The 57,671-nt window shown below is 42.4% G+C and carries 25 protein-coding genes and 2 pseudogenes (1 of these 27 running past the window's edge); 8 read left to right on the top strand and 19 right to left on the bottom strand.

Going from position 1 to position 57,671, the window contains the following annotated elements; translation table 11 throughout:
• The 19 genes and pseudogenes from B3317_RS02015 to B3317_RS01930 all read right to left on the bottom strand — a co-directional run.
• A protein-coding gene (locus B3317_RS02015) for a glycosyl hydrolase (protein WP_291108091.1) crosses the window boundary here: on the bottom strand, window positions 1-1,537 show its start. The gene continues 1,817 nt to the left of window position 1, outside the view; the window shows 1,537 of its 3,354 coding nt (coding positions 1-1,537); the start codon lies at window positions 1,535-1,537; the stop codon falls past the left edge of the window.
• 7 nt (window positions 1,538-1,544) lie between these two features.
• Window positions 1,545-4,406, bottom strand: a complete 2,862-nt coding sequence (locus tag B3317_RS02010; protein ID WP_291108088.1) for a glycoside hydrolase family 2 TIM barrel-domain containing protein — start codon at window positions 4,404-4,406, stop codon at window positions 1,545-1,547.
• Window positions 4,407-4,424: 18 nt separating this feature from the next.
• Window positions 4,425-7,673, bottom strand: coding sequence for a glycoside hydrolase family 2 TIM barrel-domain containing protein (locus B3317_RS02005; RefSeq protein ID WP_291108085.1), 3,249 nt, complete (start codon window positions 7,671-7,673; stop codon window positions 4,425-4,427).
• Window position 7,674: 1 nt separating this feature from the next.
• Complete coding sequence (locus B3317_RS02000; protein ID WP_291108083.1) at window positions 7,675-12,126, bottom strand: beta-d-glucuronidase/beta-L-arabinofuranosidase; 4,452 nt, start codon at window positions 12,124-12,126, stop codon at window positions 7,675-7,677.
• A gap of 25 nt (window positions 12,127-12,151) precedes the next feature.
• The gene (locus B3317_RS01995) at window positions 12,152-14,836 is read right to left on the bottom strand and encodes an alpha-d-galacturonidase (RefSeq protein WP_291108080.1); all 2,685 of its coding nucleotides are present in this window, start codon (window positions 14,834-14,836) and stop codon (window positions 12,152-12,154) included.
• Window positions 14,837-15,060: 224 nt separating this feature from the next.
• Window positions 15,061-17,220 (bottom strand): alpha-L-rhamnosidase C-terminal domain-containing protein, encoded by a 2,160-nt coding sequence (locus tag B3317_RS01990; RefSeq protein ID WP_291108077.1) that lies wholly within the window; start codon window positions 17,218-17,220, stop codon window positions 15,061-15,063.
• A 6-nt stretch (window positions 17,221-17,226) separates the two neighbouring features.
• Window positions 17,227-19,062, bottom strand: coding sequence for a right-handed parallel beta-helix repeat-containing protein (locus tag B3317_RS01985; protein ID WP_291108074.1), 1,836 nt, complete (start codon window positions 19,060-19,062; stop codon window positions 17,227-17,229).
• 499 nt (window positions 19,063-19,561) lie between these two features.
• Window positions 19,562-20,287, bottom strand: a pseudogene (locus tag B3317_RS18185) (sugar phosphate isomerase/epimerase family protein); the annotation flags it as partial.
• Between the two features lie 147 nt (window positions 20,288-20,434).
• Window positions 20,435-24,178 (bottom strand): annotated as a pseudogene (locus tag B3317_RS01980) (family 78 glycoside hydrolase catalytic domain); the annotation flags it as partial.
• Between the two features lie 46 nt (window positions 24,179-24,224).
• Window positions 24,225-25,664 (bottom strand): glycoside hydrolase family 140 protein, encoded by a 1,440-nt coding sequence (locus B3317_RS01975; RefSeq protein WP_291108069.1) that lies wholly within the window; start codon window positions 25,662-25,664, stop codon window positions 24,225-24,227.
• Window positions 25,665-25,673: 9 nt separating this feature from the next.
• On the bottom strand, window positions 25,674-26,876 hold the full coding sequence (locus tag B3317_RS01970; protein WP_291108066.1) for a glycoside hydrolase family 88/105 protein: 1,203 nt from the start codon (window positions 26,874-26,876) through the stop codon (window positions 25,674-25,676).
• A 21-nt stretch (window positions 26,877-26,897) separates the two neighbouring features.
• A complete protein-coding gene (locus B3317_RS01965) occupies window positions 26,898-29,351 on the bottom strand; it encodes a glycoside hydrolase family 95 protein (RefSeq protein ID WP_349255121.1) in 2,454 nt (817 codons plus the stop codon).
• 10 nt (window positions 29,352-29,361) lie between these two features.
• Window positions 29,362-30,747: a hypothetical protein gene (locus B3317_RS01960; protein WP_291108062.1), complete on the bottom strand. Its 1,386-nt coding sequence runs from the start codon at window positions 30,745-30,747 to the stop codon at window positions 29,362-29,364.
• A gap of 11 nt (window positions 30,748-30,758) precedes the next feature.
• The gene (locus tag B3317_RS01955; RefSeq protein ID WP_414647416.1) at window positions 30,759-32,345 is read right to left on the bottom strand and encodes a glycoside hydrolase family 28 protein; all 1,587 of its coding nucleotides are present in this window, start codon (window positions 32,343-32,345) and stop codon (window positions 30,759-30,761) included.
• Window positions 32,346-32,358: 13 nt separating this feature from the next.
• Window positions 32,359-33,285, bottom strand: a complete 927-nt coding sequence (locus B3317_RS01950; RefSeq protein WP_291108059.1) for a dihydrodipicolinate synthase family protein — start codon at window positions 33,283-33,285, stop codon at window positions 32,359-32,361.
• Between the two features lie 32 nt (window positions 33,286-33,317).
• Window positions 33,318-34,559 (bottom strand): MFS transporter, encoded by a 1,242-nt coding sequence (locus B3317_RS01945; protein ID WP_291108056.1) that lies wholly within the window; start codon window positions 34,557-34,559, stop codon window positions 33,318-33,320.
• 23 nt (window positions 34,560-34,582) lie between these two features.
• Window positions 34,583-36,358 carry an L-fucose isomerase gene (locus B3317_RS01940; RefSeq protein ID WP_291108053.1) on the bottom strand — a complete coding sequence of 592 codons (1,776 nt, stop codon included), beginning with the start codon at window positions 36,356-36,358 and terminating at the stop codon, window positions 34,583-34,585.
• 105 nt (window positions 36,359-36,463) lie between these two features.
• Window positions 36,464-39,064: a glycoside hydrolase family 2 protein gene (locus B3317_RS01935; RefSeq protein ID WP_291108051.1), complete on the bottom strand. Its 2,601-nt coding sequence runs from the start codon at window positions 39,062-39,064 to the stop codon at window positions 36,464-36,466.
• Window positions 39,065-39,114: 50 nt separating this feature from the next.
• Window positions 39,115-40,098 carry a GntR family transcriptional regulator gene (locus B3317_RS01930; RefSeq protein WP_291108048.1) on the bottom strand — a complete coding sequence of 328 codons (984 nt, stop codon included), beginning with the start codon at window positions 40,096-40,098 and terminating at the stop codon, window positions 39,115-39,117.
• 459 nt (window positions 40,099-40,557) lie between these two features.
• On the opposite strand from B3317_RS01930, the gene B3317_RS01925 reads away from it, so the two are divergent.
• The 8 genes from B3317_RS01925 (at window position 40,558) to B3317_RS01890 (ending at window position 57,644) form a co-directional block, all read left to right on the top strand.
• Entirely contained in the window at window positions 40,558-42,033 is a 1,476-nt protein-coding gene (locus tag B3317_RS01925) for a DUF4992 family lipoprotein (RefSeq protein WP_291108045.1), read from the top strand.
• 37 nt (window positions 42,034-42,070) lie between these two features.
• The gene (locus B3317_RS01920) at window positions 42,071-45,430 is read left to right on the top strand and encodes a SusC/RagA family TonB-linked outer membrane protein (protein ID WP_291108042.1); all 3,360 of its coding nucleotides are present in this window, start codon (window positions 42,071-42,073) and stop codon (window positions 45,428-45,430) included.
• Window positions 45,431-45,441: 11 nt separating this feature from the next.
• On the top strand, window positions 45,442-47,613 hold the full coding sequence (locus tag B3317_RS01915) for a RagB/SusD family nutrient uptake outer membrane protein (protein WP_291108039.1): 2,172 nt from the start codon (window positions 45,442-45,444) through the stop codon (window positions 47,611-47,613).
• Window positions 47,614-47,766: 153 nt separating this feature from the next.
• The gene (locus tag B3317_RS01910) at window positions 47,767-49,458 is read left to right on the top strand and encodes a polysaccharide lyase (protein WP_291108036.1); all 1,692 of its coding nucleotides are present in this window, start codon (window positions 47,767-47,769) and stop codon (window positions 49,456-49,458) included.
• An 83-nt stretch (window positions 49,459-49,541) separates the two neighbouring features.
• Complete coding sequence (locus B3317_RS01905) at window positions 49,542-50,189, top strand: DUF3826 domain-containing protein (protein ID WP_291108032.1); 648 nt, start codon at window positions 49,542-49,544, stop codon at window positions 50,187-50,189.
• A 36-nt stretch (window positions 50,190-50,225) separates the two neighbouring features.
• Window positions 50,226-53,354: a DUF6298 domain-containing protein gene (locus B3317_RS01900; RefSeq protein ID WP_291108029.1), complete on the top strand. Its 3,129-nt coding sequence runs from the start codon at window positions 50,226-50,228 to the stop codon at window positions 53,352-53,354.
• Window positions 53,355-53,372: 18 nt separating this feature from the next.
• Window positions 53,373-54,302 carry a glycoside hydrolase family 43 protein gene (locus B3317_RS01895; RefSeq protein WP_291108027.1) on the top strand — a complete coding sequence of 310 codons (930 nt, stop codon included), beginning with the start codon at window positions 53,373-53,375 and terminating at the stop codon, window positions 54,300-54,302.
• A gap of 24 nt (window positions 54,303-54,326) precedes the next feature.
• Entirely contained in the window at window positions 54,327-57,644 is a 3,318-nt protein-coding gene (locus B3317_RS01890; protein WP_291108025.1) for an MGH1-like glycoside hydrolase domain-containing protein, read from the top strand.
• Window positions 57,645-57,671 lie beyond the last annotated feature (27 nt).

Raw genomic sequence — 57,671 nt, 5'->3', positions numbered from 1 at the left:
TGGCTTCTTCTTTCAGTACGGCATAGAATTTATCTACAACCAACTCTGAGATAGTCTGACGCACATCATACAAAATACGTTCCGACATATCTGCGCTTCCGACAGGAAATCCGGCCATTACCGGTAAATAATCATATATGTCGTATCCCCTGCGACTCTTAAATTCATCCCGAAACAGCGGGGACCAGTTCTGACTACCACATTCCCAACTATCTACATGAAAGACTTTCAATACACGCGATGCAATCTCCGTCCCTGCCGCTTCATAAGCCTTTCCAAACCATGAATTGAATTGCAGGCGGATAGCTTCGGGATTGAATTTATCGCATTCCAATCCGGCACCTCCTCCTCCGGTGGCATTGGTATGCCCCGTCGATGTATGGCCTAAACGCAGGATTGTCCATTTTCCTTCCGGAGCCTTCCAGTTCAATTTACCGTCTTTGCTGAGATATGAAGAAATGTCTATCATTTTTTTCACATCTATACATTGATTATCCGGTATCTGCAAGGCAGTAGTACGGGCGCTGACACGCCACGCATCTCCCGTTTTACCTTCATACTGATGTATGCGGGCTTCGGAAGACATCCAAATGCTTTTAAGTTTCAGATTCTGTTTCCATTTGGCCGCATCCAGATCTTCGGCTCCCGGCTCCGTTCCACTCAGATTATATTGCAGGCGGAAATATTTTGCAGTGGTGCCTGGTATAGAATGAGTCATAGGGAAATCATCGTTCTGCCATCCCTGACGGGGAGGTTCTAATTGAACGATCTTCCTATAGTTTCTCCCGTCATCGCTGGCTTCTATAGTGAGTCTTTGCGGCTGGAAACTACGCGAAGGCCCTGTAAGCTGTATGGTGCGGCAGGTAAACGGTTTCTGAAATTCAAGCTGAATCCAGCAGGGATCATCGCTTCGTAAAAGCTCCTTATTGTCTTTTTCCACCAAAAACTGAGGATCTATATCCGCGATGCTGCTTGTCACTCTCGGTTTTACTGTTTCTGTCGAAATCCCCTCTCCGTCAGGTGTAGGAAATGCATAGACAGCAATGTCTTTATAATATCCTTTATAACTTTCGGGTTGCGGCAACGCTCCATTAAATTGCTTTCCACCCTGTATATCCAATTGCGACCAAACGACTTTTTGCATAGAAAGTTCCGGTGTAATCCAGGGGCCGCCGGCCAAAGCAAATCCATCGCAAATATGGAACGCTATGTTCAATCCTATCCTGTCCGCTTCTTTGAAAGCGAAGCCTACCATCTCCCACCATAACGGGCTTAACTGTTCTACAACCGGTGTCAGATAGGGTTTTTCGGGAATTCCTCTGATTGGCATCAGATATGCTCCTTCCAGCCCGATCTCTTTCATCGCTTCCAAATCGGCCGTAATGCCCTCTTTGGTTACCGCTCCATGCATCCAGTACCAGAATGTCCATGACTTTGTTTCAGCGGAAGGCTTTTCCCACAATTGCCACAGGTTTTGAGAAAAGCAATCGCCCAAGAATAGAAATGATATGATGATAAATAAGAATATCTTTTTCATTTAATACTTATTTTGTCTCAAAAGACAGGTAAATACTTCCTTTCTGCAATCCGGTTACCCATTGGGCCTGAGAAGAAGGCCCGACCAAATCGGTGGCATTCACCTTATTGCGTACAGCCGGGATAACTTTCAATACAGAAATACCACTATCAGGGAAAGTATATAATAATACATCACGCCCGTCTCTCGGGCTATAAACTCCGAGATAATTATCATCATCAGTATTCTTCAGATTAATTATACCTTCCGAAGTATTAAATGTTGCCCATTTCCAATTACTGAAATATCCCTTAAATTCAGGATACAGGAACGATTCTCCCGGAATAGGGTCGTTGTAATCATTTTCCCAAAGACCGAATGTAGTACCATGCAGACGATTCTGCCATACACGATAAGGCCCGTCACCGAGCCACTTTTTAGACACGACCCGATCTTCCGGATAATCGAACATGATACCCATCAATTCTACAATGCCTTCATATTGGTAAGTATAATCGAGTCGGATAGTTCCATCCGGCTTAATAATCCAGCGGGCCCGACACATATTTCCGAAGTAGTCGGCAACAACCTCGATACTATCTCCTAAAGTTTTATAATTGAAGTTTGTCAACCTGCTTACTCCCGAAATATCCTCATAGATACGCTCTTTACTACGTGCCGAATTATCATCATGGTTGTAATATACATCCATCGAACGGTCGCCACGCCGGAATGCTACAAAACGAGGGCCGTTAGCGAATGAAATAGGCTTGTTGTTCTTCTTCACAGAAGCTAATGTTCCGCTTTTCTTATCGAAAGCAAGAATCGTATTTCCGGTCGCTACAAGCAGTTTTTCACCTTCTTCCTTAACTGAAACAGGCGCATTGCCCTTAGATAAGGAATAAAAATCTTCTGCTTTCTTCCATGTCCAGTCCCATGTCCAGAGCTCTTCTCCCTGTGGACCATAAGCTGTCAGAGACAATACATTCGCATCTTTCCAATTAGATGGAAGGCTTATATTTAATGTCCCCGCTGCATGAGGTACAAGATCGAAATTTTTCATCTCTCCCGACTTCACAACAGATACTTCATCATCCTTTATTGTTTTCAAAATCCATGTAAAACGGCAGTCTTTCAGATTCGTAAAATCATACCTGTTTTCTACAGTAAACGAACCTCTGAAATCGTCGGTCAGTTTTGTATTCATTATTTGCACAGGTGACCAGACCTGCTTTACTGTATAGAAACTTCCTTCCTTCTCGTGGTGAGGGCCAAGTATTCCATCAGCCCCATAATTGCCTGCATTGTCAATTCTTCCGTTCTGGTCGGTACGTATAACCCCTTCATCTGCAAACATCCAGATGAAACCTCCGGCAGTGCGGGGATGCTTACGCATCATTTCCCAGTAATCCCATAGGCCTGCTCCCGCTCCTCCGTCATACAGCCCGTGCAGAAACTCTGTCGGCATAAATATCTCAGGCTTGCGCATATATTCCTGGCTTTCGCCATAAGAACGGTAATGCATGGTTTCGAATCCGTTGAAATTCTTCTGGGGATGCAGGACTACACGTTTCTGAGGATCGAGAGTACCAAATTCTTTGACCAATTCATGATTGTGCCCTCCCTCATTTCCATTAGACCACCACGTTACGCACGGATGGTTGACATCACGTTTTATCATCTCATGTACAAGCTTTGTACCTGCGCCCGTATCATAGCTATAATGCCAGCCACCGAGTTCGACCATTACATACAAGCCCAGTTCATCACAAGCGTCCAGAAAATCAGGGTCTGACGGATAGTGCGAAAGCCGGACGGCATTCATATTCATCTCTTTTATTATTTTCACGTCATCGTAGTTTGCCTGACGGCTGAGTGTACGCCCCGTCTCAGGACGGAAACTGTGGCGGTTTACTCCACGGATATTTACTTTCTGTCCGTTTATATATATTCCGTCGCTTTCGCGTATTTCAATAGTACGGAAGCCAAAACGCTCTTTTGTCCGGTGCAACACTTTACCATCCTGCACCAATGAAAAGTTTACATAATACAGATTAGGTGTTTCGGGTGTCCAGTTTTTAATATTTTCAAATTTCCCTCTTATCACCGCTTTATCTGTTCCTTGCGACAAAGTAGTTTCAAGCGGACGGCCGATAGATTTACCATTGATATCTGTAAGTTCGGCGATTACTTTCGTATTGTTTCCCATTCCCAAACCAAGAAAAACATCGGCATAGAAACTGCCGTCGGCTTTAGCATCGATTGCTGTACGGTCGATAGACTGAGCCGGAAGAGCCTCTACAAAAACCGGACGGAAAATCCCTCCGAAATTCCAGTAATCACCGCGTCTTTCAGCCATATTTACACTCGAATTGGCAGACTCTTTACTAACAGTCACTTCCAATACATTTTCGGTATCACCAAAGAATACACGATCCGAAACATCACTTTTGAAACGGTAAAATGCACCCTGATGTAAATGCCCGCAACGACGGTCATTTATTTTTGCTTCGCAATCGGTCATCACTCCATCGAAAACGATACGGATAACGCGTCCCTCCCACTCTTTCGGAAGTTTGAATTTATATTTATACAATCCCTGTTCCTTAGCTATCCCCGGAGGATTGGCCTTTCCATAAAACGGCATACCATATTGATAAGTCCCGAATCCCTGCAACTCCCAGCACGAAGGAACCGGAATAGATGTCCACTTCCCGCTGTTATTGCCTTCTGTACAAAAGAACTCCCAATTAACAGCATCATCGAAGCCTGTGCCCGACAGGTATTGTATTCCTGTTTCTGCATTTGCTCCGGAATTGTTTCGTTGTGAAAAGCTATCTTGTGAAATTAAGAAACTGAAAATCAATAGTAGGCATAAAACTTTTTTCATATTTAGAGAGATTGTTTTTTATCGTAATGGTTCAATGATGAAATCCAGCATATAAGGTCTTTTTTCTATTGCATATTTTTTCAGTACACCCGGCCCGCAACTACTGTTTCCCAGTCCCAGCATAATAGCATCAAGCGATAAAACAACTTCCTTACGAGGTTTCAAAAGGTAAGCATGAGTAGTCCCGTCTAAATCCCCGGCTGTGAAATGCAAAGCTGAGCCTGACATACGTTCAGATATACAGGTAAAGCGAATACCTTTGCCTTCTTTATCTGTAAGCTGAATCCATCTGATATCTTCTTTATTTCCGGTTTCCTGTGGCACCGGATAAGGCACATATTGCTCTGTTACAGTAGATGTATAGATTCCTACCGGACAACTTTCTTTTCTGTCCGAATAATTCTCATATGGCCCGTGTCCATACCATTTCATATTTTCCAAATCCTGATTCAAAGACATTACCACTCCAAGACGGGGCAATTCGGGCAATGTGCCCGATGGCGTAAATGTATTACTGACATCTATCCTTCCGTCACCCCATATCGTATATACAGCTTCATGTACAAACCATCCTGCTTTCGCATGGTTTTCTGCAATAGTTTTAATCTTTACAAATTGCTCGCTTTCTCCTGTTATACCGGCAAATTTCAGTGTTCGTTTTAAACTGTCGAGACCCTGATCCTTCCAATCTTTCGCCAGCCAGTTACCAAAACCTTTATCATTATCGACAGGTGCACGATAGCCCTGAAATATAAGAGGAGATACGATCATTTCATTATTATCGTATTTCAAAGATGAAAGGATTCCCTCTTTCAGATCGAAAACCATAGAAAAAGTTTTTCCATCCATCTCAATCACACCGTTTTCTTTTACAATGGACTTAAAAGTTACGTTACTACGATTTTCCGTTTTATCTTGCCTGAGACCTAAATTTAATTGTTCGAATCCGATTTCATAACCTCTATCAGCCCATAACCGGCCTTCTTTCAAATGAAAACTTATTCTCAACCAATAGTCTGTATCCGGTTTGACGCTTATCTTTTTGAAAGGGACGGAAATATCTCCGGTCATACCGGCGGGAATATCTATACCGGTAAAAACTCCTTGCTGTAAAGTATCTCCACCAGCAATTATTTTCCAACGTATTTCATAGTCGTTCAGATTGATGAAGTGGTTCCGGTTAGTTACGGATATAATATTTTTATCACCCTTTGAAAACTCTACTTTCATTGGTTGATATACTTTTTTCACTTCATAATATTTCGGCGTAGTCTCTCTTTCTGCAAACACAATTCCATTGAAACAGAATGCTTTCAGATTAGGCTTATCACCAAAATCTCCCCCATAAGCCATAAAACGAATCCCGTTTTCATCAGTCTTATAAAGTCCCTGATCTACCCAATCCCAGATGAAGCCGCCAAGCATTCTCCTGTTCGAATATATCTCATCCCAGTATTCCTTGAAGTTTCCCAGCGCATTGCCCATCGCATGGGCATATTCGCTGGTAAGGACAGGACGGTTGTCGATAGTATCCCTTGCTATACTTAACAAACGTTCCCAGCGTGCGTTTTCCGCCCGTTCTTTATCTTCTCCTTCTGCAATATTCGGATTCAGATATTCATTCTGTACACGCGGATAAAAACGACTGATAACATCCACGGTCTTAGGGTCAGGATTACCCTGAGCTCCTTCGTAATGAATGAAACGTGTCGGGTCAAAATCTTTCAGCCATGCAGAGATAGCGGCAAAATTAGGACCGTATCCGGATTCATTACCCATCGACCAACAGATTATCGACGGATGATTTTTATCTCTCTCCGCCATACGTATAGCCCTATCCATAAAGGCAGCATGCCAGGCAGGGTCGCCAGCGAGTTTTCCACGCAGGCCGTGTTCTTCTATGTCAGCCTCATCCATTACATATAAGCCGTATCGGTCACACAGTTCATACCATTGCGGATTGTTGGGATAGTGTGCAGTACGGACAGCATTGATATTTGCCTGTTTCATCAGCTTAATATCCTGCACCATCCTTTCGTAAGAAATGGAACGGCCGGTTGCCGGATCATGCTCATGGCGGTTGACTCCCCGAAGCCTTACCGGATTGCCATTAACCAATACCTGCCCATCTTTAACTTCAACACTACGGAAGCCAACTTTACAAGATACAGTCTCTATTACCTGTCGCTTATCATCAACAAGGCTGAGAACCAATGTATAGAGATTTGGTGTTTCGGCAGTCCATTTCAAAGGATTAGAAACAGCCGTTTCCATCCATGCAAATTTGGCCGGGCCTCTCTGCGGCGTCCTGTCATTCAAAACAGCGGCTTTATTATCGGCATTGAGTACAGGAAGGGCATCTTGCTGAAGCTGTGTGCCAAACACCGGACTATTATCAGCATCGTACAGTTGCGCTTCAAGATTCCAACCTTCCAGCTTATCGCCATTGTACGATTTAATTTCCGGTTTTATCTGCAAACTCGCATCTTTATAATCTTTATCTAATATTGTGCGAACTGCAAAATCTGAGATTCTTACATCGGCAGTCGAATAAAGGAATACTTCGCGATGTATGCCACTGGTACGCCACATATCCTGATCCTCGAGATAGCTGCCATCACACCAGCGATAAACCTCTACTGCCAATTGATTCGTCCCGGCCTTTACATAATCGGTAATATCGAACTCCGCCGGCTCCATGCTTCCCTGACTATATCCTACTTTCACCCCATTTATCCAGATATAAAATGCACTCTGAACCCCTGCAAAATGAATGAATGTTCTCCTATCCTTCCAATTGGAAGGCAAAGTGAAAGAATGACGATACGAACCTACCGGATTACGCTCCCTGAATGATGTATATTCTGCTTTCGGCTCACCGGTTACCCGTGGAGGGTCTATTTTGAAAGGGTAACCCGCACTGACATATATCGGCGTGCCGTATCCCTGCATCTCCCAGTTGGAAGGAACAGGAATAGTTTTCCACGATTTATCGTTAAAATCCGTCTTGTAAAAGTCTATCGGCCGTTCTTCCGGACGGGGAACCCAGTAAAACCGCCAGTCTCCGTTAAGAGATAAGAACCAAGGGGATTTTTCCCTGTTTGCAGACAACGCCTGCTTACTATCTGCATAAGGGATGAATGTTGCCCGGGCAGGTTCCCGGTTTATTTCAAGTACGGACAGGTTTTCCCAGTCCGGCTTATCAAATTGGGCAAAAGCGGATTGAGCCGATATAACTAAAAATAATAAGGTCAATATATTTTTCATCTTACTGCATATCTAAAGCATCAAACCAAAGTCCGTCCAGATTATCCCCGCTTATAACCACCCTGTAATGCCCCGCATTGATATAAGCTCCGGTAGTGGTGCTAACCATACGCCATTTTTCAGGAGCGGAAGGAAACTGTATTTTATCTTCACGCATCACCCTGTCGTCAGAAGCCAGAATCCGGATATTCGCAATAACCGGAGTTTTACCGGTATTCATATATTTAAAACGTAAAGCATATATTCCGGCTAATCCGGGAGAAATAGTCCATGTTATAGTATGCTTACCTTTACCCCCGGCTATTACACCGTCTTTTTGGCGGTGATTTACGGCCGACCATCCGGTGCTAACTTCCGCCATTTCTGCTTCATAAGTTATTTCGGGGCGGAGATTCGGTTCCTCTATCCAATTTATCCGGGGAACAGCGATAATATAATTGTTCCCTCTGATATTTACCTGCTGATCTTTTTTATATGCCTTTTTTACAAAACCCGTATCTACTTCGGTATAAATATCAGCATCATCTGTGAGTTTGAATGATACATTTTTTGCTTTAGTATCAGATTTTATCCATTCTGCCCCATATAAAACAGGTGGAAGACTTGTAAAACCGTTACCTGTACCGAGCCATGAACTATGTTTACCGCCTTTCACATCTGTAATCAGTCCCGGTGATGGAGGTGCAGCCTTCACTGCATTATCTTTAGACGCAATGGCAATAGCAGATATTACAGCTTGCCCAGCCAAGAATCGAGGGAAAGAGATTTCCAGCATACCGTTTTTAGCATAACCTTTCACTGTTTTCTTCAAAACCTTATCGTGTCCGGCTTCCCACCAGATGTCAAGGTCTTTCAATACAGTTTCACCACTTACTGCGACATCGAATATGCGGTAGCCTTCGCAATCCATGCTGCGGTCTGTTCCCCACCATGGCTCTATGAAATAAAGTTCGACTAAATATTCGCCGTCGGGCAGAGGGAATTCGTATTTCAATTTATCACGCCCATAACGGAATGTCTGGAATAGCTCCCAGTCTTTTGTTCCCGCAACAGGGTCTTTAGTACGGCGTTGAGACGCCAGAAAACAAGGAAGGTTTCCAAAATCGTCAGTCCATGAGAGTGAACCCCAGTAACTGCCTTTTTTCTTGTGTACATCTGCCATCCACAGATTCCCGTTTCCGTCTTTAAAATCAGGGCCTCCGCAATTTACACGATAGATATAGGTATAATCATTTTCAGGTAAAGTCTGATTCTTAACATCTTTGTATAACTTACCGAAAGACGGCGACTCCGGCAAATTTTCCATTACAATATAGTCCTCGGCTACGGCGTTGCCATTTACATAACCTACGGCATACAGCACATTGTAACGGATATCCACTCCATCCCATTGGAAATGAGTTCCAATACCATTTCTTGTACGTTTGCCCAATGATAGGGATTTTACATCATTGAAAAGCTCCACTTCATCGCAATTGGAGAAAACCCTGATGCCATCTTTCTTTCCCGGTTCAGACCAACGGTGATTCCATGTATGTGAAACCAGGTAAACCATCGGCGCTTCTTCTTTCGGAACATAATTGGAGCGATACATATAATACACATCCAAAGGTTCTTCCCAGGGAGTAACCAACCCTTTATAATTGAATGGCCCGATACGGTCTATATCGCGGAAACCTTCTTCGTTTTGCACACGTCCCGGATTATCATGGGAACTGTATATCCATTGGAATTGTCCGCAAACACTATCTCTGGCCTGCTCGGCCAATCTTATTTTCATCTCCATAAGTAAAGACATACGATCTTCGCTGATAGCTCCTTTCTGGTCATAATTACCTTCTGTATGCAGATCGATACTTCTCCATGCACCGTACTCCCCGTTAAGCAACTGGTCTTTCTTGCTTAGTTCCCGATTATAGATATATGGGTTGCCGCCATACGTTCCAGACCAATTCTGAACTACATTCCAGTCAGTTCCTGTGCCACCGTTACAGGTGGTAACCAAACGTTGGGAAGGAGAAGTAGGGTCCATCTCACGGATTATCTCCATACATTCACGGGCAAAATCTTCCGGCAATATACTCTCATTCTGTAATCCCCAGAGAACTACTGAAGGACAGGAACGCCGCTCTTTTACCCATTCCCTCAGATTAGCCTTGAATGTTTCTCTGAATTCCGGAGTATCATACCATACATGAGCTGATAATTGTGTCCAGAATAATATTCCGGATTTATCCCACATTTGCTGATAAACAAGATTATGAGGCTGATGTGCATCACGGAAAGCGTTGAATCCGGCTGCTTTCATCTGGCTGACACGCGACCATATCTGTTCTTCGCTGAAAGCATGGCTCTGCCCCAACATATGCTCATATTCACAAACACCATTCAGAAAAACAGGCTTCCCATTCAAGAAGAAACGGTGATCGCCATCGGTACGGTATACCGGCCATGAAATCCAACGGAAGCCATAAGCCGTAGTCTCCTCATCTATAGCTTTACCATTTTCCTTTATTATTGTTATCAATTTATACAGATAAGGATTTTCGGTATCCCATAAAACAGGATCTGTAATGTCCTTACTTTTCTGATTGATAACTCTTATTTCATTTGCTTTCAATATTATCTTGTCCGTAACACGCTCTACCTGTATGCCATCTTTGTTTACCAGCTTCTGTATTACTTCCAGTTCACGGTCTTTATTACTGTAATTCTTCAACTCCGTATTTACATTCATTGTAAATACATTTTTACCATCAACCACCTTTGGCTCGTTATTCCAGACGTGTACACCAAATGGTTCTATCCTAGCCGTGTTAGTTACAACCAATGTTACCGGACGAAAAATTCCCATAGGCTGTGACCCTTCTGAAAATCCCCATTCGGAAGAACAACCTCCACATATCCATGGAGAATCTGAAATCATTGGCGGATGATCGGCCTGCACAGCTAAAATATTAGGCTGGTCAAACTTTACTGCATCTGTTATATCAATGGTAAAAGTAGTACGGCCACCTGAATGATACCCGACCTTCTCCCCATTGACATAAACAGTTGCATAGGTGCCGACACCCTTAAAGAAAAGGAAGTATCGTTTATCGGCACCTTCATCACTAATCCCAAACAATCTACGATACCATGAAAATCCATGCTTGTTGCCGTGTTTCAGACGGCGAATACCTTCATACTTGTCCCAATTGTGAGGGACATCAACCTTTTCCCAGTTAATATCATTGTAGCTTATATTCTGGAAACCGGTATGAGCGTCTTTATTTATATCGTCTGCCGTTGTCAGCCAGTTATCATTGAGGGAAATCTCTTTCCTGAATGTCGTTTTATCCGGCTTGGGGAAACGGATAAGGCTTCGTCCCATATCTTTGGACGTGGCCACAGCTATTCCCCGCTGATCGTCTTCGTTCACCGCACAATAGAAGTGATATGCAACGCCGTTCCATTTCACAACATAGGACTTGTGAGCAAACAGATTGTCATATTTCTCCGTCGGAATAATCAGGTCATCACCGTCCCAATCCGTCCAATTCACCAGATCGTAAGAGCATGCGAATGTATTAAACGCTTTATAAGGTCTGTCTTTGCGGAAAGCGCTGAAATAGAACATTACATATATATCTCCGATTTTCTGGATGACTCCATCACCAGTGATACCTTCTTCGTGGTTTACAATCGGATTACCCTCATAACGTTTCCAATCGATCATATTGTCGGATAAAGCAATGCCGATACGCTCTGCCTTCACATTATTATCCGGATTTACCCCTCCGGCATTGTAATACATGACAAAAGGATAACCCAGTGTTTTATTCCTATCCCAGATAACTGACGATTTATATTGTGTAATATTCTCCCACCAGCCCTTATCTTCATCCAGTGGTGATAATCTGGGCGTATCGAAACTTTGCCATTCATGTGGTTTAGTTATATCGCCGGAAGTATATGCTACTCCTTCTTTAAGAATGCCGCGCTCATAACCTCTGGTATCGCTGCCGAAATATGACATCCAGTATTTATTGCCGAATTTCTGAGCCTTATAGCTTCCACCCCACTCATAGTCTATCAAAGCCACATATCCGGCACGCTGGTTTTCGTCCCAACGTCCGCTTCCGGCTTCCGGAAAAGATAGAATACGTCCCAATGTATCCCAATGAAGCAAATCCTCGCTTTTAGCAAGCCATGTTTCATAACCCCGGCCATCTGTGCCCGATTTACCGTTATAAACAAGATAAGACATATACCATTTCCCGTTTTCACGAAAAACAGTAGGACAATCTATCTTATGATTATTATCCGACGGAGCAAGTACTAACCCGTATTTAAACGGAGTCTTTACTTCCTCATATATCTTTTTCATAATATCTTTCGGCACAGTAATCTGTGCCGAAAGACAACCTGCAAAAGAAATAAGTAATATTATAATTACTCGAAATACATTCATATTCACCTATTTACAATCCTCACCATTAATAGAATATCCAATCTATCCGGCTCGAAGGATCATTCGCGCCCAAACCGGCATTGCGAGGATTTATTTTTTGTTCCGCTCCGGTAAAGCCTAATATCATTAATGCGCCTTTACCCATATTCAACCTATGTTTTCCTGCCGGGAAAGTATATGTGTGGACATTTACTGTTGCCCGTCCCGGAATATCTATTGCGTTGGCAATCTGCACATCTCCCTGCCCGTAAGCATTAGCGCTGGCATCGGTTTCCAATGTCGGAGCCTTTGCATATTCTTTACGTTCGGTATTCAGATAGCCTACCAACAGATTAACGCCTTCCTTACATTCAAAAGATATGATAGTGCCTTCCTCAGCCTGCTTGTCCTGACTGAAACGGAATAGACGCATACTTTTCAATTCTTCAGAGAACTCACCTATAACAAAATCTTTATCGGAAAATACCTTCTCTCCTTTTTTCATCAGATAGCTCACCGGATTTCCGTCAACTGTAATATTCACCAGCTTTAAAATCTCTATCGTTTGCTTATTATCGGCTCCGTGCTTCTTTAAAAATTCTATATTCCTTTTGAGGTTTACCAGTTCCGCTTCATAATGAGGCAACAACTCTTCCCATGTTTTATTATTTCCATCATCACCGCCCGTCGGAATCCGGCGCTGGGCTGTTTGCATGCTGTTTGCATACAGGTAGGTATCTTTTGTAAAATTAACTAGTTGCTGATAATATTCCAGACTTTTTTCGACAAGAGGAATCGCTTTATCCAAATCTGTAATATCGCCCGAATGGGTGTATCTGAGAATAAGCATGGCTGCTTTTACTTTCTCAGAGAAGAAGTTCGCAAACGCCTGATAACAGTAAACGTCATTTTTCAAACGGTTAAATTCATCTTTATTTGCAGATACCTTAGGCGTAGCTTTGTCGATCGCTTCCACAGCAGCGTTACCATGCGCAACAGCTTCACCTATCAATTGTGGAGGGGTTTCTCCTACATGCGGCTGATTGTTCCACTCTTTATTCATATACTCGATAAGCAATTCACCCTCCGGCCCGCAAGACTCATGGAATCCGGGATACACCTTCCATTTGGCCGGATTTACGAGTTGGCTAAGGAACATTCCAAGTAAAAGAGTCTGCCGGTTGCCTTCCGTGATACCGAACTTACGTAATAACTTAGGCGCTATTTCCCCCGTTTGCTCATACGCTTCGAGAATATTTCGCCCTTCTTCTCCACAACCGTACATATCGCCAAGTTGCTTAGTCCAGTATTTTATTTCATCATTTCTGTCACGGTTTACATTCCATGCATAACGAGCCCACGCTTTGTACCAAATCCAGTCACGATCCATTTCACGCAAACGCGGCTCCGTTTTATCTGCCGTATAAGGCCAGTCCCAGTACGATGCCTGCGGATACAGATGCAGAGCATTTGCACCATGAATATTATGCATAGCATGAACTGTTTTCTGGATAAAGTCCGGCGAACCATAGCGGAATGGCTCCAGATTAGCTAAAATATGTACATTGGATATATGAACCGACCCCAGACTGCTCAAATCGGTATGGATCTTCGACCAAGGACCTCCGGGTTCATAAGTTGTAAGAGATTCTCCATTGTATTTATGCATTGTATAGAGGTTCTTGTATAAAGGCAGAGCAGCATCCATTACCATTTTACAATCCGTATCATGTGCTCTCAGCACCAACGGAGGTTCTTTTGTAATATTCAGTGCTTTCAACCCATCCTTCACTCCGGGTATAATCGTTTTTGTAAACCACTCCACATCATCTTCATAGGTATCCATGGCTTCTCCGAGACAAACCAGTAATCCTACATTCGGATATTTTTCAATGAATGCAGCCACCGATTTTCTTGTATAATCCGAAATAAGTGGGGTAATAGGGCGGCTTCTGTCCTGTGTTTTTATTCCGTGATGTTCAGCAAAAGGTTTCGATACCAGAATGTTGTAAAACATCTGAATAACCCATATCCCCCTTTTGTCGGCTTCTTCCGTCAGAAAAGAGAACATCTCTTCATTCTTTTTGAATGTCTCATCATCTACCTCTACCGCATAAGGATAATCTTTCAACTTTACCAATGAGGCAAACGGATGTCCGTTCCAGAGATAGAGCGAATTCATCTTATTGGCGGCAAGCATATCCAGGTATTCTACCCACAAGGCTTTATCATAGAACCAAGGGAAAGTCTCTTCTGTATAGGGATATTCATAAACAGTCCTGCCCGGCAGATAATATGGTTTCTGCACACCGATGCAGGCACCACGCAATACCATTTCAGGCTGGTCTGTCAGATTGATATCCGAAGGAATTTTCCGGACATCTTTTATCCGGCTTATAAGTTCCATACAACCATACATCGCACCGGATGCATCATTGCCTGTAATGCGAATGGATTTACCTTCCGTGCTTATAGAATAGCCTTCTTTAGTTAATGTATCGACTGTGCTTTCTTCTACATAAATTATATGATTTTCCGCTTTATTATTTTCTCCGGAGGCAGCAACTATCACTTCATAGTTTTCCGCTTCAAGAGTTGATTTTAATTTATCTACCCCGTATAGAATCCTGTTCGATGATCCTTGTGGAGAAACAATTACAACTTTTTCTTTTGAGCAGGATATTATCAGAAAAAAGAACGATAATAAAGCTAACAGATGTTTGATTTTCATTTTATCAGACTATTTTTTATTCGGTTTTAAATCCCCTGGAATTATTCAATATAGAATGTTAAATCCAATCTGTACTATTCTGTACTGTGCTGACAAAGATATATTTTTAACATGAGAGGAAAGAAGCCGTGAATATGCTATAAAACATATCCATGACTTTTAAGTGTACTTTTTACAATTTTGAGCAGTTCTAAACCCGGTTAAATAACCGGATCGAAGGCTTCTTAGAACTTTCCGCTTATTATATACTCCTTACCGGTATCAATCTTCACTTTATAATTGTCAGTAGCAATTTGTTCAATACTCCCAATATTTATTTTAGGTTTACCCGGTGAAGTGAAATAGAGATACCCCTCTCCTTCTGTTGCAGAAACCTTAATCTGCTTCTTATCCATATATACTTTTATATCTCCTTTCGGTGTTGGCACAGAGCCCTCCATCCATTTAAGGTCACCTAATACCGAACGAATACTGAATTCTTTATAGCCTTCTTTCTCAGGTTTCACCCCAAGGTAATACTTGCCCAATAAATATATAGGACTGGCTCCCCATGCATGACAAAGGCTTTTCCCAAAGGGACGCCCATACATGGCCAAATGCTCTGTACCGGTTTCATCGGGATTATACTTTTCCCAGAAAGAAGTCGCGCCCAAGTTGAGCATACCGCCCCAGTAGTCGCGAATTTCTTTCAGCACATGTCTGTATTCTCCTAACATACATAATGCTTCCAGCTCATAAAAACGCATATATGGCGTTGTTATCTTCAATGCATCCGGATTTAGCAGGACATTGTCTTTCACTGCTTTTGTTTTCTCCGCATCCAGATAATTGAACAATACGGCAAACATGTTCGTAAAAGGAGTTACCTGCTCACTCATTATCCCATTCTCGCGGTTATGAATAAAAGCATTTTTATTTGCCGACCAAAAGGAAGTGAACAGCTTCGATTTTAAGTCTGAAGCCAAAGATGCATACCGTGCTTCATTCTCGATATCTCCCATTATATCTGCACACAACGCCATTGTTTCCAGGCTTCGGCAAAACAGTAATTGCTCGAAACTGACCTCACCGCTTTTACTCATCTTAAAATCGGCCCAGTCGATAAATACCCAGTCCCCGGCTAAGCCTTCCATCATGCCGTTGCCGTTTCGACGGGATAAACAGAAATCCATCAGTGATTGCATACGCGGATAAAATTGCTTTACAAACTCCCGGTCGCCTGTATATTGCAAATAATCATATATACCTATAAACCAATAGAATGTATAATCCATAATGGTATTCATATGGCTTGTCACAGGGTCTTTTCCTCTAAGGTTCAACATGGTACGTGTAACCGAAGGGGAATCGAAGAATAGATAGTAATTCATCAGATAACTCTGATAAGCATCACCGCTCCAGATCCAACGGTCGCGTTTAATACCATCGATAAAAAACTCCCTCGAGGTAAGGTGCATCGTATAGGCAGAAATATCCCAGATACGGTTTATCAGTTCATCATCACATCTGAACTGCCCCCTGTGATCCAAAGGCAGATACTCATACAACATCGATACGGAAGAGTAAGACAAATCGCCTTCCGTTTCAATATATATGTAACGATAGGCTTTTGAATCTTCCAAAGTAAAATCATTCGCGGATGTATTATCTACATCTATCCGGTCTAATGTTTCGCAATGTGTAGTCGATAAGGCTTCCTCAGAGGACTCCCCGTAATATATATTCAGGCGGCCTTTTCCCTTCAACTGATGGAATTTCACATATCCGAAAGTCTCTTTTCCAAAATCAATGAGTTCTCCCGCTCCTTTCTTTTCAGTTCCGGCAGCAGCCATTGGTATAACTGCCAGTTTGAACTCTGACGGAGGAGTATCAGGAGAATTGAAATTCCATCGTCCGGCTTGCAGGTATGCTGTACCTGAAGATGTATCGGATGCTTTACCCGACTCGTCTATCCATTCTTTATCTTCGAAAGTTACTTTCCAACTCTCATCCGAACCAAAGGTTTGTCCTTTCACATATATGGCAGGAACATGAGCCTGATTATGCACTTTGATGTTCAGGCTATGCTTTCCTGCCGGAATGATTATCTTATCATAGGCAGGCAGAATTTTCCCATCCAGTTTTATATTATACTTTCCTTCTACATATATCTCAACTTCCTCAGCCACAGGTAAGTCTAATTTTGTAGAAAATTCTACCGCGACATAGTGGCTATCCATCTTCCAGAACGGAGGAAAGAAACCGCCCCTTTCTGTACGGCGATTCTGCATTTCATTACCGAGCCATATTTCAAAATCTCCCGGATAGTATATCCATGTGGCATCCTGAGCCGATAGGGAAAACGTAATCAAAACAAAAAATAATACAGTTAATATTCTCTTCATAGTATATTATTTTATATCCTTAATCCAAGTATATTCCGGCTTCAGCCCTGCCTTTTGCCTGATAGAGTCGGAGACCATCGGGCCGTTGTTTTCCCACGTATTGCCCGGACCATTTGCATTTTGCAGGAACTTTTCTTCGGGGCACCAGTTATCTTTTACCGTGATAAATGAACTCCCTTCATCAGTATATAGGTAGAACCAATGATTAGGATCATGTACATAAGAAGGCTTGTATATATCTTCCACCACGTTTTCGGTAATAAAAGATTTAGACTGTACCGACAGTGTATATATTCCGGCAACATCATACATATGTTTTCCGTAATGATGAATATAATTGGCATGCACCATATTATTCCGCATACAGTTCACCGTTTTTGTCCATCCCCAACCCAGGCTTATACCTGTGTAGGCTACTTCATTGATTTCGTTATGCTCGATATTAATGTCTTGTACAAAACCTGCCAGAATGCCCACGCATCCCCAGTCTTCGTTTGTCACATCCGTGATATAATTGTTGGAAACAGAAATATGAGAGCAAATTTCGCGCTGGTCAACAGGGTCGTAAGGCAGATGCGTCTCCATACCGATTTCCGAAAAACGGCCTATTTGTATACCGTTTCCGGCAATATCCCTGAATAACGAGCCATTTATTCTGGATTTCTGCACTCTATCGATAAAGTCGATTCCGCATGAGCCGAGATGTTCGAAGCGGCACTGGTCAAATTCAATATTCTGAGCCGATTGTACCATTACTGCCGCCGGAGGGCGACCTACCCAACCCTGATTTTCAATACCCTTATTGAAATTACCGGGAACTCCGGGAGGTCTCAATTTATAAGCGTCCAGCAGATACATTCCGGCCTGCAACGGTACATGTCCCATCAGTGAAGGACGTACCCAGGTCGTATAGTTAAATCTGATATTCTTAAAACAGATATGCACCACCGGACGGTCCGGTGTCCCTGTTACTTCTATAAGGGATTCCAATACCGGAACAATTGCTTCGGCTACCGGCATATCCTCTCCCTGACGGGGCATATAATATATCTTGTCCGTCTTCGTATCATGATACCATTCACCCGGTTCATCCAACAGCTCTATCGCATTTGTAAAATAGAAAGCAGAGTTAAATCCCTCTTTGACCATTGGTTGCGGCCACGGATGCTCAAATTGAATACGTGCTTCCGGATTATGAAAACGGACACCTGCCGAATCTCCCTGAACGGTAATGGATTTAACCCGAAGATTGGCGATTGCCCACATCTGGTGGATAACGAGCTCAAGGTTTTCCGATTTAGTCAGTCCTTTTACAGCAGAAGCCGGAATCCAGAGAATTTCATTCATTTTATCATTGCTTCTTATCCGGTCCATTTGTTCGAAATCGGATACATTCCGCGCTCTTACAGCCTTCTTCCCATTAATCCATAGTTGGCGGAATATCAGCCTGTTTCCATTGAAGGAAGGCACATCAGCGACCCAGTATTTGCCTTGTTTTTTCCAGCCTTCTATCCGGATACCACCGCTAAGGGCCACATTATCACCTTCAGCCGCTTCTATTATGGTCGGACTACTTTCCGTTCCCGAATCTTCAGGACGAATAAATATCGGTTCATACAGATTGTATGTACCTCCGGCCATACGGATACGCACAGGTTCGTCTTTTCCCGCTTTTAATAATCTCCGGTATTCCCTTGCCTCTCTTATTGCTCCATGCAAAGAGGCTTTCGGTTCAGATTGTGTACCGGGATTCCGGTCGTTTCCCTGCGGGGAAACATATATCTCTACTGAAAAAACTGATAAAGAAATGAAGGATAGAATCACAATATAGATTAATCTCATGGAATTTTATTTTTTGAAGTGTATTTGTCAGACTTAATGTTCACATTAATTAACTATATATAGTTAAAAGGTAACAGAAGTAACAGATATATCAGTTAACAGTCATCAGTCATCAGTTAACAATGTTATGCGTTGCCATGCTGAGCGGAGTGAAGCATCTCCTTCAAAAAGTAACAAAAGTAACAGTTAGTTCAGTAAACAGTCAACAGTCATCAGTTAACAATCAGAACTCCTTTATACTTATTACTCAATACTTACTACTTGTTAAAAGGTAACAAAAGTAACACTTGTTTCAGTAAACAGTCAACAGTCATCAGTCAACAACTTGTATCTCGTGTCTTGTCTACTTGTAACTATTTCCAAAAAGGTTACAAAGGTTACAACATCTTCACCCATTTGCTAATCAACTTTTGGCTCCGCCGATTTTCAATTCAAAGAGCTATAAGCTAATGGCTAACAGCTAATAGCTAATAGCTTATTACATAGATAAAGTTTCGAGCTATTGATTCACCTGAAATACAGATTTCAGATACCGTGCATTTGCCCCGTAGTTTTTCTTTACATTGTGGACATCCTTTGTATCGCGCGAACGTTCAACAACAAGCCAACCGCTCCACCCCATTTTGTCCAAAGTAGCTTTTACTTCTTTCATATCCAGTGCCGGGTCATTTTCGATCCAGTAACCATCGGTATTAGAGGCATGTATCTGAACAATACGGTCTTTTCCCAAGGTTTTCAGGTCGCTTATAATATTTCCTCCTCTTTTCAGGATAGAAGAGAAATTGACATAGCTACGGATCGAAGGAGAACTGATTTTATCTATCAATTTCGCTTCTTCCTTAGCCGGCAATGTCGTTTCTATACCGATGACAACACCTGCTGCCTCCGCTTTTTTAGCAACAACTTTCAGCCGTTCCAATACAACCGGGTACAGTTCGGGTTCTTTCACCAAATCGCTTTGGTTACCCATCGGCAGAAATGCGACTTTCACCCCGAGAGCCTTCATCGTTGCTATACATTCGTCTATCAGGCCTTCATAGTTCTCACGCCTGGCAAAAGATTGCCCGTAAAAAGCGGACACAGCGATGGAACTAAGTTCTATTCCTAAACGATTGCATTCCGAAATAAATAATTCCTGAAAATGTTTATCGGTAAATTTATTATCAAATGACACACGCTTGCCCAGTCCGCCCATATCCAGTTCAAGTCCGTCTGCGCCAAGCTCTTCGGCCAGTTCCATCGCTCCGACTTTCTGACGCTTGAGCATCATCCAGTCACAAACAGAAACCTTGTAACGATGATTATTTACGACCTGTATTTCTTTCGTCTCTTTTAAAGACGGCCACTTCATGTTTTCTATTTTCGATAATACCAATTTATCCGGATCTACAACTACATGCTTAATAGCTTTCCGCCTCCATGTATAAACGATGTGAACCAAGCCGTCTTTAGTCTGTATAACAGAAGGATAAGAATACTGGCTAATCGGCGAATCTTCTACCACTAATGCCGCATACCATGTTTTTCCATCTTCCGATATAGCTACATTAAGAGGAGTGCGGGCTCCTTTTCCCCGTTTAAGCGTATCGTGAGGCAAGACATGATTATAGACCAATAACTGGCGGCCGTCCTGCAAGGTTACGGCATCTGTACCCGAATTATTATTCGGCAACATTGTTCCGGCTACAGGCGTCCATGTTTTTCCATTGTCCGAAGACCATGATTCTCCGATAGTTCTTTCCTGCGTACGGCAAAGAATCTGTAATCTTCCATCTTTATAAGTCAATATGGACGGTTGTATCGTATGAAGCTCTTTTCCTTCATTGATGGGGCCTATCATCTTCCATGTTTTACCAAAATCTTTTGTAGCTTCGAAATGAACTTTCCAGCCATTTCCTTCGGTACTCGACGGGCACAATAATGTCCCGTCTTTCAGTAAAACAGGTTTATTTTTCACCGGACCCAAAAATCCTTCCGGAAGGTCACGGGGAACCGACCATGTAACACCTCCATCGTCAGAAGTAATCACCTTCCCAACCCATCCGGCCACATTGGGACCGACTTTATAATAAAGTTGTAATTCTCCGTCCGGCACCTGATATAATACGGGATTCCATGTAGCATAACGGAGTGTATCATTTATAATCCCATCAGCTACATTCTGCGGTTCTGTCCATTTATTATTGATATAGCGGCTTACCCAGATACAAACATCGGGATTACGCTCTTTTGTTCCGCCAAACCAGGAAGCAATAAGATGACCTTCTTTGGTTTCCGCTATTGTAGAAGCATGGCTTTCAGGGAATGAAGGCTTTTCACAAATAAATTCATCTGTAAGAATACCTTCTCTGAACCGGTTTTGAGCTTCTCCGTATTTACAAACAAATATATAGTCACCCGAACCGATTTCAAGATTTATGCGATTCTCTTCAACCCGGACATACTTAAGTCCTTCAACCTCTTTTACAGGTTTTCCGCTTTCGGTAATATCCTCTAATCTTGCTGCCGGTATCAGAATATTCGCCCTGCTGTTTGCCGGAATGGAAATCTTCCATGTGAAAATTCCATCTTTAAGAGTCCAGTCACTATTTACCCAGCCATATGGTGTTCTATGAGACGCTTTTGTGTAGGTAAGGTCTTCGGTTGGATTTGGCTTCATCCACAGCCATTTAAATCCCTCCCTTATCTTGTGAGACTTTATTCCGGCCAAATCTTCATACATCCATGCCAGAAGGTCTCCTAAGAGCATCACATGATTATGAGAATTCATCTTAGGGCTTGCAGTATCACCATTCCAGAGTTCCCAGATCGTAGTCGCTCCCTGTCCGACCATATATCCCCAACTAGGATAATCCTTCTGAGTAGCAATAGTATAAGCAACATCTGCACATCCCCGTTTTGTGAGTTCACGCATCAGCCACTGAGTACCGATAACACCTGTACTGATATGCAGTTTATCTGTAACTGTAATGCGGTTTATCAGGTTTTGGAAAACTCTGTCCTCATTATCTTTATCTACAATACCGAAAGCCAATGGCAGGAGATTAGATGTTACCGTATAATTACCGTATTGCCCTGTTTCCGCATTATAGAATTTCTTATTGAATCCTGCTCTTACATTTTCTGCAAGCGTCACATATTCGGCGACATCACTTTCATGGCCCGATATAACTGCAAATTCCTGTAACAATTGCAACAACTTATAAGTATATGCTGTAGCTATCAGCTGTCCGTCCGTCTTACGGGCAGGGTCCAGAGAATGGATTAGTTCTTTTGATTCAGGAGGAACGCACCAGTCTCCGTATTTATCTTTGGTCATTATATAGTCTGCATTCAGGTAATTATCCTTCATATGCATAAACCATTTTTTCATATATGGATAATGCTTCTTTATCGGTTCAGTATTACCGTATTGCTTATGGATCATGTCGGCGACAAACAGATATGTGCCCGGCCATGTCATATTATCACTATAATAGGTCATATAGTACGGAGGCGCAATATCCGACAGCTTTCCTTCCGGCGTTTGGGAATCCCTTATATCATCCAGCCATTTTATATAAAACCGTTCGTTGTCATAAACGAAACTTTCCCCGATACAACCAATAGTATGGTCGCCGAGCCACGGCTGCCTTTCGTCGCGTTGCGGACAATCAAGGGGAATGCTCTTATAATTACTGTTGATTCCCCACCATGCATTGTTATATATTTGATTCAGAATATTATTTGATGTCTCGAATGAGCCGACTGCAGCCATATCGTCATATACGACTTTCCCTTCAAAATCACTTATTGCCGGAGTTCCCGGATAACCCGTCACTTCTACGAAACGGAACCCGTGTGTAACAAAACGGGGTTCCCATTTCTCCGTACCTTCTCCTTTCATTGTGTACACATCGGTAGCTCTTGCGCTACGGAGATTTACTGTTTTCAGGCGGCCGTCTTTTTCCAGTGTTTCAGCAAAACGCAGGGTGATTTTGTCCCCTTTCTTCCCTTTTGCCTGCAAGCTAAGCCAGCCTACCATATTCTGCCCCATATCGATAACGAACGTATCTTTTGCTAAAACCGTAACAGCCTTTGGCGTCAATACTTTCATCACCTTCATATTTTCCTGCATCTGCGCAGTAATTACACCTCCCGGGGCTTTTACCAGTTCGGCATTCAGCCATTTTCGGTCATTATATCCGGCTGTGTTCCATGCTCCCAGCTCCTTATTCGCATCATATTCTTCCCCGTCAAAATCATTATTTGAACGGATAGGACCATCGGAAGTAACCTTCCACGTATCGTCACTGATGATGGTTTGCTTTGTTCCGTCACTATATTCTATTTCTATCTGGAGAAGCATTTTCGGATAGCCGAAAGTCTTTATTTTATGAGGTTTATAATTCTGACGCATATTGTAGAAACGCCCATTACCCAAGATAGTCGCAATCGCATTTTTCCCTTGTTTAATATAAGACGTCACATCAAAGGTATTGTACAAAACAGTTTTGAAATAGTCTGTTTGTCCCGGTGCTAAAGCCTGATCCCCGATCTTCTCACCATTGATATATAGCTCATAAAATCCTAATCCTGAAATATATGCCTTCGCTGATTTAACCTGCTTCTGGCTGGCAAACTCTTTACGGAAATAACGTGCAGATAAACGGGAATGCACCGTTTCACTATCCCAGGAGAATATCCTGTCCAGCCCAATCCACTTCGCAGACCAGTCGGAATCAGTTAATAAACCCACACTGAATTTAGCCGGAGAACTCCATGCTGATTCACCTTTATTTGTATAAACTTTTACTTTCCAATATATCTGGCTACGGCTTGTCAGGCCTTTACCCGTATAAGGGACAAGAGTAGATGCAGCATCTTCAATTTTTCCTGAATTCCATAAATCTGCATCTGTTTCATTGAGCTTATCTAACGAAGAGGCAGCAAGTATCCAGTATGCCTTTTGCTCTACATTTCGTTCTTTCGATTCTATCATCCACCCCAGACGAGGTGTTGCCGTACCAATTCCTTCGGGATTATTTAGCATTTCGCACCTGAGTTCCTTCACATCCACCGAAAACATCAGCAGGGAACAAAATAAGGCGGAGAATATAAATATTGTTTTTTTCATGGATTTTTTAATTTGAAAATTCAAGAATGTTGTCAACTGATTATTGTTAACTGTTAACCGTCATCAAGTTTTCTTCGACATAAGATGTATTGGCGTCCGTAATAATCAGTACCCTGTCATTACCTGCCCTGTATTTCGAATCGTGAGCAAAAACCTGTCTGCTATTACCAAATTCTCCGATATATTCCACTGAACCATTCACCGGATTGTACCACCATGCCTTTTTCTTAGCTCCCGATATTTTTGTCATATCTATCTCCACTTTGCGGTTTGTATAGTTATAGACCAGGATATAATCGTTACCACGGGTGGCAATCACTCTTTCATATTGCAATCCGTTTGTCCCCACGATTACCGACTGGTCGGGTATCCTCTCAAAGAAAGGAAACGCCAGTATCAGGTTTTTCAGGTACTTCATTTCACGACAACCCGGATCGTTTACAGCTTCCCACCATGGTTTTTCAGCACCGAATGAAGGCTGATATCCCGGACGAAGCATCTGCATCGTAGAATTATGCCCGTAAGTATGTCCGAATGAGCCTGCAAATACAGACCAATAAGCATAACGGCGAACATCTTCTGCCTGCCAGCGACGTTCATTCACATCGTGAAGCCCATGGGGAATATCTTCATAAGAAGGCTCACCATCGATTACCGGTTTCAAAGGAGAAACAGCAAGACTCCGCCCGGCAAAACGCCAGTTGTCTTCTTCTGTATTCTCTTCGATAGGATAATCTCCATCGCCATTACGCTGATTATATCTGCGATGGCCTGATTGGAACATATTGAAATCGAGCCATGGCTCATTGTTAAACCAAGTGCTGGATATCGTCCTGCCACGCGGATGGAATGTCATCAAATGATCCGGGTCTATTCCTCTTATCGTTGTTGCCAAAGTCTGCCAGACTTCCGGCTCTACATCTCCGCGGATATCACCACCAATCAGCCAGACTATATTCGGGTATTTTTTATAACGTTCCGCTAAGAACTTACCATACTTCCTAGCATCCTCAACTGTCATCTGCTTCTGTTGCACAGGCGTTCCCCAAACACAAACTATCCCGATATAGATACCGCTCTGCCGGGCACGTTCCACGATGTAATCCACATGCTGCCAATAGTTATATTCGCCTCGCTTATCTATATTCCTGAAGTCGAACCCATCAGGTAAAGCCCAGTCACCATATGCATTCATGGCAGAAACAGTATGCAGCACAGATATTTGCACCACATTGTAACCATTTCTTTTAGTGACATTCATAAAATAATCCACTTCTTCCCTATTCGACCGTGATGGCAGAAGCCAGGCCGTTTCGCCAAGCCAAAAGAAAGGAGTGCCGTTCTCATGTTGTAAGTAACGCTTATTGTCGCTTACTTTCAGCTTACCGTTATCCCAGGGCATATCCGGTTTCTTCGGCTTATCCTGAGCAGTAGATGACAAAGTGATTAGTAACAATAAGAATATCAGTATTGTATATTTTTTCATGATACAGACTTATTTCTTTGTTTTGTCTTCTGATTTTTCATGTCCGATAGCAGCCCATATAAAAGGAGCCACGGATTTAGGGTCATTCAGGATTACCGGTTCACCGATATAATATTCGAAAGACCCGTCACGATATGTCTTCTCTCCTCCCAGACCGGCAACAGCACAACAATTGGTAATAGAGTAAGTACCATTGTCTTCTTTCTTCACGAATTCTTTTACCAATCCGCTAAAACCTTTATCGGCAGCAACTTTATAATCAGCACTGATATATCCCTTATTTATAGCCGAATAGAGGAAAGTAACAAACATAGCCGAACCCGACGATTCGAGATAGTTGCCTTCGCGGTCTCCCATATTAGTTACCTGATACCATACTCCGGTCTTATCATCCTGCCACCTCACAATCCCTTCTGCCATTTTTTCTATAATAGCGATCACATACGGGCGACTTGCATGATTCTGCGGAAGAAAATCCAAGACATCGACAAGCGCCATTCCATACCAACCTATGCTCCTCGACCAGAAGTTAGGAGAGTGCCCGGTGGTTTTGTCTGCCCACCTTTGTTCGCGGCTTTCATCCCAGCCATGGTAGAATAAACCTGTTTCGGGATCGTAACTGTTTTTATCCATCAGACGAATCTGGTTCAGAATATCATCGTATATCTCAGGATGATTGAAATCTCTTGCATATTCCGCTAAAAACGGAGAAGCCATATACAAACCATCGAGCCACATCTGATGCGGATAAATCTGTTTGTGCCAGAATCCGCCTTCCGATGTTCGGGGCTGCTTTTCCATCTGAACGGCTAATGTATCTATCGCTGTTTTGTAGCGGACATCTCCGGTTGCTTTATAGAGACGGAATAATATCTTACCGGGATTGACATTGTCGATATTATATTTATCCATCCTGTATGTCTTTATTTGTCCGTCCTGCGTAATCAGGCTGTCGGCATAACCTTTGGCATAATTGTAATAGGCGCTGTCCTGTGTGTAATCGAACATATCCAGCATGGCTTTAGCTACACATCCGTGAGTATATCCCCAGCGCGGTGATTTCGCTTTTTCGATCATCCATGCCTCAGGAAAACGCGTCATTTCCGACTTGGCTATTTTAACCGACCATCTGTTGTCCTGTTCTTGTTTTTTATCCCGATTACAACCAATAAACAGCAGAACTGCAAAGATTGTGAGAACAAAATATTTCATTGTCGTTTATATATTAGGTTACTATTTAGCTCCTTTGAGAGTATACGTCTTTCCCTTTTCTGTTGAAAGGTCATACAAGCGTGTTGCCTTATCGAGATCTAATGGAGTAGCATGTAATGTCGCCTCATCAGAGATTAATGCAGGTTTCACTTTGGGAGTTTCAAACAGGATATTGGCATTCTCTCCTTTTGCCTTTTTCAGACCTGTACCTTTAAGCACAGAAGCAATACGGATGCGGCAGTTTCCTCCATAACGGGACGTAATTTTCAGATTGCTCACTTTGCCGTCTTTCCAATCCATGTCGATGACAAATCCACCTCTGGCCACCAATCCTTTTACACTACCGTCTTTCCATACATCAGGAAGTGCCGGCAAAAAGTATATGAATCCATCGTGGCTTTGCATCAGCATTTCCGCGATACCTGCCGTACAACCGAAGTTGCCATCTATCTGGAACGGAGGATGAGCATCGAACATATTGCTGTATGTACCTCCTTTTTTCTTCTCATTAGTTACCAGGTCTAACTGGTTCCTTAATAGCGTATAGGCATGATTTCCATCCAATAAGCGCGCCCATAGACAAACTTTCCAACCCATAGACCAACCCGTAGAAGGGTCTCCCCGATGGGTCAAAGAATTTTTGGCCGCCTCAAATAACTGAGGTGTATGAATAGGCGATATTTGATTACCCGGATAAAGTCCGTAAAGATGAGATACATGGCGGTGCTTATCGTCCGGTGAATCCCAGTCATACAGCCATTCCTGAAGCTGATTGTGTCGCCCGATCTGCATTGGCGGCAATTTCTCACGCTTCATTTTCAATGTATCCGCAAATGATTTATCTATACCTAACAATTCGGATGCTTTGATTACATTGGAGAATAAATCGAATACCAACTGGTTGTCCATCGTGCACCCCGCCGTAATCGTTGCTTTCCCATTACTTCCGGCATGCGTATTTTCAGGGGAATTGGATGGTGAAACAACCAGCCAGCCATGCGCAGGTTCTTCTATCAGGAAATCGTTAAAAAACATAGCGGCACCTTTCATCACCGGATATACCGACCTCAGATAATCCAGATCGCCCGTATATTCGTACCTATACCACAAATGCTGGCTTACCCATGCGCCACCTGTCGGCCACATTCCCGAAGCAGCCCTGTCGACAGGCCCGGTAATACGCCATATATCGGTATTATGATGAAGTACCCAACCTCTGGCATTATACATCAGGTCAGCTGTATGCGCACCCGTTTGGGCAACCTCACGAATCATTTGCAGCATCGGCTCATGCATCTCGGATAAGTTGGTAACTTCCGCCGGCCAGTAGTTCATTTCCACATTGATGTTACAAGTGTATTTACTGTCCCATGACGGAAGGTAACGGTCGTTCCATATTCCCTGAAGATTTGCAGGTTGCGTACCCGGCAGGGAAGATGAAATCAGCAGATAGCGTCCGAATTGGAAATAGAGAGCCGCCAGTTCAGGGTCGAATGTCTTCGCGAAGTCTCTGATACGTATATCCGTTGGCTTCTGAGATTCTGTTGTTTTCCCCAAGTCAAGAGACATACGGTTCATATATTGCTGAAAGAACGCGGTATGTTCACTTTTTGCTTTCTCGTAATCATTCGAAAAAGCTGTCCCCATATATTTCTTACATTTGGCTGTCTTATCTCCGGTTATGTCTTTATAGTTGACGAAATTGGTAGCAATAGTCACGTAAAGAATAACTTCATCTGCATTCTCCACAGATATGATATGATCCGAAACCGTATATTTCCCTCCTTTTACTTTCGGCTTCACTCTTGTCTCAAACTGCACTTTTCCACTTTGCTTTTCATGTGCAGGAGTAATACCCGTCAATACAAGCTGGTTGTCTTCGATGAATCTCTCCACTTTTTCCTGAGGTGTGGTCAGAAAAGTGTTGCAGGTGATGCTTGCCGGTTTATCTGCTGTCAGTCTTACAATTATAGCCTGGTCGGTAAAAGACGTGAACATTTCACGCTTGTATGTTATGCCATCCACCTTATATGAGACACTGGCAACAGCATCACTTATATTCAAATCGCGATAGAAGCCGGTATATCGATTATGTCCCGGAAAAGAGATGAAGAGGTCTCCCATACTCTGATAAGGCATTCCGTGATTTGTAGGCGACATTATTTTAGCCGTAGCCAAATCCTGAGCTTCTACATATTTCCCTTCGAAAATGAGATTCCGGACTTTCTCCAGAACACCTTCTTCCAGTTTATGGGCATTACTATTGGGCGAACCGGCCCAAATGGTTTCTTCATTAAGTTGTAATTGCTCGACAGAGGGATTCCCGAAGACCATAGCCCCCAGTCTGCCGTTACCTAACGGCAAAGCCCCGTTCCAATCCAAAGCCGGTTTGTCATACCAGAGCTTCATGCCTTGCCGGGCATTAGCTACTAAAGCCAGACTTATAAATAATGACAATATTATTCTTCTCAACATCAATATCTTATTAATCAATTATACCAACGTTTTTCAATACTTCCAGCAGAGCCTCTTTTCCTTTGATTGCATTTGCCGGCAGTTTTTCACCATTTTCACCAAATGTGCGCATCTGCAATTCTTTCTCAATAGTTACCTTCGACTCATCAACCATATCGTGATTTAAGCCTAAATACTTAGTAATAAAGCTATACATAGCCATACGTTTCGACAGGCCGTAATCATGCCCTTCATCTGAAAAATGCACATTCTCTATATTATCTTCTGCTCCGTAGAATCCATAGATTTTTTTAAGGTATGGAAATTCCAGTCCGGGAACAGAACTCGACCAGTCTTTCCCGTCTGTCAATGCCAATTGCGGTTTCGGTGCGAACATAGCGGCAATCTCCGCATTATTGGTACGTCCCCCGCATAGATGAGCCGGCATGCCGCTCTCGCAAGGACACCCGCCTACAAAATGCGAAGATAGCATAACAACCGGAATACTGACAGTTATACGGTCGTCGATAGCAGACATCATCATCGTCATACTACCTCCACCCGAGCCGCCGGTTATACCCACTTTGGTCGCATCTGCTTCTTTCAAAGACAGAAGATAGTCCAGAATTCCAATAGCATTGAGTGTCTGTATCGTATTGGCCGCGCTTAGGCGATGCAATGTTCCATCGAACTGAAGGAGGCTTTCTCCCCAGGCAAACAAATCCCAACTTACTGATATGGCACCCATACGAGCTTGTGTAGCGCAACGCATTTGCTGGTCTTCACGATAGCGGCCGTTTCCAAAATGCCCGTTGGGATTGAGTATCACCGGACATTTACCTTTTATTTTCGCAGGTTTATAGATTGAGCCGCACACATAAATTCCGGGAAGGGTTTCTATGGCAAAGTTCTCAACTGTATAACCATCGTATTTCCTTTTTGGTGTTAGAATAATTTTCGACTCAGGCTTTGCCGGCATTGGAGAGACTCTTAATGCTTCAGGTAAACAAGCCTTTAATTCAGCCTTACGTTTTTCCCATGATTCTTTGTCAGAATAAAGGGTTTCGAGATAGTCCAGAAATTTTTTGCCTTCCTCCTCAGTAGCACGGGCATATTCAAACTCCTTTATCTTATATTTGCCATTATCCATGACAAACTTGTAATCGAAAGGAGCCAATACGGCAATGAGGGATTCCTCCGCGCTCCACGGTTTTATTCTCCAATCGGCATATTTGAGTATCTTGCCGTCTACCATCCTGGCATCGTACTTTACCTCTATATCAAACCTGTTTTCAATGTCACGCAATACATCTATCAGCGGGCGCGAATAGGCGCTATCCGCCGTCTGCGTATTTTGAGCAAAAACACAAACGACAGACAGAACACATAGTATAAGTATATAATACCCCTTTTTCATATCTCTCAATACTATTGCATTACAATATTCGCCGACTTATTCAGTCCCGCCCCCTTATCAACAGGCATAGCCAATCGCTCCAAATAGTTATTCTTCAAAATGATATTATCAGTCAGACTTCCATCCAGTTTTATAAAAGACCGGCTACCGGTTTCAGGAAAACATCCCTGAATAAACATATCTTTCACATCGGCTACTTCCAATACAGGTTTATCCTGCAATGGTTTAGGATTATAAATATTATTGATACGCAGGTTGGAAGACTCGCTTATTTTGAACGCAGCGCCTATTTCAGTCGCGATTCTGACATTATTCAATGTTATATTCTTAGCCTTGTTTATTTCGAAACCCGTTTTTGCAGCTATATTAATATCAGTGAATGTAATGTCTGATATAGGGGCTTCTTCTATTCCCAAAACAGTACAAGCCATGTTCACATCCGAACCTGTAAGACCCGATATATGAATATTACGGAAAATCGGAGTCCGTTCTGATAAAGGCTCGGCCGGAACATTAGAATAGAACAGGTTCAGGGTTATAGCTTCCCTTGGAATATTTTTCATTACAATATTGCTCACCCGTATTTCCTCGACAATACCGCCACGGCCTCTGGTTGATTTCATGCGAATACCCCTATCCGTACCATCGAATACACAGTTAGAGATAGTCACTTTACGCACATCGCCCGACATTTCGCTCCCTATAACGACACCTCCATGTCCTGCAAGCATTACACAGTTTGTTATTGTTATGTTTTCACAAGGAGTAGCATACCGGCGTCCCTGCAAATCGCGTCCCGACTTCAATGTGATGCAATCATCCCCTACTGTTATATGGCAATTGGCGATTATCACATTTCGGCATGACGACGGGTTGATACCGTCTGTATTCGGTGCGTCCGGATTGTTTATAGTAACTCCGAGAACGCTTACATTTTCGCAAAATTCGGGGTTGATAGTCCAGAACGGGGAATTTATAATTGTTACTCCTTCCACCTTAAAACCCTTGCATTTATAAGGTTGCATCAATGGCGGACGAAAAAAACGTTTATCCAATGTACGCTTCCAGTCCGAATTTTCTTCAACTGTAAAACCGGGATTTTCTTTCTCCCACATTTGCCGGTACCCTTCCAGTTCTTTCCTAAAGGTTTCGTCTTTATACGCGCCTTCGATAGCAAATGTTCCGTACCACCACTTTTTCCCGTTTCCGTCGATGGTGCCTTCTCCTTTGATAGTAATATTCTCTTGTTCGTATGCATAAAACAAAGGGCAGAAACTCTTCATCACCACACCTTCATAACGCATTTCTACAAAAGGAATATACTCCGACATATCATCGGTAAACTTAATCGTCGCACCTGCTTCTATGTCAATAGTTATATTACTTTTCAATACAATAGGCCCTGTAAGATATGTACCTGCAGGGAAAAACAATGTACCTCCACCGTTTTGGGAAAGCTTGTCTATCGCCTTCTTAATAACAGCAGTGTTGGATACGTTGCCATCTGCCTTAGCCCCAAAGCTTTGCATATTAATAGTTTCAGCTTTGGAGGCTATGAACAGAATAAAAACAATGGTAAACAGTAGTATTTTTTTCATTCGTAAATGTTCTCTATTTTAACAGATTATCTAACTTAGCGACAGCAGACTTAACTTTCTCCTTTTCAGGGTCTTTAAATAAATTAAAAGGCTGAGCCAGAAAATCGCTGCAAATACCTTTCAATGCAAGTGCCGTTTTAATACCTTTGATATAACTGGAACCGAAACGTCCGATACCATATAACTCTTTACTCACAGCCATCATCTTATCCTGCAATTCAATAGTTTTATCCACATTCTTTTCTGCTGCTGCATTATATACATCTACAAATATCCGGGGGTAAACATTCGCACCCCCCGAAACTCCTCCGTGTGCGCCAACCAATACAACAGAAGCCATCATTTCTTCAGGGCCTACGAATAACCCGAATTCGGGATGGTCTCTGAACAATGTCAGTAATTTACAGAAATATACGCCATTGGCAGAACTATCTTTCAATCCGATTATATTCTTATGTTGCGATAACGCCAGAACGGTATCAGGTTCAATCATTGTCTTCGTATGCGAAGGCATATTATACAGATACAATGGAAGCGGGCATTTATCTGCCAGCAATTCATAGTATTCAATCAGTTCGGGCTGCCCCAAGGCAAAATAATAAGGAGGCGCGGCAACCAGAGCAGCAGCCTTATATTCAGCAGCAAACCCGGCAAGTTTTATACTTTCATACACCGAAGTATCTGTTATGCCGACAAGAACAGGCACGCGTCCATTCACAGCCAGACAAGTATGTTTGATGAGTTCTTTCTTGATATTGATACTAAGGTGCTGGGCCTCGCCGGTAGTCCCTAAAATAAAAATACCGCTTACACCTCCCGATATAAGATGCTCTACCAGATTATTAACACCTTTCACATCCAGCGTGTCAGTATCTGTTAACGGAGTTATCATTGGAGGGACAATTCCCTTTAGTTGGAAAATTGGATTATTTGAGTTCATTATATTTTCAATTTATCTTATAGAATAAATATTTAATCATCTGTTTTATTTATAGCTGTAGGCTTCAATATCGTCAATTGCAAAATAATTGCAATAAGGACAACTATGGCTAAAAGGGCAAAGTCACGCCCCATATTTCCGGCATCGGCCGATTTTCCAAGAACATTCGTTATCACGGCTCCGGCTGAAATTCCGGCTAAATTCAATAATCCATAGCCTGTTGCCCTGTAACGAGGGGAGACAAACTGACAAAGGATCGGCATATTGTTTACATCAAACATACCAAAACCAAAGCCAAAGAAAATGGCTCCGGCAACAATAATAACCAGGCTATTACCGAAAGCCAGTAATAAAAGGGCAGGCAGCGTTAAAGCTAAACCAATAACTCCCGTATAAATACGCCCTTTGATATTTTGCTGTACCCATTTATCCGATAAATACCCACCGATAAGCACGCCAACCAACGAAGCCATAGCAATAGTAATAGTAGCCATTGGCCCTGCATCTTCCATATCAATATTCAGACTGGTGGAGAATAGTGTCGGCAACCAGTTTTTAGTTGCCCAGCCCGGCAAACTCGGAGCCGAAAAGTAGAATAATATAACCCAAAAAGAGATATTACCAAACAGTATCCCCAAGCCTTTGAGCATAGCTGAGAATTCTTTCTTAATAGATTTCTTTTCTTCCGGTTTTACTGTGTATGCTTTATGTTCTTTCAAAAACAATATAAGTACAATACAATATATGATACCTGTCAGTCCGAATGTATGAAATGTCATCTGCCACGAGAAACTACCGGCCACAACAGCACCAAAGCCGCCCAATGCCTGTCCTAAGTAAACTCCCGTAGTATGAAAACCAACTGCAAGCGAACGGGTTTTTCCTTGATGATAATCAGCTATTAGTGACAATCCCGCAGGAATATAAAAGGCTTCACTTATCCCCATAACCGCACGTAAAATATACAATTGATCAAACGAAGTAGCATATCCCATCAGTAAGGTAACAGCCGACCACGTAAATAAACTTCCTACAATAAGCCATTTACGGTTCAGACGGTCTGCAATAATGCCCGATAACGGACTCATAAAAGCATATATCCATAAGAATATGGCCATTAAACGCCCAAAATTAGCTGCCGATACCAATTCCGAAATATCTTCCATCATAGCAGGACGCATGGTAGACAGCATCTGCCTGTCCATATAGTTCAGCAGAGCAACAAACCATAACATCGCTACGACCAGCCAGGGGTACGCCTTTTTGCCTTTCATGAGAATATTTCCTGGGGTTTATCTTATTTATATAAAGGGCCGTATGCTTCACAGGCTCTGTAATCGGAACCTTCTGCATCCGAGCCGAATGCAGCCCATGATGATGGACGGAATATTCTATCCTCGTCTACATTATGCATACATACAGGAATTGAAAGCATAGAGGCTAATGATATCAGGTCGGCACCAATGTGACCATAGCTTATAGCGCCATGATTAGCGCCCCAATAATTCATTACTGAATATACATCTTTAAAATGACCTTTTCCGGTAAGCCGGGGAACAAAGAATGTGCTCGGCCATGTCTTATCCGTGCGTTTATCTATTTTGTCGAATACTTCCTGCGGGAAAGTAGCTGTCACCCCTTCCGCGATCTGCAATACAGGCCCAATACCTTTCACAAGATTAATCCTGCACATAGTAACAGGCATTCCGGGTTCGGTCAGAAATTTAGAAGAATAGCCTCCTCCCCTGAAGTATTCGAGCGAAGCAGGATACCATTTGGTAGCACCCAGCATCTTATCTACTTCTTCCTGATTTATCTTCCAGAAAGGTTTCATTACAGGCTTTCCATCTTCGCTTTGACGACCTGTACCATCCAAGGTACAAGAACCCGAGTTAATTAGGTGAATTGCGCCATCAGCCAATACTCCTTCCGGCTTCCAGCCTGTAACCCGTTGGATAGATGCCGGACTCCAGTATGTTCTGACATCGGCAAATATCTGTGCTGTATTCGTCAGTAATTTACCAAATAACATGCTTATACCATTCAAATGGTCATCTTCCGTTGCAAAAGCAAATGGCTCACGTATTCCATTCCAGTCGAAAGAAGAATTAAGGATTGCCTCCGAAAAATCTCCGTTCGGTAAAAAGTCCGTCCACTGACGCTGTCCCTGAAATCCTCCGGCAATGGCATTATGCCCCATCGCTTCTTCGGAATAGCCTATTTTATGAAGTTTATCATTACCTATCATCAGGTCTCTCATAATCAGAGTCATCTTGACAACAAATTCCCAGTCCTTATCTTTTTGTTGACGGGAACGCTTCAAATGTTCAGGATTATAATCATCACCTTCATTTACAGCACAATTTTTTATAGTCCATTCCAAGCCCTTTTTATACTCGTCTTTGTCATATATTTCGAGTTGTATACGGCGGAGAATCTCCGAAGAGTCTACAAACTCGGAACGCAAGCCTAAATATTCCTGTAAAAATTCAGGATTAACGATAGAACCCGCTATCCCCATAGATACACTTCCGATTGCCAGATAAGACTTGCCGCGCATAATAGCGACAGCCAATCCGGCTTTAGCGAAACGTAATAATTTTTCCTGCACATCTTCCGGAATAGACATATCACCCAAATCCTGCACATCATGTCCGTAAATGCCAAACGTAGGCAAGCCTTTTTGATTATGCGCTGCCAGCGCCGCTGCCAGATAAACAGCACCCGGACGTTCTGTCCCGTTAAATCCCCAGATCGCTTTCGGGATAAGCGGGTCCATATCGATAGTTTCGGAACCGTAACACCAGCATGGAGTTACCGACAAAGTCAGCCCTACATTATTCCTTTTGAACTTTTCGGCACAGTTAGCCGCTTCTTTTACACCACCAATACAGGTATCTGCAATAATACATTCAACCGGGCTTCCATCGGGATAACGAAGATTTTCAGCATAGAATCCGGCTACATTCTTAGCCATATTCATGGTTGTTCCTTCCAACGATTCTCTTATTCCTTTCCTGCGTCCGTCAATAATCGGACGTATACCAATTTTTGGATACTCATTATTCTTCATGATATTATATTTTTTAATCCACTAAGTTGAGGATTGTTTTATCTGTAAAAATGAGGTGTGGCTCTTCTTTCACGAAGAACCAGCCCAATTATATTAAATATCAGTTTATTCGCCTTTCTTCTCACCAAATTCGGTTTGTTGCAATTCAACCTCATTCAGTGTTTTTTGTTTTTCGTCCTCGGACATTTGCCGTTTATATGTACCGGAATAAATCGAGTTTTGATTTACCTGCGGCTTTTCCGAATATATCAGCCGGTGCTTGGGAGCAACACTTTCAAATTCTATTACGGCTGGAGTCGGGGCATGCTCGCCTTCGAACAAAACACGGGCATGAACTTTAATTTTTCCCGGATTCAAAGTTGAACGGATGAGTACCGGTGCAGAGCCAAATTCTACGGCTCGCGGATTTGCTCCTATTATTTCATCTCCGATTATTTCACCCTCTCCTGTCACTGTAAACAATATTTGTTCTTTTGCCAGTCTTCTCACATTTCCCTCATCATCTGTGACCTCACAAATTACAGGAATAAAATCAGATGCATTTGCAATTAAACCCTGCCCTTCATTATCAAGAGAAAGCCTCAATTTGGAGGATCTCCTCGAGGGCATTTTCTTTGTACTGCAAACCACCTTACCATCAATCAGGCCTTCTGCAACAAACGTTACTTTCTGCCATTGCTTTTCTACATATGGATAAATCCTCATTTTATTGAAATCATACACATTCTTAAATGTAACAGGAGGATTAGGCATACCATATTGCCGGCGTACCACCTTTTGTACTAAGGTATCTGTCCCATACATTATTAGCCTTACCTCGTCACAGTTAGTAAATACCGTAACATCCGGACTTGAAAATGGAGATATTTCATGCGCAATAAAGACCATCGGCCCTGTCTCCGAAAACGGGTGCTTTAACAAAGCACTTACCTGGCTCTTAAACATATAATATGAATATTTCGGCTGGCGAAAAGCATCCATTATACCGCCCCAATACGGATCGGGATGATAGCCTCTCTGATGATCGAAAGGATGCCAGAGTGCCCCTCCGATAAACTGCCTGTCTTTGGGATACATCTCATCATATGCTATTGCCAGTTGAAGAGCCTGCGTCAGAAGCGGGCCTTCTCCCCAGCTTCTTGATGCTCTGTTATTTGTATTATGAGCATACCAATCATCAACATTCTCTCCAAATTCGCGGGTAAAAATGCATTGTTTAAAATTGCCCACATCTTTTGGCCAACCATACACCACTTCATAATTATCAGCAACGCCGGCCGAATGATGATCGGCCACGCAGGCTGCACCCGGATATTCAGTTTGCGTAATCTCTCTTACTTTCAAAGAAAACTCCAATGGAAAACGAGTCTCATTTAAGACAGGCTCCCACATCAAGACAGATGTATGATTCCTGTCGCGACGAATCATATTACGTATATCGTCATAAACCAGCCCGGCAAATCGGGGGTCTTTATTCCAGTATTGCCAGCCGGGAGTTGCTACGATAACAAACATACCCAATTCGTCACACGCATCCATAAACGAAGGGTCCTGTGGATAATGGGCAACCCTGATTATACGGCAACCTGCATCCCTGAGCTTTTTTGCATCTTTCCAATGCTGGCTATTAGGCATCGCATTGCCGACATAAGCAAAATCCTGATGCCGATTCCCACCGATTAACCGTTCGGATAATTCGCCGTTAAGCCACAGACCATCTTTTCCCCTGAATTCGATTTTCCGTATGCCAATCCGGGTTATCCCTCCATCGAGAGAAGTTCCGCCGGAAGCTAAAACACGGGTGGCAACTTTATACAATGAAGGACTGTCGGGAGACCAAAGAACAGGATTGTCAACAACAATCTTCTGAGTTATCTGCTTTTCTTCTCCTTTTCGTAATGTTATTTTGTTAGACAGCTTTTTTATAACTTTACCGGAAGGGTCTATTAGTTGATTCTCTACAGTTACAGACTGATTGGATGTTAAGGTATTGGCAATATCAGTATAAATCAGAACTTCCGCTTTCTTTTTTGTTATCTCACCATATTGGACAAAAACTCCGCCTCCGGCTACTTTATCCGCTTTATTCGGGTCTGTAATATGCACTTTAGATGTAGCAATCATCCATACATCGCGGTATATACCTCCATGATATGTAAAATCCAGGGTTGTTTGTTTTTTCCCGGGAGGATAATTCTTATCGTCAGAATTATCGACAAAGACCGCAATAACGCATTTATCGCCTGTTTTTACGCCATATTGAGTCAGTTCGATACTAAAGGGTAAATATCCACCAAGATGTTCTTCTACTTTTTTACCATTGAGGTAAACTATGGATTTTCCCATTGCAGCCTCAAAGTATATATTAATCAATTTCCCCTCCAAGGAATTATCTAATGTAAAGTGCTTACGATACCATGCTATCCCCTGATAATTACGGCTTCCACTGGCCTCAGCAGGCATCAACTGAACCGTATGCGGTGTGGATACCACATCCCACCGGCTATCATCAAAGTCTATCTTTTCGGCTCCGGATATATCACCTCTAAAAAACCTCCAGCCAACATTAAAGTCATAAACTTCCCGTCCGGATTTCTCCAATGAATAAAATCCGGCAACAGAAAAATCCGGCTGATAGTTTCCCGCTGATATATTCGTATTAAAAATTAAACTGATAAATAAAATTAGGATATATGCACGTATCATGGTAAGGACACTTTAATATCGAGGTTGAGGTTAAACAATGGAGGTTCTTCTTATAAAGAACCTCTTAATATCAGTTGCGTAGGAATATAAACCTGAACTTTTTGCCTTGTTTTTATATATTCAGCCGCAATTTTGCCCATCTGCTTAAAGTTTGTAGAAATAACGCTTATTCCATTTTCAATGACCTCCAGCATAGGAGCATCATTCATTGTCACCAAGCCGACATCTCTACCTAATTCATAATTCTGCAGGCGACATGTTTTAACAATCTGAATCATATCTATATGACGAACGGCAATATAAGCAGTGCCGGGAACAATATCAAATGAATTCAAATCCCGCGTAATAATATTATAAGCAAAATTATTATCCATACAAAACTGTTCAAAATAAGGAATACAGCTCTTGGGATGCTCAGACTTGGCATTAAATACCAGACAAATCTCTTTATATTTACTGAATTTATCCAGACCTGATGTCAGACAATCATATAAAGTCGTATCAAAACCCTGGCACACATACGAAAACTTATCTTTCTTAAACTTTCCTAAGTCTACCAGCAATACTTTTGTATTATCCAAACGATCGAGGACTTCCGAGTAAACATCATTCTGAAGATTGGTTATAAGATAAAGGTCGTAACGCCCCACACTATCCTGGATTATATTATTGAATGAGCGCTTATTATAATGATGGAAATACAAATCCAGCCTATAATTCAATGGGAGATTCGCGGTCAGTTCTTTATAAAAATTCTCTTTATAAGGGCCGAATATATCAAGCAGCACAAAAATATTATTTACTGTATTAGAGACAAAATATCCTCGTGTCGGGGCTGATTCGATTATCCCTTTTTCCTTCAGATCCTGAAATGCTTTGTATACAGTATCACGTGCCAAATTATATTTTGCGCTTATTTTATTTATAGAGGGAAGCGTATCACCTTCCTTAAACTCCCCACTCGAAATAGCAGTCCGAATCGCATCTGACAACTGACGAACCTTGCTTTTATTTTGATCAAATTCTAATATCATGAATTAATTTTCGTTAAATATATCCAATATTATAACAGATAAAAACTATCCTGTTCTATCCTGATATCACAAAGGAAAGCATTTTTTTGTAATAGTACAATTTTTCAGTAACATGTTATTAAACATTTAATTATTTTTTATCGTATAGTTATTTTTTTGATACTTTTGCCAAGAACAGTACAGCACAGCACAGTTGTTGCATTTTTAATTATAAATTATGTTTAACCTCAAATAAATTAATCTATGAAAAAATTTGAATTATCTCCAGTATTCCGTAGACAAAAAACTGAGTCACATTTATAGCCTCAGGAACTAAAGACAACTTTGAATGGCACATAAAATTTATGACATATAAAACAGACAGGTTTTAAGAAATTTGTATTTCATATCGCACTTCTGTTTTCGGCACTTTATCGAATACTCCAAACTCAACTTATTCTTAATTAATAAATTTAATATATGAAAATTAAAAGCAAAATTGGACCTATCAGGAATATCCTGTATTTAATGGTGGTTCTGATGATTACATCCTGCGTGGATGGATTCAAAGATGACGAAACCTGGACGTCCAGCGTAAAAAACATTACATTAGAGTCGCCTGCAGCCGATAAAATAACCGTTAATTTTAGCGCAGATGGCTCCGAGCAGACAATTACATGGCCTCTTATTCCGGGTGCTGGCGGTTATTCCGTTTCAGTCTATAACGTGGATGATCCCGACAATCCGTATGCAATCGGTGAAGAAAATCAGGTAATAGACGGGGTATCAGCTAAATATCCGGCTACAGAAGATACTCGCTACAAAGTCATAATCAAAACTTTAGGCAATACACAGAACAACAACAAAGAAGCTGAGGTTGCCACAGAAAAAGCATATGACAATATGTTGCCGGTTACAGCAATTATTCCGAGTGGAACGAACCTTACCGAATACTTCACGGCTAATCCTATTCCTGTAAGTTCCACTGAGTTGTGTTATGAATTAGTAGCCGGTGGGTCTTATTCTATGACTGGTAATATCCTGCAAGGAATGACAGCTGTAACTATCAGAGGCGACAAAGTAGACCATGCTAAAATAGCTGTGACAGACGGTTCTTTTGTGAATGATGGCGCAGGATTCAAATTGAAGTTTTTAGATATGGACTTTTCAGGCTTTACAGGAACCTCAAGCAATGCGGTTATTCTGATGAATACAACATTCAATGCATCCGGCGTGGAATTATCGGGTGGAGGATATGTTGTCGTACCCACTACCTCGCCAATAGCCTTGCAATCATGCAAAATACAAGATATGCCGTATTATCTATTCTATGATAACGGTAAGAAATACGCCATAGGTACAATGCTAATTAAAGATTGTATTATCGGGCAAAACACAGGTACTTTCGGAAATGCATTAATACGCTTTGGCGCAGGAATGCTTAAAGACTTTACTATGATCAACAGTACTTTATACAACGAGGTAGCTCCTAGTCATTCCAGCAATCGTTTCATGCAGATTTCATCAAGTCATGCAGGTAACGTTAAACCGACCACGGAAACTTGGGCTAACGGAAGTTTAACAATTACCAACTGTACATTCTGGCAAGCAGGAAAAACCGCCCAAGCTTATAACGCGAATGGCGCAATGAGACAGGCTGGAGACAAAATAACCATTCAAAAGAATGTGTTTGTCGACAGCTATGAAAATGGAAGAATCATTAATCGTTTTCGTAGTGCAAATAGTACACCTTCCTATACAGGAGGTGAAAATACGCAATGGTATGACGGTAAACTTTTTACAGGTACCCAAGATGCCACCTCGGCCCAGCCGGATGTAAATTATTTCACTTCCGATCCACAACTGACCTACCAAGGTAATGGAATATTCAAAATGGAAGGCTCTGTTCAAATATCCGCCCGTACCGGCGATCCGCGTTGGCTACCAGCGCAATAATCTGAAAATCTATAATATGTAAATAAAAAAACAAAATATGGAGAAAAAACATTTAATCTTCAGCCTTATTTTGAGTTTCATCTTAGGCTTTGCAGTAATGCCTGTCTATGCGCAGCAAACTCAAAAAGTGAGCGGTATTGTTGTGTATGAAGACGGAGAACCTGTTATCGGGGCAGCCGTGAAAATAGAAGGAACAACGATTGGTATACTTACAGACGTCGATGGAAAATTTTCCATAACAGTTCCGGAAAAGAAACGATTGATAGTTTCCTACATTGGTTATGAGTCACAGATTATCACAAACTTCTCGAATACCCGTATCGTTTTGAAAGAGAGTGCAACAGACTTGGAAGAAGTCGTTGTTGTAGGATATGGTACTCAAAAGAAAGCTACTCTGACAGGATCGGTAGCTACCGTTAACCCGGCAGAAATAGCAGACCTTTCTACAACAAGCCTGAGTGCTGCGCTGGAAGGCATGATAACTGGTGTGAGCGTAAGCCAATCAAGCAATCGCCCAGGCGAGGCAGCCAGTATCACTATTCGCAAGAACGACCTGGCACCCGGTGCTCCTTCATCCAGTACAGGATTATTAACGCCCCTGTATGTAATTGATGATTTCATTACCTCTCAGTCTGCTTTCAATAATTTGGACCCCAGTGTGATTGAAAGTATCTCTGTTCTGAAGGATGCTGCGGCTGCTGTTTATGGAGCACGTTCAGCGCAAGGAGTTATCCTTGTAAGAACCAAACGTGGAGAAATAGGCAAACCAAAAATTACCTATAGTGGACAATTCGGTTATACAGACGAATTTTATCGCTCCAAAATGATGGATTCCTATAATTTTGGTACGACTTGGAATGCCATACGCGCAGCCGATCCCACACAAACGGGATTCGATGCTCAGAAGCACCTGTTCCAAGCCGATGAATTGGAAGCTATGAAATCGTTAAATTATGATTTATTAGACAAATACTGGAGTTCGGCTTTAGCTCAAAAACATAGCGTGACAGCGAGCGGAGGTAGCGAAAGCGCTACTTACTTCGGTAGTGTATCTTATATTACACAAGATGGTAATATGGGTAAAATAGACTATAGCCGCTGGAACTATCGTGCCGGTATGGATTTGAAAATAAATAAATGGACAAAAGCATCGCTGCAAGTATCCGGAGACTATGGTAATACAAGAAAGGCGAACAATAGAGTCGGCGGAACAAACGCTGAAAAAGATTATGTCATCTTACAGACTCGTCCTCGCTATATTCCTGAATATATTACTGATCCAAACGGGAAACAATTGCCAATTGCCGCTTACGGTATTACAAACGGACGGATCGAGCAAACGCAGGAATACGATTACAGATCCATAGAAAATTTGAATAATTTTGTGGAAAATATGCCACAAAACACGACAATCAATACATCTATAGAATACGATTTCGGATGGAGCAATATATTGAAGGGTTTGAAACTTAAAGGTACGTACTCAAAAAACATAGGTACAACAAAAGACAATGAGTACGGCTCCTCATACACGCTATATAGGTTTCCCGATGGAGTAGCTGGTCGTGGAGGTAGTGGTAATCACTTATATGTAGGAACCGACGGTTATCCGTTGGATTTTTCTAACATAACCACTGTTGCTGTGGACAACGGCAGTTATCTTCGTAGAAATCTGAGCCGGAGTGATAGCTACCAGCTTAACTTTTATGCTACATATGCGCGTAGTTTCGGTTTGCACGACGTGAGTGCCCTGTTTACCATCGAAAAATCGGAAAGTGAAAGCGAATATGTATGGGGCAACGTTACTTTACCTTATACATTTACCAACCTGCAATCGAACGGAGCAGGCGGTGACCAGACTACACAGTTTAGCAGGTCGGAAGCCGGAACTTTGTCTTATGTAGGACGTTTGAATTATATCTACGCCAGTAAATATTTGGCAGAATTCCAGATTCGATCGGATGCCAGTACCCGCCTTGCTCCTGAAAACTACTGGGGTGTATTCCCTTCTTTATCGTTAGGTTGGATTATTTCGGAAGAAGGCTGGTTTAAGAACAATGTCAACTTTGTTGATTTCCTTAAAATTCGTGGTTCTTACGGTATGTTGGGACGCGACAATGTAGCGCCGTGGGCCTGGCTGCAAACGTATGGTAGTGAAACAGTTAAAGGCCCTATATTTGGTAATAATCCTGATGTGAATGCCGGCGCACACTTCCAGATCCCGAATGCGGTACCTAACCGTAATTCGCATTGGGACAAAAGCTACAAGAGTAATTTCGGTTTAGATGCAAACTTTTTGAGAAACCGTTTGTCGGTTACTTTAGATGGATATTATGACCGTTACAGGGAGGTGTTTATGTCGATTACCAGCACCTCTGATTTTCCGGGTACGATAGGTGCTCAGGCATCAGCCTCCAATTACGGGTCGATAGATAACTACGGACTGGAACTCTCTCTGAGTTGGCGGGATAAGATAGGAAAGGACATCAAATACTGGGTGAAGCTCAATACTTCATTAAATGACAACAAAATTATTAAATACCCGTGGACGGCTGCTGCAACACGCGAACTGGATGCCCTTATGCCGGACGAACGCGCCGACCGTGGTTTATGGGGTTACAATTGTACCGGTATGTTCCGCAGCTATCAGGAAATTGCCGAGTACTTCGCTGAGTATAATCTCACTACTTATATGGGAAAAACGCAAGCGGACGTTCATCCGGGAATGCTGATCTATAAAGATGTACGCGGATCACAAAAACCAGATGGCACTTATTATGCTCCCGGCGACCCAAATGATCCGGAAGGGAACAAAATAGATAAGAATGACCGTATAAAAATATCGAATCGCAAGAGTAATCCTTATGGTTTTACGCTTAATTTTGGAGGTGAATACAAAAGTTTCTCGTTTAGCGCACAACTTGGCGCAAGTTGGGGAAGCTACAGTATGATGCCAACACAAGCCATCAGCAACAAAAGTATTGTTTCTACCGTTTCAGGTTACGATGCAATGCAATATACCAATTTACCTTCATTTTGGTCAGGCAATATGTTTGTTTACAAAGACGTTTTGGATGCACAAGGACGAGTTGTGGCTTCACAAAACCTGGATGCAAAATATCCTAATCTGCGTTTCGCTGATGTTAATTCTGTTGAATCCACTTTTTGGAAAGTAAACAATGCTAATGTTTTTCTGCGAAATATTACACTGGCCTACACATTGCCTAGTGTATGGGTAAAGAAGGTAGGTATAGAAAGCTGCCGGCTTAACGTTACCGGACAAAATATTATTGAATTTTATAATCCATATCCAGACAAATTCATGAGTCCGAATTCTCCATACAGTACATATCCTCTTTTGCGGAAAATTACTGTAGGGCTAAATGTTTCATTTTAAAAAGGTATAATATGAAAAATATAAATAAATTTATTTTCAGTGCCCTTCTGATAGTGATCTCTCTTTTGTGGGCGGGATGTAGTGATACATTTTTGGAAGAAAAAACAAATTACAGCAATCTTACTCCCGAAATCTACAATGATTATACAGGTGCTTTGAGGAGGGTTGATGATATCTATCTGCGCATGTTACCGAATGCCAATGATGGTCTTACCTATAGAAGTCCAAGTGGGGGTAAGAGCGATATCCAATCACAATCGACCGAAGAATTTACCGGCCTTTCAAATTTTGTCCATCCTGATGTAACAATTACTTCATCAAGCAATTTGACCGACTGGTTTTATGTAAGTAGTGCAACAAGCAATAGTCCTTGGGGTGAAATTCGCAATTGTAATGATGTGATAGCCGGTATCTCAGGTGGTACGTTAAGCGATGATCAGAAGAATGAATTACTGGGACAAGTCTATTTTTTCCGGGCATGGCAATATTATTTATTGGTAAAAGTATATGGCGGGGTCCCAATTATAGATAAAGTGCAGGTAACCGATGTAAGTGAAGCGCAAAACCTGACAGTACCCCGTGCAACCACCAGGGAATGTATTGATTTTATATGCTCCGATCTGGAAACAGCTTATAATATGTTACCTTACACTTGGGGAAGTTCTAATTTCGGGCGTGTTACTAAAGGAGCAGCTTATGCCTTAGCCGGTCGTGCACGCTTACTCTATGCCAGTCCGCTATTTAATCGTTCAGATAACAAAGACCGTTGGCAAGCAGCGTATGATGCCAATAAAAAAGCCATTGAGGCTCTGACGTCCGGCGGATTTGGCCTGGCTTATCTGGATGCTCCGGGAATCAATGCTGCCGGATGGTCAAAAATATTTTCCGATTACAACAGTCCGGAAGCAGTGTTTGTAACGCTCTATAACAAAGTACATGACGATGATGCGGCGAACGAAATCTATAGAAACAATCGTAGGGAACAAGGCTTGCGCCCTTCCAATGCTTCAGGCGTTACATCCAATACGGGAATGAGTGCAAATGCCCTGATGGTCGATTTATTTCCTATGGCAGATGGTAAGAGGCCGACAGAAGTAGGCCAATACAATTACAATTCCTTGAAGTTCTACGAAAATCGTGATCCGCGTTTTTATCGCACATTTGCATTTCCGGGTATGTACTGGAGATTTGAAGGCAATCCTTTGGCATGGCAGGGAACTATTCCTTCAAATGCCGTCTATAATGGTTCAAACTATGTGCTATGGAATTATTCATGGTATGGCGATGCCACTAAACAAGCCGATCCGAATATAAGCGGTTTCGGAGCTGATATGTTAGGACAAAACTATAGAGGTGTCTATATTCGCAAGCGTTCTAACGATTTTGACATGACGACTCCTACCCCTACTTGTTTATATCGCTGGCCTGCCACAGCCTCTGAAAATCGTCAGGGTGCATTTGGCGAAGGAGCTATGCCTCATATGGAAATTCGTTATGCAGAAGTGTTACTGAATTTTGCAGAAGCCGCTTGCGGTATCGGAAATTATGCAGAAGCCGTACAGGTGCTAAAAGATATTCGCAAACGTGCAGGGTATACCAATGAAACAGAAAATTATGGTTTGGATGCTTCATTATCTGGTGATCGCGGTAAATTGTTCGGAGCTATTCTATACGAACGTCAAATCGAATTTGCATACGAAGGTAAGCGATTCGATGATATGCGTCGCTGGTTACTTTGGGATGGCGGCGGTAATTTTAATAATGTAAATGGCGCACCAAGTTCGTGGACATTGACAGGATTTAACGGTAATACCTGTACATATCTGGGCGTAGAACCTTTCAACGGAAAACGTCGCGACAATATTGAACTTTGTGCTAAAGCAACTGCAACTGAAGCAAGCAACTCCGATCCTATATTAGCCAATCGTCCTGCTCCATTAGATTTGAAGAATGATCTGAGTGCCCAATTCAGTAATTTAAGTAACTTTTATGATAGTTATCTTATACGTAAAACACGTATTGGCGATGAACTAAACAAAGTCGTTACTTTTTTACCTAAATACTATTTTATCGGTCTTACAAACGGTGCGCAAACCAATAATATTACATTAAAACAAACCATTGGTTGGGGAGATGCAACACAAGGCAATGCGAATGGCACATTTGATCCATTAGCTGAATAATAGTGAAGAATAATTAATAATCTAATTGAAAGGCTTTTGTGATTTTCCGCAGAGGTCTTTCAATTAGAGAATAAAAGATCTGGTAGGTTTATATATTTTAAGACAATTAGATTCTCTCAGTAAAGAAAAGCTGTAGTTTAAAACAAAAAAAACATGAAAAAAAGATTAATCCTTGCAAGCACTGCCTTTTGCTTACTTGCATTTAATGCACAATTATTTGCCCAATACCCCAAAATCACATCAGAAGTAGCCGCCCAATCATCTGAATTACTCAGGAAAGCGGAGGAAGCTTCTAATGCTGCCTGGGAAAAAGCATTGCCAATTATAGAGAAGGAAGCAAAAGAAGGCAAACCCTATATTCCGTGGGCAGCCCGCCCGACAGACCTTCCTCAGGCTGAGATACCTGCATTTCCAGGAGCCGAAGGAGGTGGAGCATATAGTTTCGGAGGCCGCGGAGGTAAAGTGATCGTGGTAACCAGTCTCGAGGACAGTGGTCCGGGAACCCTTCGTGAGGCCTGCGAACAAGGTGGCGCCCGTATCGTTGTATTCAATGTGGCCGGTATAATCCGTTTAAAATCACCACTAATCGTACGCGCTCCGTATATTACAATTGCCGGGCAAACTGCTCCGGGCGACGGTATTTGCATAGCAGGTGAATCGCTGTGGGTTAATACTCACGACGTAGTTGTAAGACATATGCGTTTTCGCCGTGGTGAAACGTGGGTAGGACGCCGCGATGATGCATTCGGAGGAAATCCGGTTGGAAATATTATGATTGACCACTGTTCTACCAGCTGGGGACTGGATGAAAATATTTCATTCTACCGCCATATGTTCAACCCCGGAGACGGTTCCAAAGAACTAAAACTACCAACCGTAAATGTCACAATACAGAATACAATTTCGGCTCAGGCTCTGGACACATACAATCACGCATTCGGCAGCACGCTGGGGGGTGAAAACTGCACATTTATGCGCAACCTGTGGGCCAACAATGCCGGAAGAAACCCATCGGTAGGCTGGAATGGCGTTTTCAACTTTGTCAACAATGTGATTTATAACTGGGTACACCGCTCTATGGACGGTGGAGACTATACTGCTTTGTTCAACGTAATAAATAACTATTACAAACCGGGGCCTCTCACACCGAAAAACTCTCCTGTCGGCCACCGCATACTTAAACCCGAATCGGGCCGCAGCAAATTAGGTTATTATGTATTCGGCCGTGTATACGCGAACGGCAATATTGTGGAAGGCTATCCTGAAATAACAAAAGATAACTGGGCCGGAGGAATCCAGGTTCAGGAACAGGGAAATACCGACGGATATACCGCAAATATGAAATGGGACAAACCGTTCCCGATAGAAAATCCATTCCCTATCATGACTGCACAGGAGGCCTATAACTTTGTACTGGAAAATGTCGGAGCGACATTCCCTAAACGTGATATCGTCGACCAGCGTGTACTGGAACAGGTAAAAACAGGAAAAGTATATTACGCAGAAGGATTGAATCCGGATGATTTCTATCAGTTTGAACATCGCCGTCTGCCAAAAGATTCATATAAGCAAGGTATTATCACCGACATCAAACAGGTAGGGGGTTATCCTGAATATAAAGGCAAGCCTTATAAAGACAGTGATGGCGACGGTATTCCTGACGAGTGGGAAAAGAAATACGGACTGAATCCGAATGACCCAACCGATGCCGTAAAAGATATGAACGGAGACGGATATACAAATATCGAAAAATTTATCAACGGAATTGATCCTACCAAAAAAACAGATTGGACCAAACCTGAAAATAATTACGATACGCTCGCAAAGAGAAAAAGTTTATTATAATTTAAGACTCCGGATTGATGGTACATAATAAATTACAGATATATTTATGTACCGTCAATCTTTTCAATACTCAAAATACTTTTATGAAACAGACATTTTCTATTCTGCTATTTCTTTTCATCGCCATATCTCTGTTTTCTCAGAATAAGGAAGAAGAATACAACAAAGTTCTGCAACAAAGAGCTGATAAAATCGTAAAAACCCTGGGCATACGAAATCAGGAAATTTACGACAAGGTTACAGATATTATTACTAATCAATACAAAGGATTGGGAGCTATCCACGATAATTCCGAGGCACTGATAAAAACCGCAAAAAGCGACATTTCAGATAAAGAACAACGTGGAATTACCATCAAAAACATAGAAGATGAAACCGACGCTAAATTGTATAAACTACATTGTGCATACATAGGAGCATTATCAACTTATCTGACCAATGACCAGATAGAGAAGATTAAAGACGGTATGACATACGGTGTTGTAAAAGTCACCTACGATTCTTATCTCGATATGATTCCAGCCCTCAAACAAGAAGAAAAAGATCAGTTGTACGCATGGCTGGTTGAAGCAAGAGAGTATGCAATGAGCGCCTCTTCTTCCAACAAAAAACATGAATGGTTTGGCAAATATAAAGGCCGATTCAATAATTATTTATCACAAAGAGGATATAACATCCAAAAAGAACGCGAAAACTGGAACAAACGTATTGAAGAGCAGAAAAACAAATGATATTCAATCATTAAATTATATCGAATATCTTAAAACATGAAAAAATCATATTTCATAATACTTCTTCTTATTTTGGGCGGATATACTTCCGCTCAGAATAAGAAAGCGGAAAAGCCTGTTCCTCCTTTAGAACTGAAAGATGGCAGGCTTTCTTACACTCCTGACAGCTTAGGAAACCGGATTCCCGATTTCTCCTATGCCGGATATATGGCCGGAGAAATGCCTGTCCCCTACCCCGCGGCTACTATAATCATTCCTCATACGGATGGAGATGCCACAAAGATTATACAAAATGCCATTGATTACATTGGGAATAAAGAACCCGACAAGGCCGGAATCAGAGGGGTAGTTCTCCTCCAACCGGGAGCATACCATATATCAGGAAACCTGAATATCACGCGTTCAGGAACAATTCTCCGCGGAGCCGGAATGGGCGATAAAGGAACAAGCCTCATAGCCACCGGAAAAGACCGGAGAACCCTCATTCAAATCGAAGGGCAAAAAGACCTGACAAAAGACGCTGCAATAGAAATAACGGACAATTATGTACCGGTAAATTCATTGACACTAAACATCGCAACAGGACATAACCTGAAAACAGGACATAACCTGAAAACAGGAGATAAAATATTTATTCATCGCCCATCTACTACCGAATGGATAAACAAATTAGGAACAAACCACTTCGGAGGGGGAATAACCGCCCTCGGATGGAAAGCGGGAGAACAGGACTTATATTGGGACAGGACTATTATTTCCGTCGCAGGCAATAGAATAACGATAGATGCCCCGCTCACCACTGCTTTAGACAAAAAATACGGAGGCGGCTTTGTAATACCTTATACATGGAACGGACGTATAAATAATGTCGGAATAGAAAACCTATCATGCATATCCGAATATGATAAGAATAACATGAAAGATGAAGCTCATTCATGGGTAGCTATTTCGATGGAAAATATATGCGATGCATGGGTACGAAATATTACATTCCGCCATTTTGCAGGTTCTGCCGTTACCGTGCAGGAAACAGCAAAAAGAATAACAGTTGAAAATTGTAAATCGTTTGCCCCTGTTTCCGAAATCGGAGGGCAACGCCGCTATACATTCTTTACTTCCGGCCAGCAGTGTCTTTTCCAACGATTGTATTCAGAGGAGGGATACCATGACTTTGCTGTAGGATTCTGTGCTCCGGGACCCAATGCTTTTGTGCAGTGCGAATCGGAATTACCATACAGTTTCAGTGGCCCTGTGGACAGTTGGGCCTCCGGCGTATTATTCGATATAGTGAATGTAAACGGCAACGCCCTGAGCTACAAAAACAGGATGCATGAAGCACAGGGGACCGGATGGAACGCGGCAAACAGCGTATTCTGGCAATGCTCGGCATCCCTTGTTGAGTGCTTTGCACCACCAACTGCTCAAAACTGGGCATTTGGCACCTGGGCTGAATTTTCCGGTGATGGATATTGGAATGAAAGCAATAATCATATAAATCCCCGTAGTCTGTATTATCAACAACTGGAAGAAAGACTCGGCGAGTCGTATCAGAACAGGGCTAATCTTTTGCCTGTAAGTTCGGAAGCTTCGAGTTCTCCATCTGTGGCAGTAGCGGCAGAGCTTACAAAACAGGCTTATCAGGCTCCTGTCACATTAAGCGAATGGATCGACAGTGTAGTCGCAAAACAGGAATTTCCAGCGAATGATAAAGCCGTAATATTTACTTTCAAAGAAAAAATTTCAGAGAAAAAACTACCGGTTTATCCTCTAGCCATTACAAATGGCTGGCTAACCAGAAACAATAGTGTCCAAACCGGATACAAGCATAATATCCAGTGGTGGAACGGAACAGTCCAACCGGCATATCTGGCCAAATCGGCCAGTCCCCATATTACACGCTTTGTACCCGGGCGAACAGGTACAGGGCTGACCGACGACCTGGATTCCGTCGCTTCATGGATGCAAAAGAACAACATTATCGCTATCGACCATAATTATGGTTTATGGTACGACCGCCGTCGCGACGACCATGAGCGGGTACGCCGTATCAACGGGGAGGTATGGCCGCCATTCTATGAACAGCCTTTTGCCCGTAGCGGACAAAGCACGGCTTATGACGGGTTGAGCAAATATGATATCACAAAATATAATGACTGGTATTGGTCGCGGCTGCATCGGTTTGCTCAGATCGCCGATAATGACGGATTGATACTCATGCATCAGAATTATTTCCAGCACAATATTATCGAAGCCGGAGCCCACTGGGCTGACAGTCCATGGCGTCCTGCCAATAACATTAACAATACAGGGTTTCCAGAACCTGCTCCCTATGCAGGAGATAAACGTATTTTCCTGGCTGAGCAGTTTTACGATATCAGCCATCCTGTAAGACGTGTACTTCATCGTGCATATATACGGCAATGCCTCAACAATTTCAGGGGAACAAACAGCGTAATACAGTTGATAAGCGAAGAGTACACAGGGCCTATCCATTTCGTGCAATTCTGGTTGGATGTCATTGCCGAGTGGGAAACCGAAACAGGAGAAAAACAACTGATTGCACTTAGTACAACAAAAGATGTACAGGATGCCATCCTTGCCGACCCTGTCCGCTCCAAAATCGTAGACATCATAGACATACGTTACTGGTTTTACCGTAACGATGGCTCTACATATGCACCCGAAGGCGGTCTGAATCTGGCACCCCGTCAGCATGCAAGACTAGTGAAACCGGGAGGTATTGATTTTAACTCGGCATATCGGGCGGTCAGTGAATACAGACAGAAATTTCCGGACAAAGCGGTTACCTTTTATTCAAGTACTTATCCGCAACAAGCATGGGCAGTATTTATGGCACAAGGCTCTCTGGCCTGCCTGCCTAAGATAAGCGACAGCAGATTCCTCAAAGACGCATCGGCTATGAGCATTATTACCGAAATGAATACAGACGGACAATATGTATTGGGTAATCCCGCGGTAGGATATATTATATATTCCGATAATAAAACCATCTCTATCGACCTGAGCGGCACTAAGAACACTTATGACCTTTACCAAATCGACGCCAAAACAGGAGAAATGAGCAAAGACAAGCAACAAATAAAAGGAGGAAGCACAGCTAATATTCAAGCAAAAAAAGCAGTACTCTGGCTTGTCAGAAAATAACATATACGAATTACATTTATGAAAAAGGGCATTTTATTTTTATTTATCATTACAGCTTTCTTTACATCGTGTAATACGGCAAAGGAACAAAAAGAACAAGAGGTGTACATGTTCACTTCTTTCCGCGAACCTGCTACTGACGGATTAAAATTATTATATAGTTACGACGGATATAAATGGGACAGCATACCCGGTATATTCCTCAAACCGGAAGCCGGAGTTCAGAAATTGATGCGCGACCCCAGCATTGTTGCAGGGCCCGACGGTACATTTCATCTGGTATGGACTTGCAGTTGGAAAGGCGATCCGGCATTTGGCTATGCTTCATCAAAAGACTTGATAAACTGGTCGGAACAGCAACATATACCTATTATGGCATTCGATACGACTACTATAAACGTATGGGCGCCCGAACTGTTTTACGATGACGTAAACAATGACTTCATTATTGTCTGGGCTTCTACCATTCCATTCAAATTCGAAAAAGGGATGGAAGCCGAAGATAACAACCATCGCCTATACTATACCCGTACAAAAGACTTTAAGGATTTCTCAAAGGCCGAATTGCTTTACGACCCGGGATATAGTTCAATCGATGCCGTGATAGTAAAACGTGATTCCACCGACTATGTATTGGTATTCAAAGACAACACACGTCCCGAAAGAAATATGCGCATAGCTTTTGGAAAAACAGCCATTGGACCTTACGGCAACCAATCGGAGAAATTCACGGAGAACTTTACGGAAGGACCTTCTGTTGTCAAGGCCGGAGACGAATGGCTGATTTATTTCGATGCTTACAGGAAAAAATCGTATGATGCTGTTTCTACAAAAGACTTTAAAACATTTACAGATATCAATGATAAAATATCCATACCCATCGGCCATAAACACGGCACTATATTCAAAGCTCCCGAAAGTGTATTAAAAGCCCTATTGGAAAAATAAATATTTCTAATATAAAATATTACGATGACCCAAAGAATCAAAATCGCGTTAGCTATAATTGCAATAACCCTGACCGCGTCAGCACAAGACGGCGTGCATTATACAGGGAAAACATTGTCTAATGTAGATTACCACCACGGACAACTAAGCCCCGCAGTAGGGACACATAACATACAAACGTTCCGGGCAAACAGAGAATATCCTGAAAAAGCAGAAGGATTGGGATGGACATACAACCATGCTCCTATGCTCGCCTATTGGAACGGCACATTTTATCTGGAGTATCTGAACGCTCCGGTAGGCGAACACGTGCCCCCGACAAGGACAATGATACAAACATCGAAGGATGGTTATAACTGGACTACCCCCGTAACACTTTTTCCTGAGTATAAAGTGCCTGACGGATATACAAAGCCCGATTATCCGGGCGTTGCAAAAGACCTGTACGCGATCACACATCAGCGTGTAGGTTTTTTCACAGCAAAAAGCGGACGTCTTTTGGCTATCAGCTATTATGGTGTTGCTCTGGATATGAAGAATGACCCCAACGACGGCAATGGTATCGGACGTGTTATCCGCGAAATAAAGAAAGACGGGTCATTCGGGCCTATCCATTTTATCCGTTACAATCACGCATTCAATGAAAAGAATACGGATTTTCCATTTTATAAGAAAAGTAAAGATAAAGGATTTGTCGAGGCATGCGACGAACTTCTTTCCAATCCCCTGTACATGATGCAATGGATAGAAGAAGCCGACAGGAACGACCCCATCATACCTAAGATACAGGCATATAAGGCATTCAGCTATTACAGGCTGGATGACGGGCGTATTGTCGGATTATGGAAACACGCGCTTACAACCATGAGTAATGATGGTGGTAAAACATGGCCCGAATCGGCACAGCGTGCCCCCGGCTTTGTCAACAGTAATGCAAAAATCTGGGGACAAAGAACTTCGGATCAGAAATTCGCAACAGTTTATAATCCGTCCGAATTCCGTTGGCCACTGGCTGTTTCTACAAGTATGGACGGATTGGAATATACCGATCTGTATCTTGTGCACGGAGATATCACCCCTATGCGATACGGAGGCAATTACAAATCGAGAGGGCCTCAATATGTAAGGGGTATACAGGAGAACAACGGTACTCCTCCCGATGGCAATATGTGGGTAACATACAGCATGAATAAAGAAGATATGTGGGTGGCCAAAATCCGTGTGCCTGTTACCAATATGGCGACAAGCCATGCCGACGAGGTATTCGACAACATGCCTGAAGGAAAGGAACTCGATGTATGGAATATATATAGTCCGCTCCGGGCTCCGGTAAAAATAGAAAAACGTAACGATGGAAAACGCTGGCTATCGCTTAAGGATTGGGATTTATTCGATTATGCAAAGGCCGAGAGAGTAGTCCCCGAATCACAGACATTAGATGCTTCTTTTACTGTACTGCCAATGCAAAACGATAAAGGAAATCTTCAAATAGAATTTCAGAATGCGAAAGGAGAAGCCTGTACACGTATAATCTTCGACAATGATGGCCTGATGAAACTGAAAACAGGAGCCAGATACAATACATTGACTCCGTATGAAGCCAATCAGGTGTATAATATCCAGGTATCACTGAATACAACTACCCGAAGCCTGACAATGAAGATTAACGACAAGAATATTCCTACCCGTTTGTTCTTCAATCCTGTCGAATCAATAACAAGAATTGTATTCCGCACCGGGGATCTACCGTTAGACCCCACACCGAACACACCTGCCGACAGGTTTACCGATCTGCCGAACGCCGGTGAAGATGAGCCGGAAGCAGCGTATTACATCTCTTACCTGAAAACGTCGAACCCGACTAAAACGGCTGCAATATTAGATGCTGGTAACTTCAAATCCTATGTAGATTACTTCAATACAATGGAAGATGAAAATATTGTACAGGCTATTCCTGATTCTCAATCTTGGGACTGGATGAAAGCTAATATTCCATTATTCGAATGTCCGCAAAAGAATTTTGAAGAGATGTATTATTACAGATGGTGGTCGTTCAGAAAACATATCAAAGAAACCCCTGTTGGGTACGGAATAACTGAATTTTTGGTAAACAGGTCTTACGCTGATAAGTACAACCTGATTGCATGCGCGATAGGTCATCATGTATATGAAAGCCGCTGGCTCCACGACCAGAAATATACCAACCAATATATCCATGTCTGGTTCAGAGGTAACGAAGGAAAGCCGATGAATAAACTCCGTAAGTTCAGTAGCTGGACAGCCAATGCTTTATACAACAAATATCTGGTAGATGGCGACAAAAACTATTTGCTGGATATGTATCCCGACATTGAGAATGAATATTCGCAGTGGGAAGGCGACCACAGGTTACCCAGCGGGCTATACTGGCAGGGTGATGTACAGGATGGCATGGAAGAAACAATCAGCGGTGGCCGCCGTAAACAATATGCCCGCCCTACCATCAACTCTTATATGTATGGCAATGCCATTGCATTGGCCGAAATAGCAAAATTGAAAGGAGACGAAGCGGCAGTAAAAAAATATGAAGAAAAAGCTGCTGAAATAAAGAATCTTGTTCAAACGCAGTTGTGGAATACGGATAGTGTTTTCTTTGAAACATTAAGGGCCCCCGGAGAATTTGCCCAGGCACGTGAAGCAATCGGTTACATACCATGGTATTTCAATTTACCGGATGAAAAGAATGAATACGCCCAGGCCTGGAAACAAGTAACCGAACCGAAAGGATTCCTTGCTCCTTACGGGCTGACAACTGCCGAACGCCGTCACCCCCTGTTCCGTACCCACGGATGTTGTAACTGTGAATGGGATGGAGCAATCTGGCCTTTTGCCACCTCCCAGACTTTAACGGCTATGGCCAATGTCCTGAACAACTATAAGCAGGATGTGGTAAATGACAGCATCTACTTCCGTCATATGGAACTATATGTAGAAAGCCAGCATCACAGAGGCCGTCCATATATCGGCGAATATCAGGATGAAGTGACAGGCTACTGGTTGAAAGGAGATCAGGAACGCAGCCGCTATTATAACCATTCTACATTTAATGACCTTATTATATCAGGACTTATAGGATTACGCCCGCGGGCCGACCGGATTCTGGAAGTCAATCCACTCCTTCCTGATGGTAAATGGGATTGGTTCTGTCTGGACAATGTGCCTTATCATGGCAAAATCATCACGATTGTCTGGGACAGAACAGGAGAAAAATATAAGCGTGGAAAAGGATTTTATGTAATGGTAAACGGAAAGGTCGTTGCCAGAGCAGACAATCTTACGAAACTAACTTATAAAATGCAATAATAAGGATTTCAAGATTTCAGGTCTCAA

The sequence above is a fragment of the Dysgonomonas sp. UBA7710 genome (assembly GCF_002482385.1).
Lineage (GTDB): Bacteria > Bacteroidota > Bacteroidia > Bacteroidales > Dysgonomonadaceae > Dysgonomonas.
This window is presented reverse-complemented; position numbering and strand designations above follow the sequence as displayed.

Bases quoted from the DNA above. Each gene is read 5' to 3' on its own strand.
- B3317_RS02010 (WP_291108088.1), bottom strand. From the start codon at position 4,406: ATGAAAAAAGTTTTATGCCTACTATTGATTTTCAGTTTCTTAATTTCA.
- B3317_RS02005 (WP_291108085.1), bottom strand. From the start codon at position 7,673: ATGAAAAATATATTGACCTTATTATTTTTAGTTATATCGGCTCAATCC.
- B3317_RS02000 (WP_291108083.1), bottom strand. From the start codon at position 12,126: ATGAATGTATTTCGAGTAATTATAATATTACTTATTTCTTTTGCAGGT.
- B3317_RS01995 (WP_291108080.1), bottom strand. From the start codon at position 14,836: ATGAAAATCAAACATCTGTTAGCTTTATTATCGTTCTTTTTTCTGATA.
- B3317_RS01990 (WP_291108077.1), bottom strand. From the start codon at position 17,220: ATGAAGAGAATATTAACTGTATTATTTTTTGTTTTGATTACGTTTTCC.
- B3317_RS01985 (WP_291108074.1), bottom strand. From the start codon at position 19,062: ATGAGATTAATCTATATTGTGATTCTATCCTTCATTTCTTTATCAGTT.
- B3317_RS01975 (WP_291108069.1), bottom strand. From the start codon at position 25,664: ATGAAAAAATATACAATACTGATATTCTTATTGTTACTAATCACTTTG.
- B3317_RS01970 (WP_291108066.1), bottom strand. From the start codon at position 26,876: ATGAAATATTTTGTTCTCACAATCTTTGCAGTTCTGCTGTTTATTGGT.
- B3317_RS01965 (WP_349255121.1), bottom strand. From the start codon at position 29,351: ATGTTGAGAAGAATAATATTGTCATTATTTATAAGTCTGGCTTTAGTA.
- B3317_RS01960 (WP_291108062.1), bottom strand. From the start codon at position 30,747: ATGAAAAAGGGGTATTATATACTTATACTATGTGTTCTGTCTGTCGTT.
- B3317_RS01955 (WP_414647416.1), bottom strand. From the start codon at position 32,345: ATGAAAAAAATACTACTGTTTACCATTGTTTTTATTCTGTTCATAGCC.
- B3317_RS01950 (WP_291108059.1), bottom strand. From the start codon at position 33,285: ATGAACTCAAATAATCCAATTTTCCAACTAAAGGGAATTGTCCCTCCA.
- B3317_RS01945 (WP_291108056.1), bottom strand. From the start codon at position 34,559: ATGAAAGGCAAAAAGGCGTACCCCTGGCTGGTCGTAGCGATGTTATGG.
- B3317_RS01940 (WP_291108053.1), bottom strand. From the start codon at position 36,358: ATGAAGAATAATGAGTATCCAAAAATTGGTATACGTCCGATTATTGAC.
- B3317_RS01935 (WP_291108051.1), bottom strand. From the start codon at position 39,064: ATGATACGTGCATATATCCTAATTTTATTTATCAGTTTAATTTTTAAT.
- B3317_RS01930 (WP_291108048.1), bottom strand. From the start codon at position 40,098: ATGATATTAGAATTTGATCAAAATAAAAGCAAGGTTCGTCAGTTGTCA.
- B3317_RS01925 (WP_291108045.1), top strand. From the start codon at position 40,558: ATGAAAATTAAAAGCAAAATTGGACCTATCAGGAATATCCTGTATTTA.
- B3317_RS01920 (WP_291108042.1), top strand. From the start codon at position 42,071: ATGGAGAAAAAACATTTAATCTTCAGCCTTATTTTGAGTTTCATCTTA.
- B3317_RS01915 (WP_291108039.1), top strand. From the start codon at position 45,442: ATGAAAAATATAAATAAATTTATTTTCAGTGCCCTTCTGATAGTGATC.
- B3317_RS01910 (WP_291108036.1), top strand. From the start codon at position 47,767: ATGAAAAAAAGATTAATCCTTGCAAGCACTGCCTTTTGCTTACTTGCA.
- B3317_RS01905 (WP_291108032.1), top strand. From the start codon at position 49,542: ATGAAACAGACATTTTCTATTCTGCTATTTCTTTTCATCGCCATATCT.
- B3317_RS01900 (WP_291108029.1), top strand. From the start codon at position 50,226: ATGAAAAAATCATATTTCATAATACTTCTTCTTATTTTGGGCGGATAT.
- B3317_RS01895 (WP_291108027.1), top strand. From the start codon at position 53,373: ATGAAAAAGGGCATTTTATTTTTATTTATCATTACAGCTTTCTTTACA.
- B3317_RS01890 (WP_291108025.1), top strand. From the start codon at position 54,327: ATGACCCAAAGAATCAAAATCGCGTTAGCTATAATTGCAATAACCCTG.